The organism is Pseudoduganella aquatica (assembly GCF_009857595.1).
Taxonomy (GTDB): domain Bacteria; phylum Pseudomonadota; class Gammaproteobacteria; order Burkholderiales; family Burkholderiaceae_D; genus Rugamonas; species Rugamonas aquatica_A.
The window spans coordinates 1-55240 of sequence record NZ_WWCU01000018.1 but is presented as its reverse complement, the minus strand read 5'-3'; the positions used below and the strand labels follow the sequence as shown (position 1 = coordinate 55240).

The 55240-nt window shown below is 64.0% G+C and carries 53 protein-coding genes, 2 tRNA genes and 1 pseudogene (1 of these 56 cut by a window edge); 30 read left to right on the top strand and 26 right to left on the bottom strand.

Annotation, left to right across the window (positions count from 1 at the left end; translation table 11 throughout):
• The 6 genes from fabI to GTP77_RS16675 all read left to right on the top strand — a co-directional run.
• Window positions 1-229 carry the end of an enoyl-ACP reductase FabI gene (gene fabI / locus GTP77_RS16700; RefSeq protein ID WP_161073279.1) on the top strand. The gene continues 554 nt to the left of window position 1, outside the view, so the window shows 229 of its 783 coding nt (coding positions 555-783); its start codon lies off the left edge, out of view; the stop codon is at window positions 227-229.
• A 74-nt stretch (window positions 230-303) separates the two neighbouring features.
• On the top strand, window positions 304-1338 hold the full coding sequence (dusA, locus tag GTP77_RS16695) for a tRNA dihydrouridine(20/20a) synthase DusA (RefSeq protein ID WP_161073278.1): 1035 nt from the start codon (window positions 304-306) through the stop codon (window positions 1336-1338).
• Window positions 1339-1683: 345 nt separating this feature from the next.
• Complete coding sequence (locus GTP77_RS16690; RefSeq protein ID WP_229202231.1) at window positions 1684-3426, top strand: methyl-accepting chemotaxis protein; 1743 nt, start codon at window positions 1684-1686, stop codon at window positions 3424-3426.
• 78 nt (window positions 3427-3504) lie between these two features.
• Window positions 3505-3837: an energy transducer TonB gene (locus GTP77_RS16685; RefSeq protein WP_161073277.1), complete on the top strand. Its 333-nt coding sequence runs from the start codon at window positions 3505-3507 to the stop codon at window positions 3835-3837.
• Window positions 3838-3888: 51 nt separating this feature from the next.
• A complete protein-coding gene (locus tag GTP77_RS16680) occupies window positions 3889-4230 on the top strand; it encodes an energy transducer TonB (RefSeq protein WP_161073276.1) in 342 nt (113 codons plus the stop codon).
• A 175-nt stretch (window positions 4231-4405) separates the two neighbouring features.
• Window positions 4406-4768, top strand: coding sequence for a hypothetical protein (locus GTP77_RS16675; RefSeq protein ID WP_161073275.1), 363 nt, complete (start codon window positions 4406-4408; stop codon window positions 4766-4768).
• 234 nt (window positions 4769-5002) lie between these two features.
• On the opposite strand, the gene GTP77_RS16670 is transcribed toward GTP77_RS16675, so the two are convergent.
• Window positions 5003-5449 carry a hypothetical protein gene (locus GTP77_RS16670; protein ID WP_161073274.1) on the bottom strand — a complete coding sequence of 149 codons (447 nt, stop codon included), beginning with the start codon at window positions 5447-5449 and terminating at the stop codon, window positions 5003-5005.
• Between the two features lie 348 nt (window positions 5450-5797).
• Between GTP77_RS16670 and GTP77_RS16665 the strand changes: the two genes are divergently transcribed.
• The 4 genes from GTP77_RS16665 to GTP77_RS16650 all read left to right on the top strand — a co-directional run bounded on the left by GTP77_RS16665 (window position 5798) and on the right by GTP77_RS16650 (window position 9701).
• Complete coding sequence (locus GTP77_RS16665) at window positions 5798-7987, top strand: hybrid sensor histidine kinase/response regulator (RefSeq protein WP_228895264.1); 2190 nt, start codon at window positions 5798-5800, stop codon at window positions 7985-7987.
• A 247-nt stretch (window positions 7988-8234) separates the two neighbouring features.
• Window positions 8235-8999, top strand: a complete 765-nt coding sequence (locus GTP77_RS16660) for a substrate-binding periplasmic protein (protein WP_161073273.1) — start codon at window positions 8235-8237, stop codon at window positions 8997-8999.
• Between the two features lie 135 nt (window positions 9000-9134).
• On the top strand, window positions 9135-9362 hold the full coding sequence (locus GTP77_RS16655; RefSeq protein WP_308807747.1) for a type II toxin-antitoxin system RelE/ParE family toxin: 228 nt from the start codon (window positions 9135-9137) through the stop codon (window positions 9360-9362).
• 12 nt (window positions 9363-9374) lie between these two features.
• On the top strand, window positions 9375-9701 hold the full coding sequence (locus GTP77_RS16650; RefSeq protein WP_161073272.1) for a HigA family addiction module antitoxin: 327 nt from the start codon (window positions 9375-9377) through the stop codon (window positions 9699-9701).
• 93 nt (window positions 9702-9794) lie between these two features.
• On the opposite strand, the gene GTP77_RS16645 is transcribed toward GTP77_RS16650, so the two are convergent.
• The 4 genes from GTP77_RS16645 to GTP77_RS16630 form a co-directional block, all read right to left on the bottom strand.
• Window positions 9795-9870: transfer RNA gene (locus tag GTP77_RS16645), tRNA-His, on the bottom strand.
• 114 nt (window positions 9871-9984) lie between these two features.
• Window positions 9985-10830 (bottom strand): glutamate racemase, encoded by an 846-nt coding sequence (murI, locus tag GTP77_RS16640; RefSeq protein ID WP_371869366.1) that lies wholly within the window; start codon window positions 10828-10830, stop codon window positions 9985-9987.
• An 8-nt stretch (window positions 10831-10838) separates the two neighbouring features.
• The gene (locus GTP77_RS16635; RefSeq protein WP_161073270.1) at window positions 10839-12368 is read right to left on the bottom strand and encodes a fumarate hydratase; all 1530 of its coding nucleotides are present in this window, start codon (window positions 12366-12368) and stop codon (window positions 10839-10841) included.
• Window positions 12369-12394: 26 nt separating this feature from the next.
• Window positions 12395-13000 (bottom strand): TIGR00645 family protein, encoded by a 606-nt coding sequence (locus GTP77_RS16630; protein ID WP_161073269.1) that lies wholly within the window; start codon window positions 12998-13000, stop codon window positions 12395-12397.
• Window positions 13001-13225: 225 nt separating this feature from the next.
• On the opposite strand from GTP77_RS16630, the gene acs reads away from it, so the two are divergent.
• The 3 genes from acs to GTP77_RS16615 all read left to right on the top strand — a co-directional run bounded on the left by acs (window position 13226) and on the right by GTP77_RS16615 (window position 16199).
• Window positions 13226-15217, top strand: a complete 1992-nt coding sequence (gene acs, locus GTP77_RS16625) for an acetate--CoA ligase (RefSeq protein WP_161073268.1) — start codon at window positions 13226-13228, stop codon at window positions 15215-15217.
• Between the two features lie 87 nt (window positions 15218-15304).
• Window positions 15305-15395, top strand: a tRNA-Ser gene (locus tag GTP77_RS16620).
• Between the two features lie 207 nt (window positions 15396-15602).
• A complete protein-coding gene (locus tag GTP77_RS16615) occupies window positions 15603-16199 on the top strand; it encodes a hypothetical protein (protein WP_161073267.1) in 597 nt (198 codons plus the stop codon).
• Window positions 16200-16241: 42 nt separating this feature from the next.
• Here GTP77_RS16615 and GTP77_RS16610 read toward each other — a convergent pair whose 3' ends face one another.
• Window positions 16242-16586, bottom strand: a complete 345-nt coding sequence (locus GTP77_RS16610) for a tyrosine-type recombinase/integrase (RefSeq protein ID WP_161073266.1) — start codon at window positions 16584-16586, stop codon at window positions 16242-16244.
• Between the two features lie 277 nt (window positions 16587-16863).
• Between GTP77_RS16610 and GTP77_RS16605 the strand changes: the two genes are divergently transcribed.
• The 3 genes from GTP77_RS16605 (at window position 16864) to GTP77_RS16595 (ending at window position 20060) form a co-directional block, all read left to right on the top strand.
• The gene (locus GTP77_RS16605; protein WP_161073265.1) at window positions 16864-17400 is read left to right on the top strand and encodes a hypothetical protein; all 537 of its coding nucleotides are present in this window, start codon (window positions 16864-16866) and stop codon (window positions 17398-17400) included.
• A gap of 9 nt (window positions 17401-17409) precedes the next feature.
• Window positions 17410-17625 carry a helix-turn-helix domain-containing protein gene (locus GTP77_RS16600; protein WP_161073264.1) on the top strand — a complete coding sequence of 72 codons (216 nt, stop codon included), beginning with the start codon at window positions 17410-17412 and terminating at the stop codon, window positions 17623-17625.
• 95 nt (window positions 17626-17720) lie between these two features.
• The gene (locus tag GTP77_RS16595) at window positions 17721-20060 is read left to right on the top strand and encodes a TonB-dependent receptor (protein WP_161073263.1); all 2340 of its coding nucleotides are present in this window, start codon (window positions 17721-17723) and stop codon (window positions 20058-20060) included.
• A gap of 290 nt (window positions 20061-20350) precedes the next feature.
• On the opposite strand, the gene GTP77_RS16590 is transcribed toward GTP77_RS16595, so the two are convergent.
• The 3 genes from GTP77_RS16590 to udk (GTP77_RS16580) all read right to left on the bottom strand — a co-directional run bounded on the left by GTP77_RS16590 (window position 20351) and on the right by udk (GTP77_RS16580) (window position 22142).
• Window positions 20351-20596 carry a hypothetical protein gene (locus GTP77_RS16590; RefSeq protein WP_161073262.1) on the bottom strand — a complete coding sequence of 82 codons (246 nt, stop codon included), beginning with the start codon at window positions 20594-20596 and terminating at the stop codon, window positions 20351-20353.
• A gap of 203 nt (window positions 20597-20799) precedes the next feature.
• Window positions 20800-21492, bottom strand: coding sequence for a uridine kinase (gene udk / locus GTP77_RS16585; protein WP_228895281.1), 693 nt, complete (start codon window positions 21490-21492; stop codon window positions 20800-20802).
• Window positions 21493-21500: 8 nt separating this feature from the next.
• Window positions 21501-22142 carry a uridine kinase gene (gene udk / locus GTP77_RS16580; protein ID WP_161073261.1) on the bottom strand — a complete coding sequence of 214 codons (642 nt, stop codon included), beginning with the start codon at window positions 22140-22142 and terminating at the stop codon, window positions 21501-21503.
• A gap of 191 nt (window positions 22143-22333) precedes the next feature.
• Between udk (GTP77_RS16580) and GTP77_RS16575 the strand changes: the two genes are divergently transcribed.
• Entirely contained in the window at window positions 22334-22624 is a 291-nt protein-coding gene (locus GTP77_RS16575; RefSeq protein ID WP_161073260.1) for a hypothetical protein, read from the top strand.
• A gap of 46 nt (window positions 22625-22670) precedes the next feature.
• Window positions 22671-23360 carry a YjjG family noncanonical pyrimidine nucleotidase gene (locus tag GTP77_RS16570; RefSeq protein WP_161073259.1) on the top strand — a complete coding sequence of 230 codons (690 nt, stop codon included), beginning with the start codon at window positions 22671-22673 and terminating at the stop codon, window positions 23358-23360.
• Here the strand turns inward: GTP77_RS16570 and GTP77_RS16565 are convergent.
• Window positions 23312-23947, bottom strand: a complete 636-nt coding sequence (locus tag GTP77_RS16565; RefSeq protein WP_161073258.1) for an acyl carrier protein phosphodiesterase — start codon at window positions 23945-23947, stop codon at window positions 23312-23314. The two genes, GTP77_RS16570 and GTP77_RS16565, sit on opposite strands and share 49 nt — an antisense overlap.
• A 56-nt stretch (window positions 23948-24003) precedes the next feature.
• Between GTP77_RS16565 and GTP77_RS16560 the strand changes: the two genes are divergently transcribed.
• The gene (locus GTP77_RS16560) at window positions 24004-24744 is read left to right on the top strand and encodes a metallophosphoesterase family protein (protein WP_161073257.1); all 741 of its coding nucleotides are present in this window, start codon (window positions 24004-24006) and stop codon (window positions 24742-24744) included.
• Between the two features lie 70 nt (window positions 24745-24814).
• Here the strand turns inward: GTP77_RS16560 and GTP77_RS16555 are convergent, their stop codons facing one another.
• Window positions 24815-25609, bottom strand: coding sequence for an alpha/beta fold hydrolase (locus tag GTP77_RS16555; protein WP_161073256.1), 795 nt, complete (start codon window positions 25607-25609; stop codon window positions 24815-24817).
• Between the two features lie 100 nt (window positions 25610-25709).
• On the opposite strand from GTP77_RS16555, the gene GTP77_RS16550 reads away from it, so the two are divergent.
• Window positions 25710-26435, top strand: coding sequence for a transporter substrate-binding domain-containing protein (locus tag GTP77_RS16550; RefSeq protein ID WP_228895294.1), 726 nt, complete (start codon window positions 25710-25712; stop codon window positions 26433-26435).
• Between the two features lie 58 nt (window positions 26436-26493).
• Here GTP77_RS16550 and GTP77_RS16545 read toward each other — a convergent pair whose 3' ends face one another.
• The 3 genes from GTP77_RS16545 to GTP77_RS16535 form a co-directional block, all read right to left on the bottom strand.
• On the bottom strand, window positions 26494-29472 hold the full coding sequence (locus tag GTP77_RS16545; RefSeq protein ID WP_161073255.1) for a TonB-dependent receptor: 2979 nt from the start codon (window positions 29470-29472) through the stop codon (window positions 26494-26496).
• Window positions 29473-29587: 115 nt separating this feature from the next.
• Window positions 29588-31741: an ATP-dependent helicase gene (locus GTP77_RS16540; protein ID WP_161073254.1), complete on the bottom strand. Its 2154-nt coding sequence runs from the start codon at window positions 31739-31741 to the stop codon at window positions 29588-29590.
• Window positions 31742-31772: 31 nt separating this feature from the next.
• The gene (locus GTP77_RS16535; protein ID WP_161073253.1) at window positions 31773-32501 is read right to left on the bottom strand and encodes a response regulator; all 729 of its coding nucleotides are present in this window, start codon (window positions 32499-32501) and stop codon (window positions 31773-31775) included.
• 166 nt (window positions 32502-32667) lie between these two features.
• On the opposite strand from GTP77_RS16535, the gene GTP77_RS16530 reads away from it, so the two are divergent.
• Window positions 32668-35253, top strand: a complete 2586-nt coding sequence (locus tag GTP77_RS16530; protein WP_161073252.1) for an ATP-binding protein — start codon at window positions 32668-32670, stop codon at window positions 35251-35253.
• Between the two features lie 162 nt (window positions 35254-35415).
• The gene (locus tag GTP77_RS16525) at window positions 35416-36831 is read left to right on the top strand and encodes an ATP-binding protein (RefSeq protein WP_161073251.1); all 1416 of its coding nucleotides are present in this window, start codon (window positions 35416-35418) and stop codon (window positions 36829-36831) included.
• On the opposite strand, the gene gluQRS is transcribed toward GTP77_RS16525, so the two are convergent.
• A complete protein-coding gene (gene gluQRS / locus GTP77_RS16520; protein WP_161073250.1) occupies window positions 36801-37760 on the bottom strand; it encodes a tRNA glutamyl-Q(34) synthetase GluQRS in 960 nt (319 codons plus the stop codon). The genes GTP77_RS16525 and gluQRS overlap by 31 nt on opposite strands.
• 135 nt (window positions 37761-37895) lie before the next feature.
• Here gluQRS and GTP77_RS16515 point away from each other — a divergent pair, with 135 nt between their 5' ends.
• Together GTP77_RS16515 and GTP77_RS16510 are read left to right on the top strand one after the other, a co-directional pair.
• The gene (locus tag GTP77_RS16515) at window positions 37896-39524 is read left to right on the top strand and encodes a M28 family peptidase (protein ID WP_161073249.1); all 1629 of its coding nucleotides are present in this window, start codon (window positions 37896-37898) and stop codon (window positions 39522-39524) included.
• Between the two features lie 51 nt (window positions 39525-39575).
• Window positions 39576-40724, top strand: a complete 1149-nt coding sequence (locus GTP77_RS16510; RefSeq protein ID WP_161073248.1) for an acyltransferase family protein — start codon at window positions 39576-39578, stop codon at window positions 40722-40724.
• 22 nt (window positions 40725-40746) lie between these two features.
• Here GTP77_RS16510 and GTP77_RS16505 read toward each other — a convergent pair whose 3' ends face one another.
• The gene (locus GTP77_RS16505; protein WP_161073247.1) at window positions 40747-40977 is read right to left on the bottom strand and encodes a DUF2442 domain-containing protein; all 231 of its coding nucleotides are present in this window, start codon (window positions 40975-40977) and stop codon (window positions 40747-40749) included.
• 11 nt (window positions 40978-40988) lie between these two features.
• Window positions 40989-41321 (bottom strand): DUF4160 domain-containing protein, encoded by a 333-nt coding sequence (locus GTP77_RS16500; protein WP_187358745.1) that lies wholly within the window; start codon window positions 41319-41321, stop codon window positions 40989-40991.
• Window positions 41322-41415: 94 nt separating this feature from the next.
• On the opposite strand from GTP77_RS16500, the gene GTP77_RS16495 reads away from it, so the two are divergent.
• The gene (locus tag GTP77_RS16495) at window positions 41416-42033 is read left to right on the top strand and encodes an RDD family protein (RefSeq protein WP_161073246.1); all 618 of its coding nucleotides are present in this window, start codon (window positions 41416-41418) and stop codon (window positions 42031-42033) included.
• 48 nt (window positions 42034-42081) lie between these two features.
• On the opposite strand, the gene GTP77_RS16490 is transcribed toward GTP77_RS16495, so the two are convergent.
• The 4 genes from GTP77_RS16490 to GTP77_RS16475 all read right to left on the bottom strand — a co-directional run bounded on the left by GTP77_RS16490 (window position 42082) and on the right by GTP77_RS16475 (window position 46744).
• A complete protein-coding gene (locus GTP77_RS16490; RefSeq protein WP_161073245.1) occupies window positions 42082-42723 on the bottom strand; it encodes a hydrolase in 642 nt (213 codons plus the stop codon).
• A gap of 98 nt (window positions 42724-42821) precedes the next feature.
• Complete coding sequence (locus GTP77_RS16485) at window positions 42822-43991, bottom strand: MFS transporter (RefSeq protein WP_161073315.1); 1170 nt, start codon at window positions 43989-43991, stop codon at window positions 42822-42824.
• 191 nt (window positions 43992-44182) lie between these two features.
• A complete protein-coding gene (locus GTP77_RS16480; RefSeq protein WP_161073244.1) occupies window positions 44183-45661 on the bottom strand; it encodes a cytochrome B6 in 1479 nt (492 codons plus the stop codon).
• A gap of 72 nt (window positions 45662-45733) precedes the next feature.
• Window positions 45734-46744, bottom strand: a complete 1011-nt coding sequence (locus tag GTP77_RS16475; RefSeq protein WP_161073243.1) for an LLM class flavin-dependent oxidoreductase — start codon at window positions 46742-46744, stop codon at window positions 45734-45736.
• Between the two features lie 118 nt (window positions 46745-46862).
• Here GTP77_RS16475 and GTP77_RS16470 point away from each other — a divergent pair, with 118 nt between their 5' ends.
• Together GTP77_RS16470 and GTP77_RS16465 are read left to right on the top strand one after the other, a co-directional pair.
• Window positions 46863-48374 carry a dipeptidase gene (locus tag GTP77_RS16470; RefSeq protein WP_161073242.1) on the top strand — a complete coding sequence of 504 codons (1512 nt, stop codon included), beginning with the start codon at window positions 46863-46865 and terminating at the stop codon, window positions 48372-48374.
• Between the two features lie 309 nt (window positions 48375-48683).
• Window positions 48684-49559, top strand: a complete 876-nt coding sequence (locus tag GTP77_RS16465; RefSeq protein ID WP_229202230.1) for a TraB/GumN family protein — start codon at window positions 48684-48686, stop codon at window positions 49557-49559.
• 14 nt (window positions 49560-49573) lie between these two features.
• Here the strand turns inward: GTP77_RS16465 and GTP77_RS16460 are convergent, their stop codons facing one another.
• Window positions 49574-50023, bottom strand: a complete 450-nt coding sequence (locus tag GTP77_RS16460; protein WP_161073240.1) for a hypothetical protein — start codon at window positions 50021-50023, stop codon at window positions 49574-49576.
• A 152-nt stretch (window positions 50024-50175) separates the two neighbouring features.
• Here GTP77_RS16460 and GTP77_RS16455 point away from each other — a divergent pair, with 152 nt between their 5' ends.
• Complete coding sequence (locus GTP77_RS16455) at window positions 50176-50481, top strand: hypothetical protein (protein ID WP_161073239.1); 306 nt, start codon at window positions 50176-50178, stop codon at window positions 50479-50481.
• Here GTP77_RS16455 and GTP77_RS16450 read toward each other — a convergent pair.
• Window positions 50478-50873 carry a VanZ family protein gene (locus GTP77_RS16450; protein WP_161073238.1) on the bottom strand — a complete coding sequence of 132 codons (396 nt, stop codon included), beginning with the start codon at window positions 50871-50873 and terminating at the stop codon, window positions 50478-50480. The genes GTP77_RS16455 and GTP77_RS16450 overlap by 4 nt on opposite strands.
• Window positions 50874-51231: 358 nt before the next feature.
• Window positions 51232-51996, bottom strand: a complete 765-nt coding sequence (locus GTP77_RS16445) for an SDR family NAD(P)-dependent oxidoreductase (protein WP_161073237.1) — start codon at window positions 51994-51996, stop codon at window positions 51232-51234.
• A 94-nt stretch (window positions 51997-52090) separates the two neighbouring features.
• On the opposite strand from GTP77_RS16445, the gene pyrF reads away from it, so the two are divergent.
• Window positions 52091-52915: an orotidine-5'-phosphate decarboxylase gene (pyrF, locus tag GTP77_RS16440; RefSeq protein ID WP_161073236.1), complete on the top strand. Its 825-nt coding sequence runs from the start codon at window positions 52091-52093 to the stop codon at window positions 52913-52915.
• A gap of 44 nt (window positions 52916-52959) precedes the next feature.
• On the opposite strand, the gene sbcB is transcribed toward pyrF, so the two are convergent.
• Window positions 52960-54408, bottom strand: coding sequence for an exodeoxyribonuclease I (sbcB, locus tag GTP77_RS16435; protein ID WP_161073235.1), 1449 nt, complete (start codon window positions 54406-54408; stop codon window positions 52960-52962).
• 91 nt (window positions 54409-54499) lie between these two features.
• Between sbcB and GTP77_RS16430 the strand changes: the two genes are divergently transcribed.
• Window positions 54500-55045: a DUF5610 domain-containing protein gene (locus GTP77_RS16430; protein WP_161073234.1), complete on the top strand. Its 546-nt coding sequence runs from the start codon at window positions 54500-54502 to the stop codon at window positions 55043-55045.
• 88 nt (window positions 55046-55133) lie between these two features.
• Here GTP77_RS16430 and GTP77_RS31240 read toward each other — a convergent pair.
• A pseudogene (locus tag GTP77_RS31240) lies at window positions 55134-55240 on the bottom strand (IS110 family transposase); the annotation flags it as partial.

Sequence of the window (55240 nt, the reverse complement as noted above, 5' to 3'; positions counted from 1 at the left end):
AGGCATCCGCGTGCACGCCATTTCGCCCGGCCCGCTGCAAACCCGGGCCGCCTCCGGCCTGAAAGACTTCGGCCTGCTGCTGAGCGACGCCGTGGCGCGCGCGCCCATTGGCGAGCTGGTGGACATCTTCGACGTCGGCAACACCTGCGCCTACCTTGCCTCGCCCTACGCCAGGCGCCTGACCGGCAGCACCGTCTATGTGGACGGCGGCTTGAACATCATCGCCTGAGGCGGCCGGCGGGGCGGGGGCGGGCGTTCCGCTGTATAATGACGGCCCCCTTTCGATTCCGCGACTTTGCCGCCATGACCACCATCACCGCCCCGACCGCCGACACCACCGCAGCCCGCAAGCTGCCGAGCCGCCGCCTGTCCGTCGCGCCGATGATGGACTGGACCGACCGCCACTGCCGCGTGTTCCACCGTGAAATCACCAAGCACACCTGGCTGTACACGGAAATGGTGACCACCGGCGCCCTGGTCTACGGCGACGTGGAGCGCCACCTGCGCTTTAACGAGGAAGAGCACCCGGTCGCCCTGCAGCTGGGCGGCAGCGATCCTGCGGACCTGGCCACCAGCGCGAAGCTGGGCGAAAAATGGGGCTACGACGAGATCAACCTCAATTGCGGCTGCCCGTCCGAACGCGTGCAGAAGGGCGCTTTCGGCGCCTGCCTGATGGCCGAGCCACAACTGGTGGCCGACTGCGTGAAAGCCATGCGCGACGCCGTCTCCATCGACGTGACGGTCAAGCACCGCATCGGCATTGACGACAGCGAAAGCTATGAGTTCGTGCGCGACTTCGTCGGCACCGTCGCCGAGGCCGGCTGCTCGACCTTTATCGTGCACGCCCGCAACGCCATCCTGAAGGGCTTGTCGCCCAAGGAAAACCGCGAAATCCCGCCGCTCAAATACGAATACGCCTACCGCCTCAAGCGCGAGTTCCCGCAGTTCGAGATCCTGATCAACGGCGGCGTGAAGACCGAGGCCGAGATCGACCTGCACCTGCAGCACGTGGACGGCGTCATGCTGGGCCGCGAGGCCTACCACAACCCCTTCCTGATGGCGACCTTCGACCAGCGCTACTACGGCGACGCCGCCGCGCCCAAGACCCGCGAGCAGGTGCTGGCCGCCATGGTGCCCTACATCCAGGCCCAGTTGGCGAAAGAGGGCGGCGGGCGCGGCCTCAAGCTGAACAGCATCACGCGCCACATGCTGGGCCTGATGCAAGGCCTGCCCGGCGCGCGCCTGTTCCGCCAGACCCTGTCCGACTCCAAAAAGCTCGCCCTCGGCGACGCCAACTTGCTGCTGGAAGCCGCTGCCCGCCTGTCTTTGCCGGTCTGAACGCAACAGTTTGTCCAAAGCAAAGTTCGCGTTTCGCCTATTTCTCCGCAGAAAGTTAGGTTGCGTATTTTGCAGGCAGTTTTTGCTTGCCTTGAGGCAAAACTCTCCCCTATAATTTCATAAAATACACACATACTCACAGCGGCCATCAGGCCTCTCCAGCGGATTTGCGCTGAAAAACCACACATTGTAACGACCCGTAGCACAAGTTTTGCATTCGCAGTCATTGTTTGCTACTGTCATTACTTGCGCAGCGGCAAGGGATTTATGGGTGTATTCCCGCGCGCAGCGGACGCCTTATCTGGGTAATTTCTAATCAATAGTGTCACTTACAAAGAAGCCGAAATGAATTTAGCAAAAATGAAAGTGGGGACGCGCCTGGGCCTCGGGTTTGTGTTGGTGCTGCTGTTCCTGATCGCCGTGACCGGCGTCGGCATTGTGCGCATGGCGCAGATCCAGGACCGCCTGGATCACGTGGTGAGCTTCAACAATGTGGTGACGCGCCTGGTGATCGACATGCGCAACAACGTCAACGAGCGCGTCAGCTCGCTGCGCACCCTGACCCTGATGAGCGACCCGGCCGATATGGAACCGGAAATGAAGCGCATCAAGGAACTGTCGGACAAGTACGCCGCCGCGCAGAAAAAACTGGAAGCCCAGTTCGCGCTGGAAGTGACCCCGGAAGAGAAGTCCCTGATGGCCGCCGTCAAGGAACACGAAGCCGCCACCATGCCGGCGATCGCCAAGGCTTCCGAGCTGTGGCTGTCGAACCAGGCTGAAGCCGCCACCAAGGTGATGATCAAGGAAATCCGTCCGCCGCAGAAGAAGTGGATGGATGCGCTGGATCAGCTGGGCGCGCTGGAAGACAAACTGAATGCGCAAGTGCAGGTGGACGCGGCTGAAGGCTTCGCCAGCGCCCGCACCTTCATGATCTTCATGGGCCTGCTGGCCGTGGTGATCAGCGTTGGCGCCGCCATCGTGATTACCCGCGGCCTGCTGAAGCAGCTGGGCGGCGAGCCGGATTACACCGCCTCCATCGCCGGCAGCATCGCCAACGGCGACCTGTCCGTCTCCATCAACACCAGCTCGACCGACAAGGACAGCCTGCTGGTGGAAATGAAAGAAATGCGCGACAGCCTGGTGGGCATCGTGGGCCAGGTTCGCACCGGCACCGAGACCATCGGCACCGCCTCGCGTGAAATCGCCGCCGGCAATATCGACCTGTCGTCGCGTACCGAAATGCAGGCCTCGTCGCTGGAGAAAACCGCGTCGGCCATGGAAGAACTGACCTCGACCGTGAAGCAGAACGCCGACAACGCCCGCCAGGCCAACCAGCTGGCAGCCAATGCGTCCGACGTGGCACGCAAGGGCGGCGAAGTGGTGTCGCAAGTGGTGGACACCATGAGCTCGATCAACGAATCGGCCAACAAGATTGTGGACATCATCGGCGTGATCGATGGCATCGCCTTCCAGACCAACATCCTGGCGCTGAACGCTGCGGTTGAAGCAGCCCGTGCCGGCGAACAGGGCCGCGGCTTCGCCGTGGTGGCGTCCGAAGTGCGCAACCTGGCCCAGCGTTCGGCTGGCGCTGCGAAAGAGATCAAGACCCTGATCGGCGACTCCGTGGAGAAAGTCGAACGCGGTTCGAAACTGGTCGGCCAGGCCGGCGTGACGATGGACGAAGTGGTGGACTCGGTGCGCCGCGTGACCGACATCATGGGCGAAATCGCCTCCGCCAGCCAGGAACAGAGCGCCGGCATCGAGCAGGTCAACCAGTCCATCATCGAGATGGACAGCATGACCCAGCAGAATGCCGCCCTGGTGGAAGAAGCTGCCGCCGCCGCGCAAAGCCTGCAAGACCAGGCTGGTGAACTGGCCCGCGTGGTATCGATCTTCAAGCTGTCCGAGCATGAGCATTACGCTCCGGCCGCCGCGCCTGCCGCCGCAGCCGCTCCGGTAGCGCTGAAGAAGCCGGTTGCCCGCACCGCCGCACGCGCCCCTGTCAAAAAGGCCGTTGCAGCACCTGCGCCGGCGCCGAAGAAAATCGCCGCTGCCACCGCTGGCAACGACGAGTGGGAAGAATTCTAAGCCGTACAGACTCAGGACAGTGGCCGCGTCTGGAGCGGCCGCTGAACAGTTTTTTAAACTTTTTGGAATTACAAAATCATGACCAAGCATTCGATCAGTTTCATCGCCGCCGCTCTGCTGAGCACCTCCGCTTTTTCCGCTGAAGTTGCCGCCGTGTTCGACGCCAAGAACTGCAAAGCCGAATATCCAAAAGCCTCGCTGCTGAACGAAGAACAGGGCGCCGTCTCGATGGCCTTCCTGGTTTCGCCAGGCGGTGATGTGCTGGACTCGAAAGTTGAAAAATCGAGCGGCTTCAAGAACCTGGACAAGGCGGCCCTGAAAGCGATCAGCGCTTGCAAATTCAAGCCGGGCACCAAGGATGGCGCCGTGGCGCAAACCTGGACCAAAGTCGACTACGTCTGGAAGCTGTAATTCCAGCCGGCTTTATCCAGTCAAATTTAAAAAAGCACTCGGGGAAATCAGATGTCTACTAAACAGCGTTGGTTAAGTGTTATCGCGGCAGTGCTCGTATCGGGCGGTGCGTTTGCAGCAGAAGTTCCGGCGAGTTTCGACGCCAAGAATTGCAAAGCCGAATATCCTAAGGCATCCCTGATGAACGAAGAGCAGGGCACCGTGTCGATGTCCTTCCAGGTGTCGGCCGGCGGCGACGTGCTCGATTCCAAGGTCGAGAAGTCGAGCGGCTTCAAGAACCTGGACAAGGCGGCCATCAAGGCGCTGAGCGCCTGCAAGTTCAAGCCGGGCACCAAGGACGGCAAGCCCGACACCACCTGGACCAAGGTTGACTACGCCTGGAAGCTGGATTAAGGCTGTATTGTTTGCTGCGCCGGCTTGCCTGAGCCGGCGCGTATTTGGACCGGCGCTTGCGCCGGTTTTTTTTCGCCCACGCTTTTCGGCAACGTTGATGCTTGTAACAGCCTGTAAAAGTGCGGCAAGACGGGCCGAATTTTCATATAGTAGAAGCCTGGAACAGGAGCCTCCCATGAAAATCGTTATTGCCCTGGCCGCCCTCGCGGCCCTGACCGGCTGCGCCACGCAGCCTAGCACCGCTTATTATCCCAAGCCCGCCAACCCTTACGAGTGGCATACCGTGTCCGTCACGCCGGTGCAGCGCGGCGCGGCAAGCGGGGATGCCCGGGTGGAATATACGACCGAGCCTGTGGCCCAGCAGCAGCCGCGCGTGGTGTACACCACCGAGCCGGTCTATGCGCAAGCGCCTGTGTATGTGGCGGCGCCGCTGTACGCGCCGGCGCCGGCGTATTACTACCCGCCGGTGACGATAGGACTGGATTTTGTGTTCGGGAACTGGGGCCACCGCGGCCATGGCTACGGCCGCCGGCGTTAAGCGTCTTGGAGATCAGTGCACGAAGAAGAAGGATGCTTCGTGCAGCACATCGGCGGAAAGCAGGAGCCAGGTCGATACGCTGGCCAAACCCATCAGCAGGGTACCTACGGTAAGGGGGCAGATGCGTGACATGGCGGGCTCCGGTTGGATGTTTGCTATGTCACCATCTTATGCATAGGTAATGCATTCCGGCATCAGCGGAGCGTCCATCCGCTTGTAGGACTATGCCTCGTCTTACTTTTTCCACTCAACAATTTGGCCTTCCGGCGCGGTGTCCAGCGCGTTCGACAGCGCCAGCCACTGCTGCAGGCGCTCGGGCTGCTTGATGCTGATGCCCAGGCCGTCAATAATGCCCACCTGCTCCAGCATGCGCGCGTCGATCTTGGTCTTGGACACGGTGGGCGCCCGCATCACCATGCGGTCGTAGGCCTTGCGCGCCTTGTTTTCCCACTTGTGCAAGCTGGTCTCGTCGAAGCGGTTGGCTTCGAAATACACCGTCAGCGAACCGTCCGGATTGCCGAAGCCAACAATGCCGGCGCCTTTGCGGATGGTGGTGGTGTTGGCCAGGTCGAACTCTTCGGTAGGCACGAATACACCGGCGCGGCCGTCGACGTCGGGATGGCCGACCGGGGTGTCCTTGCTGTAGGTCGAGACAGCGGACAGGGTTTTTTCTTCGGACATGGTGGGCTTGGAAGTGTTACAGGGAAGGCTGACATTGTAGCGTCAAATCAATGCCTTAGGGAAAGACATCGGACAAGAACAAGCAAAAAAAATACCGCCAGCGCGTGACGGTATGATGTTGTGTGAAACGAAAGCTAAGTTTCTTTTTGCTATGACGCCAGCATAGCACCGCCGGTTCCGTGGCGGCAATAATATCTGCGTGCGGTGCTGTTTATTTGAGCGCATCGTTGTTTTTATACCGCAGGAGCCTGCCGGCAGGCCGCTGGCCGGGCCGGGGGGGACCGGTATGCTAATTGTCAACTAAGTGTATGATGCGGGGTGCATGCTTTTTTTGCAATTCCCAACACCATGATGAACAACGTATCCTACTCGTCCGCTGCGCCCAGCCCCGCCTTCCTGGAAGGCGGCGGCGAATGCGGCGCGCGCCTGCGCAACCTGGACTGGACCGGCTCGCCGCTGGGGCCGCCTGAACAATGGCCGTTGAGCCTGCAGACCGTGCTGCGCACGGTACTCGGCTCGCGCTTCCCCATGGCCATCCACTGGGGCGCGGAGCTGCTCACGTTTCACAATGATGCTTTTGCGCAAGTACTCGGCAGCAAGCATGCGGGCCACCTGGGCCGTTCCGCCAAGGAGTGGTGGCGCGAGATGTGGGAGCAGATGGCGCCCATCGTCGAGCACGTGCTGACCGGCGAAACCTATTACGTGGAAAACGCCAGCTACGCGCCCGAGCGCGGCCACAGCCAGCGCGAAACCTATTTCACCCATTGCCACAGCCCGATCTGGAACGACGGCAACGAAGTCGAAGGCGTGCTGCTGGTGCTCACCGAGTCCACCCGCGAAGTGCTGGCCGAGCGCGCCTTTGTGGCGCTGAACCGGCGCCAGGCCTTCCAGCTGGACGTCGCCGACCGCCTGCGCGGCATGGGCGGCGCGGGCGAGATCACGGCGGCCGCCACCGAGCTGCTGGGCAACTACCTGCATGTGGCGCGCGTGTTCTACACCGAGATTAACGAGGCCAGCCGCACCGCCTACGTGCAGGGCGCCTGGAACGGCGCCGCCTTGCCGCCTTTGCCGCCGCTGCCCGGCAGCGCCCGCCTGGACGACTACAGCCCCGAGATTATCGGCATCCTGAACGAAGGCAAGCCCTTCGTGGTGGACGACGTGCGCGCCGATCCCCGCACCGCAGCCTATGCGGACGCCTATCTGGCGCTGGGCATGGCCGCCATCGTGGTGGTGCCGCTGCTGCAGGCCGGGCGCGTGATGTGCGCGCTGAACCTGGCGCACGGCGCGCCGCGCGCCTGGTCGCGCGAAGACATCGCCATCACCCAGGACGTGGTGCAGCGCACCTGGGAGGCCGCCGAGCGCGCCCGCGCCGTGGCTGCGCTGCGTTCCGAGCACGAGCACAGCAAGCGCGCCCAGGCCGCGCTGCGCGACGCGGACAGCCGCAAGGACGAGTTCCTGGCCATGCTGGCGCACGAGCTGCGCAACCCGCTAGCGCCCATCGGCACGGCGGCCGAGCTGCTGCGCCACTTCCAGTTCGACGAAGCCACGGTCAAGCGCACCAGCGAAGTGATTTCGCGCCAGGTGAAGCATATGACGGGGTTGATCGATGATTTGCTGGATGTGTCGCGCGTCACGCGCGGCATGGTGACGCTGCAGAAGGAAACGCTGGACCTGCGCGACGTGCTGGGCTACGCCGCCGAGCAGGCGCGCCCGCTGATGGAGGCGCGCCGCCACCGCTTCTCCGTGCTGCTGCCGCCCGAAGCCATCCATGTGCTGGGCGACAAGAAGCGCCTGGTGCAGGTGATCGCCAACCTGCTCAACAACGCGGCCAAATACACCCCGGAAGACGGCTTCGTCGAACTGCGCCTGAGCCTGCGCGGCGACAGCGCCACCGTGACCGTGCGCGACAACGGCGTGGGCATGCTGCCCGAGCTGCTGGCGCGCGCCTTCGAGCTGTTTGCGCAGGACCAGCGCACCCTGGACCGTTCGCAGGGCGGCATGGGACTGGGGCTGGCGCTGGTGCAGCGCCTGGCCGAAGCGCACCAGGGCAGCGTGGCCGCGCACAGCGACGGCATCGGCAAGGGCAGCACCTTCATCCTGCGCCTGCCGGTGGCCGAGCCGCAGCCGGCCGCAGGCGAGAGCGCGGCGGGCGCCGCCGCGGTGCCCGCGGCGCGCAGCCTGCGCCTGCTGGTGGTGGACGACAATGTGGATGCGGCCGAAACCCTGGGCATGCTGATGGCCGACGCCGGCCACGCCGTCACGGTGGAGCACAGCTCGCGGGTGGCGCTGGACCGGGCGCGCGAACTGCGGCCGGACATCTGTCTGCTCGACATCGGCCTGCCCGACATCGACGGCAACGAGCTGGCGCGGCGGCTGCGGCAGCAGCCTGAAACGGCCGGCGCGGTGCTGATCGCCGTCACCGGCTACGGCCAGGAGCGCGACCGCAACGAAGCCTACGCGGCCGGCTTTGACTACCACTTCGTCAAGCCGGTGGACATGGCCCGCCTGAACGCGCTGTTGGCGCGCATTGCGGCATAAAAAAAGCTGCACTGGCATGGCCGGTGCAGCGAACAGTCCCCTCAACTTTGCCGGCGATACTGCGTGCCTAGCGCTTCCAATGTACCGTATTGCAGAGCTAACGCGGCTGAATTCGACGCCGATGTCGAATCCGTCAAACTATGGCGATTTAGCCTGTGCGCACCCTAGGCAAAGAGTGCCCGATGTGCTTGTCCGCGAGTGCGATTGGCGTGGTACGCTAGCGCAAGACCTGATTTCGGAGCGATGCATGGTGCGAAGGATGTGCGTGCTATTGGCGGTGCTGTTCGCCTTGCCGGCGCAGGCGGAGGGAACGCCTGCGCGCTTCCGCTATTGCTCGCTCGACATCGACTATCCGCCATATTCCAGGCTCGACGGCAGCGGACATTTGCAATACCTGATGGCGCTGGCCGTGCGCAGCACCGGCGTGGAATTCGACTTGCGGGTAGCGCCGCGCCGCCGCTGCATCGAAGAATTGAGGACCGGCCTGGTGGACGGCATGATAGGCGGCTATACCCCCGAGCGCGCCGGAATCGCCGTGTTCCCCATGGCGGGCATGCTGCCGGACGCCGACAAGGCCGTGGCCACGCCGCGCTACTACACCTACCGCAAAAAAGGGGCGCCGCTGCAATGGGACGGTGTGCGTTTCAGCGGGCTGGGCGAAGGGCGCATCGGCGTGGAGTCGGGCTTCACCGTCATCATCGAGCAATTGCAGCGCCTGCAAGTGCGCTACGACGACAACGCCAAGTCGCTGGGGCCGAATTTCGGCAAGCTGGCGGCGGGGCGGCTGGAAGGCGTGATCGCCATGGAAGCGGAAGCCGAGCAGCTGATCGCGCGCAGCTACGCCGGCCTGCTGGAGCGCGCCGGCCGTCCATTCGACGAAACCCCGCTCTACCTGATGCTGTCGCGCCCCTTCCACGCCCGCCACCCCGCCTACGCGGCGCGCCTGTGGCAAACCCTGCAAGACCACCGCGCCAGCGTCGGTTACCGCCAGTACCAGCAAACCCACCCTTGATCCGCCTCAAGCCTGGCAAGTAGGGGCGCCGTGAGCTTTGGTTTGCAATTGAGAGGTGTGGCGTTACGCGCTACAATCGGGCATGATCAAAACCTTTCAGCATAAAGGATTGAAAAACTTTTCGAGACCGGCAGCATGGCCGGGATTCAAGCCGCTCATGCCCCGCGTCTGGCAGCCATGCTGCGCCGCCTGAATGAGGCGTCGGAACCTGCTGGTATGAATGTGCCAGGATGGGCATTGCATCCGTTGCAGGGGCGAGAATTCAAAGGGCATTTTTCAGTGAAGGTCAGTGGCAACTGGCGTATGACTTTTATGTTTGACGGCGTTGATGCCGTTCTGGTCAATTATCTGGACTACCATTGAGAGGAGTTGCCAATGGCACGTATGTTTAACCCGCCGCATCCTGGCTTGACCTTGCGCGACGATGTATTGCCGGCGTTAAGGTTGACCGTGACTGAGGCGGCACAGCAACTGGATGTTAATCGCGTCACGCTGTCTCGCGTGCTCAATGGCCGCGCGGCCATTTCGCCGGAAATGGCTTTGCGCATCGAGGCGTGGTTGGGGGTGGCGCGCGGTGGAGAGGCTCGCCTGTGGCTGGCGGAGCAAAGCGCGTATGACATGTGGCAGGCGGAGCAGCGATTCAAGGACGCGCCGATGAAAGTTCAGCCTGCGCCGGAATTGGAGACAGACGCTCTCACCTGAGAGCATCGGGTAGCAGGAGCGGCTACGAGGCGCTGAACTGGTCGCGGAAAAGCAAAAAGCCCAGTCATCGACTGGGCTTTTGCCGTAATTCTGTGGGGTGACTGATGGGGCTCGAACCCACGACAACAGGAATCACAATCCTGGACTCTACCAACTGAGCTACAGCCACCACTGATTTACTTCGCCTGAAGCACTGTTTGCGCGTCAGGTGCCGAATTATACTAGGCCATTCGGCATCTTGCAAAGGCTAGTCGCGCATTTTTTTCGAAAAACGCCAAACTGCCTAGATTTTAAGCGATTCCACGTCCGCCGTCATCGCCAGCAGGCGGACGAAGGCCGACGACAGCGCTTCCTGCGCGCCGGTGGTGTAGCCATGCAGCAGCGGCGGATGGCCGGCGCTGCCCGGACGCTGCAGGCCGCCGCTTTCGAGCAGCCGCGCCAGCTGGCGCGCCACGGCGTCGCCGGTGTCGATCAGCTTCACATCCGCGCCGCCGGCTTGCGCCACGGCGCGCGCGATGGCTTCCTGCACAAAGGGGTAGTGGGTGCAGCCCAGCACCAGCGTGTCCGCGCCTTGCGCCACCAGCGGCGCGACGTAGCGCTCCAGCATGGCGCGCGTGGCGTCCGTGTCCAGCTGCCCCTGTTCGATCAGGTCCACCAGGCCCACGCAGGGCTGCAGCAGGAACTGCGCTTGCGTGGCGGCGGCGATCTGGTCGCGCAGCAGCAGGAATTTTTCGCCCGACAGCGTGCGCTGTGTGGCCAGTACGCCAACCTTGCCGTTGCGGGTGGCGGCGGCGCCCGGCTTCAGGCCCGGCTCCACGCCCACCACTGGCAAGGCCGGATGGTGCGCGCGTATGGCCTTGATGGCGGCCACGGTGGCCGTGTTGCAGGCCACTACCAGCGCCTTCACGCCGCGCGCCACCAGGAAGGCTGCCACGGCGAGCGAACGCTCCACCACCACCGCCTCCGTCTTGTCGCCATACGGCGCAAAGCCGGAGTCGGCGATGTAGACCAGGTGTTCCTGCGGCAGCTGCGCCCGCACGTGGCGCAGCACCGATAGTCCGCCCACGCCGGAATCGAAGATGCCGATGGGCGCGTCGGCCGGCGTGGGGAAGGGCTGGACAGGAATCACGTGGCGGCTTACTTGACCACGACAGGCACGTTCAGCGCCTCGATCTTGGCTGCCCATTCCTTCGGACCGGTGGTGTGCACCGAGGTGCCGCCCGCGTCCACGGCCACGGTGACCGGCATGTCTTCCACTTCGAACTCGTAGATGGCTTCCATGCCCATGTCTTCAAAGCCCAGCACCTTGGCCGACTTGATGGCTTTCGACACCAGGTAAGCCGAGCCGCCCACGGCCATCAGGTAAGCCGACTTGTGCTTCTTGATGGACTCGATGGCTGCGGGGCCGCGTTCGGCCTTGCCGATCATGGCGATCAGGCCGGTCTGCTCCAGCATCATGTCGGTGAACTTGTCCATGCGGGTGGCGGTGGTTGGGCCGGCCGGGCCCACCACTTCGTCGCGCACCGGATCGACCGGGCCGACGTAGTAGATGACGCGGTTCTTGAAGTCCACCGGCAGCTGTTCGCCCTTGGCCAGCATGTCCTGGATGCGCTTGTGCGCGGCGTCGCGGCCGGTCAGCATTTTGCCGTTCAGCAGCAGGGTCTGGCCCGGCGTCCACGATGCCACTTCTTCCTTGGTCAGCGTGTTCAGGTTCACGCGCTTGGACTTCTCGGTGTCCGGCTTCCAGCTCACGTCCGGCCAGTCCGACAGCTTGGGCGGTTCGATGTAGGAAGGACCGGAGCCGTCCAGCACGAAGTGCGCGTGGCGGGTGGCGGCGCAGTTCGGGATCATGGCGACCGGCTTGGATGCGGCGTGGGTCGGGTACATATTGATCTTCACGTCCAGCACCGTCGTCAGGCCGCCCAGGCCTTGCGCGCCGATGCCCAGCGCGTTGATCTTGTCGCACAGTTCGATGCGCAGTTCTTCGGTCTTGTTGCGTGGGCCGCGCTGCTTCAGCTCATACATGTCGATGTCTTCCATCAGCGACTCTTTGGCCATCAGCATCGCCTTCTCGGCGGAGCCGCCGATGCCGATGCCCAGCATGCCCGGAGGGCACCAGCCCGCGCCCATCAGCGGCACGGTTTTCAGCACCCAGTCGATCAGCGAATCGGAAGGATTCAGCATCACGAACTTGGTCTTGTTCTCGGAGCCGCCGCCTTTGGCAGCCACGCTTACGTCGACGGTATTGCCCTCGACCAGTTCCATGTGCACCACGGCCGGCGTGTTGTCCTTGGTGTTCTTGCGCTCGAAGTGCGGGTCGGCCACGATGGAGGCGCGCAGCTTGTTGTCGGCGAAGTTGTAGGCGCGGCGCACGCCTTCGTTGACGGCGTCGGTGACGGTGCCGGAGAAGCCTTCGAAGCGCACGCCCATGCCGATCTTCAGGAACACGTTGACGATGCCGGTGTCCTGGCAGATAGGGCGCTTGCCTTCGGCGCACATGCGCGAGTTGGTCAGGATCTGCGCGATCGCATCTTTCGCGGCCGGGCTTTGCTCGGCTTCATAAGCGCGCGCCAGGTGCTGGATGTAGTCAGCCGGATGGTAGTAGCTGATGTACTGCAGCGCCGCTGCGATGGATTCAATCAGATCGTCTTGCTTTATGATGGTCATGGTGTTCTCGCTGGAGGAAGGAATGCTTAGTGAGGCTTGGTCAGGTGCTGGGTACGCGTCATCAGGTTATCGGTGTAGGCGATAGCCATGGTGGACAGCAGGAATACGATATGGATGGCGGTCTGCGCGACCAGCACCTTCTCGTCGTACTCCTTGGCGTTGATAAAAGTCTTCAGCAGGTGTATGGACGAGATGCCGACGATGGCCATGGCCAGCTTGGTCTTCAGCACCGACGCGTTCACGTGCGACAGCCACTCCGGCTGGTCCGGATGGCCTTCCAGGTGCATGCGCGAGACGAAGGTCTCGTAGCCGCCCACGATCACCATGATCAGCAGGTTGGAAATCATCACCACGTCGATCAGGCCCAGCACCACCAGCATGATGGTGGTTTCATTGAGCTTGGTCGGCACCGTGTTGCCCACGGCGACAGCGTGGAAGATGTGCTCCAGCGCGGCCTCGTTGCCCAGCGCGGCGCCGATCAGGTCCTTGAGCTCCACCCAGAAGTGGAACACATAGACGCACTGCGCCAGGATCAGGCCCAGGTACAGCGGCAGCTGCAGCCAGCGCGACATGAAAATAAACGCGGGCAGCGGCGACAGTTTGCTCGACTGCGTATTGCGCGGTTGTTCCATCGGGTCTTTCAACATTAATGCTTGCTCCGGTAGGCTGCGTTTGAATTGCCGACATTTTACACTCGCTCAACGCCGACGGCACCGGCGCAGGCAGATCTGCCGTAGAATTGGTGAAAAAGCCAAGTTGTCAGTCCGCCCAGTTTGGCTATGCACAGGCAATGTAAGGCATCCGTAAGCGGCAGCGCTTATGGTGTTTGCAAACAATGACCACAATGGAGACCTAGCATGACCACCCAGACCACAGAACATCAAGGCCCGCAGGAATCGCGCGTATTCGCGCCGTCGGCGGAGTTCGCAGCCCAAGCCACCGTGTCCGGCATGGACGCCTACAAGGCCCTGTGGACCGAAGCATCGCAAGACTACGAAGGTTTCTGGGCGCGCCTGGCGCGCGAGAACCTGGACTGGAAAGTGCCGTTCACGCGCACCCTGAACGAAGACGACGCCCCGTTCTACAAATGGTTCGAAGACGGCAAGCTGAACGTGTCCTACAACTGCCTGGACCGCAACCTTGAAAACGGCAACGGCGGCAAGACCGCCATCATCTTCGAAGCGGACGACGGCGCCGTCACCAACGTCACCTACAAAGAGCTGCACGAAAAAGTGTGCAAGTTCGCCAACGGCCTAAAGTCGCGCGGCATCAAGAAGGGCGACCGCGTCATCATCTACATGAGCATGTCCGTCGAAGGCGTGGCCGCCATGCAGGCCTGCGCGCGCATCGGCGCCACGCACTCGGTGGTGTTCGGCGGCTTCTCGGCCAAGTCGCTGCAGGAGCGCATTATCGACGCCGGCGCAGTGGCCGTCATCACCGCCGACGAACAGCAGCGCGGCGGCAAGCGCCTGCCGCTGAAATCCATCGTCGACGAAGCGCTGGCCATGGGCGGCTGCGACACCATCAAGGACGTCATCGTCTACAAGCGCACCGGCGGCGACGTGGCCCACGTGGCCGGCCGCGACATCTGGCTGCACGAGCTGGTGGAAGGCCAGTCGGCGGAATGCGAGCCGGAATGGGTGGAAGCGGAGCACCCGCTGTTCATCCTGTACACGTCCGGCTCCACCGGCACCCCGAAAGGCGTGCAGCACTCGTCCGGCGGCTATTTGCTGTGGGCCGCGCTGACGATGAAATGGACCTTCGACATCAAGCCGTCCGACGTGTACTGGTGCACCGCCGACATCGGCTGGGTAACGGGCCACAGCTACATCGCCTACGGCCCGACGGCGGTGGGCGCCACGCAGATCATCTTCGAAGGCATCCCGACCTTCCCGAACGCCGGCCGTTTCTGGGAGACCGTGGCCAAGCACAAGGTCAGCATCTTCTACACCGCGCCGACCGCGATCCGCTCGCTGATCAAGGCCGCCGACGTGGACCCGAAAGTGCATCCGAAGAACTACGACCTGAGCTCGCTGCGCCTGCTCGGCACGGTGGGCGAGCCGATCAATCCGGAAGCATGGATGTGGTACTACAAAAACGTGGGCGGCGAGAAGTGCCCCATCGTGGACACCTTCTGGCAAACCGAGACCGGCGGCCACATGATCACGCCGCTGCCGGGCGCCACGCCCATGGTGCCGGGCTCCTGCACCCTGCCGCTGCCGGGCATCATGACCGCCATCGTTGACGAAGCCGGCCACGACGTGCCGAACGGGCAGGGCGGCATCCTGGTGGTCAAGCGTCCGTGGCCGTCGATGATACGCACCATCTGGAACAACCCAGAGCGCTTCAAGAGCAGCTACTTCCCCGAAGAGCTGGGCGGCAAGTACTACCTGGCAGGCGACGGCGCCATCCGCAACAAGGACACCGGCTACTTCACCATCACCGGTCGCATAGACGACGTGCTCAACGTATCGGGCCACCGCATGGGCACGATGGAAATCGAATCGGCGCTGGTCGCCAACCCGCTGGTGGCCGAAGCGGCGGTGGTCGGCAAGCCGGACGAGACCACGGGCGAATCGATCTGCGCCTTCGTGGTGCTCAAGCAAGCGCGTCCGACCGGCGAAGAAGCCAAGCGTCTTGCGCTCGAGCTGCGCAACTGGGTAGCGAAAGAGATTGGCCCGATCGCCAAGCCGAAAGAAATCCGCTTCGGCGACAACCTGCCCAAGACGCGCAGTGGCAAGATCATGCGCCGCCTGCTGCGCGTGCTGGCCAAAGGTGAGACGATAACGCAGGACGTCTCCACGCTGGAAAATCCGGCGATACTGGAGCAGCTCAAAGAGGCCTCCTAAGCGGGCTGGAGGGGGCGCGCAAAAAACATTGGTACTTTCAAGAATCTTTGCTACAATGTGCGCCTCTTGCAGCGATGCGAGAGAACTGGAGAGGTGGATGAGTGGTTGAAGTCGCACGCCTGGAAAGCGTGTATAGGTTCATAGCCTATCGGGGGTTCGAATCCCCCTCTCTCCGCCAGAATATGGCAAGTCATTGATTTGCAAAGGAAAAAGCCGACTTTTAGAAGTCGGCTTTTTTTATTTCCACAGCATTTGGCTCGGTCTGAGGCTAGTTCAGGGCTAAAATTGATTTTCCCCTGCGCGCCCCTAGACGCCCACAGCTTTTTGCTGAGCGCGCCGAGAACCTTGATTTCCCTCCTTACTGCCAATTTAAGTGGAGAAGTTGATGAGTTTGACTTACTCGGTGCGGTACCCGGTACCTGGCAATTTGCGTCCTAGTTCTTTCAGGACGCGCCTGCCAGCCGCGCAGATTACGACGTTCGCATCATTGTCGAAGTCTGCTTTCGAGGTATCTGCCCTTTACAGCTCATTGGGTATCGCTATCAATTCGGCCAGTGAACTTGCGAGGATACTGAAGCACGCGCATTTTGTCGCCAAGGAATGGGAGGCGGGACAGGGGCAAGATACGCGTTCGATGGTGGCCGCGGCCAACGCCATGCGCGTCATCGGGGCAATACTTGAGGCTGGAGCCCAGCCGGCTGCGCTGGAAATTCTGAGGCGCATCGCACGCTACGATGTTGACTTGGCTGGTCGCAAAGTTTCGCAAGGGAAGGATGCACTTTGGGAGATCGAACTGCTGCTTTACTTGTCGCGCAAAAATATCGCCGTTAGGATAGGTGAGCCAGATCTCGTGGCCGAGTTGGGTAAGTTCTCGTTCCCAATTGGCCATGAACGCCTGGTTTGCACCGGCCATCAGGCCCAGCGTCGCGTAGGTGTGGCGCGTGTTGTACGCGCGGCGAAGGTGAATGCCGAGGCACCGTAGTGTGGTCTTCCAGAACGTCGAGTTCGTGATGCGCGCATGCAGCTAGGGCTCGTTATACAGCGGGTCGTGGAAGACCTTGCCGCTGGCCAGGAAGGTGAACTTCTTCTGTCGCTCCAGCGCCGCCATGGCTTCGCTGTTGAGCCGCACCTTGCGCGACGTTGATGTCTTGGTTGAATCCTGCGCTTGCTCGTAGACGATCACTTCGTGCACCAGTACCTCGCCGGAATTGAAATCTACGTTGGGCCACTCCAGTGCGATGGCCTCGGACGTCCGTAGACCAGCGAAAAATTGGAATTGGACGAAGTTTGCGATCTGCTCGCTATAGTGTTTCACCAGGCTGGCCAGGATCAACGGATACTGCTCTGCGAGGCCGACGGCTTCCGCCATCCTTATTCTGAATCGACCCAGCCCAACGCCGGACTGAGCACCAAAACAGACATGCGGCGTCGGCGCCCATCAGGGCGTCTTACCTGCGGGCGGTGCGCCATCCGAACGCCTGTGTCGCCGACTGCGGCTCGGAACATATCGTCATCGCCCGCCTGGGCCGTAATTCTTCTAAAAAATTGATTTGCGACTAAAATTTATCGTTAAACGATAATTATTGATTGCATTTCGCTGCTTCGCATGGCAGCATTGTGTCCTATTCAACATACAGGAGGCGACGATGGACCTGCAGCGGCATGACCGAATCGGCAAGATCAAACAATGGAGCCGCAACCTGGGCCGCTTGCTCACCCTGATTGGGTATCTGCTTTGGCTGGGCTGGCCAGCATCTTTGCTATTTTTTTACGGGAGCGGCACGTTTATCCTGTTTGGCACCAAACTAGAGCGCACTCAATTGTCCCTCCCATCGCAATGTGCCTTGGTTTTGTTTTTTTGGTGTGCCCTGGCGCTGTCCCAACTACTGGTGTTTCATATCCGAAAGCTTATGGCCCATTTCAGCGCAGGCGACGTCTTCAACCAGGGCGCGCTTGACGCGGCAGGCAAGGCGCTGCGATACGGCATCGCTTTGTTCGTAGTCGAGATTGCAATGCGCGCCGGTGTGACGCTTTACGTCATGACAAGTGGAGGGTCTTATTCGCTCAGTTTCCCGTTCGACGAACTCATTAGCGGCATGCTGTTTTTCGGCGTGATGTACGTGCTGCTATGGACGCTGGAGATCGGACGCGATCTGAACCAGGAATCGTCGCTCACCATTTGAGGAGGCCATATGCCATTGATCGTTAATCTGGACGTGGTCCTTGCGCAGCGCAAGATGCGGCTCAATACGCTGGCTGAACTGGTGGGAATCACGGCGCAGAATTTGTCGGTGCTGAAAACCGGCAAAGCCAAAGCAATTCGCTTCGATACGCTAGAAAAAATTTGCGAAGTGCTCGATTGCCAGCCTGGCGATATCCTGGCCTACGCTGCGGTATCGCCAGAATAGGAAGGAAGTCTGACCTTTCGGCCCCTTCCAATTCATAAACTTGGCGAAGGGGGGGGAACACATGAGAACAATAACAACGACTTGGTGGAGGACGTTTGAAAACATGTAAGTACGCAACCCTGGTGGCCATGACTGTGGCGGGTTCCCCTGCGCTGGCCCAGGCCGAGTTGGTCGAATCTCAGGAGAAACCTGCCACAGCGCAGGCCGCCAAAACGGCGGTGCCGTCCGTCAAAGCGGTCACAGTCAGTGCACCCATCAAAGCCACTGCCGCTACCGCGGCCACGAGTTCGAACAGCGTGGCAAGTGCGGCCCCGACCGACGAGATACAAGTCGTTAACGTGGTGGGCGAACGCTCCACCAACCGAATTGACCGCCAAGTCTACGATATCAAGAATAATCCGACCACGGCCAACGCCAGCATCGGCGACATCCTCAACAATGTGCCGTCCGTCTCTGTCGATGCGAATGGCACAGTCGCCTTGCGCGGCAATGACAAAGTGACGATCATGGTGGACGGTAAACGCGTCCAGCAATTTGAAGGCGAAAACCGCGCCAGCGCCATCAACTCAACGGCGGCTTCCCGCTACGAGTCGGTTCAAGTGATCAATAACCCAGGCGCCGAATTCGGTAGTGACGGCGGCGGCGGCGCCATCATCAATTTGATTTCGCGGCGCCACCAGATGCCGGGCGGCAGCGGCAACGCGTCGGCCACGGCGGGTGCCGGAGGGCGCAACTCGGGTTACCTGAGTGGTCGCTATGGCTGGGGCTACGCTTCGCTTGAGGGCAATGCATCAAGCTCGCGCAGTAAGGACAGTCGCAGCAGCCGTACCGAGTCCGAAAGCTACTTCCCGACTGGCATCACGCACACAAATAGCGTCGGCCAAAGCGTCAACGACGGAACATACAGCCGCATTGACTCCACGCTACGTTACAACCTGAATGCACGCGATAGCCTGGCTGCCATCGCCAATTACAACAACAGCAGCAATAACGCGCACAGTCGCTCCCACTACAACTATGTCGACCCCCGTCCTGGCGGCGGCAGGCAGGAACTCCTTTTCGACAGTGCGTCGACTTACGGCAGCCGCGGCCACGAAGCCGGCATCGCCTATGAACGCAAGCAGCCCGACAACGGCGAAAGCATCAAGCTGGATGTGCGTACCAGCTTGACTCAGCGTCAGAGCCAGTCTGCTTCCGATGTTACCGAACTAGAGATGACAATCGCGCGAGCAAACCGCGACAATCGCACCCGACGCGACACCACCAACCGCTTGCTCGAACTGAACGGCGCCTACGAGGGTGGCGACGCCAGGGGCTTCTCCAGCACCGGCTTCAAGGCCACTAACAGCGTGCAAACGACCGACAGCTATTCCGCCTTTCGCCCTATGGGCAGCAGCGTTGATACGATCAACCGCGATCAGACCAATCGCTTCGCGCTGGAAGAGCGTGTGCTGGCCCTGTACGTCACCCACGAATGGCGTTTGAATGCGCTGTGGAGTGTCAAGGCTGGTCTGCGGACTGAGCACACCGCGATCGAGGCACAACACGTCACCATGGAGAAATTCGGCGACAACAGCTACCTTAACTGGCTGCCGAGCGCCTTCGCCAGTTATAAGCTGGGTAAAGCGAGTACCGTGCGCCTGCAATACGCGCGCCGCATCCAGCGACCGCAGGCCACCGATCTGGATCCATACGTGCGGAAATACGGTGATCGCTACGAAAGCAGTGGCAATCCTAAACTGCTGCCCATGAAGACCGACAGCCTCGAAGCGCAGTACGAGACGATGCTGGGCACTTGGCGTACTGACTTGAAGGCCTTCGTGCGGCGCGAAACGGATGTGATCATGCCGGTGCTTGAGACCTTCGAGGACGGCAAAACACGCAGTACCAGAGTCAATGGCGGTGCGCGCGACAATGTCGGCGTCGAATACTCGCTGCGCGGCAAGATTATTCCCTCGCTTCAACTGGCGTTGACCGGCAATCTACGCCGCTACGAGCAGTTGGTGTATCGCCTCAACGAGAAGCCGATAATACGGCGCGCTAACGCCATCGAGCCGCGCATTGCCCTCAATTACGATCACGATCCTGCGAATCAATTCAGCGGCACCCTCGCTATTACCGCCCCGCGGGTGTTTGGCGAGACCGTGATCGAGCGCACCAAACGGCTGGACTTTACCTGGAGCCACCGGGTCGACAACCGTATCAGGTTGAATGCGCGCGTCAGCGATGCGCTCCAGTCGGTCTCGCCGCGCCGTCTGACTCAGTCGAGCCAGACCCGCGGACTTACTGAGGATACAGTGCCCGGACGCATACTATACGTGGGCCTGAGTTTGCCACTGGGAGGGGTGAGCGGCAATGCATCGGTGCGCAACGCTGGATCCGTGGTGGGCACGCCAGCACCGGCCGCTGTCCCAGCCGCATCATCCCGTCCCTGAGGTGGTCATCGGGTTTTTTTGTGTCGACCGGGAAAAGCACTAGGGAACCACTATTCTGAACGAGACGCTGAGATTAATAACATCGCAATATTTTATGGCTGCGGTCGACGGCACCGAAGTCATGATTTCCGTGAACATTGGCGAACCGCACAAGTGCGATGCCGAATCAGGGCGTGTCCGGTATCGCTTGATGGTAGATGATCTTACTTCAGGCCTGTACTTGATCGAAGTCGCACACCACAAGCATCCCCAACGGATCCGAAGCCACCAATGCAATGCGCTTTCCAGCATCATGGGAAGGACAAGTCCAAACCTATCATGTTACCAAGGACGAAGGTAGCGACCCCCAGGCTCATGAGCAATAGCAAGAAGACTGCGACCACCTTGCCGCCCGCGCGCAGCACTGCGCGCTTCTCCGTCTCCTTGTCCTTCGCCTTCGTCCCTTGATCGTAATGCCACTTGATGGCGAAGAACATGCCCGTCCCGAGCACGAACACCTTGAACGCAACTAAGACTATCGGGATCCATTCCATCATTTTGAGTATTCCAGGCTGTTATTAGACACTATCCATTGTGAGGAGCACTACCTCAAAACGCCGTTTTGGCAGGAGTGATTTGCCAGAGGAATACTACACAAAAGCAATTTCCATACATCGAGACAAAATGTCCCAGTTGAAAATCATGCAAGATGGGAAATTTGACTATCTGCGGGCGCGCGCCGAAGGCGCGCGCTCCCATATTACTTCTGCTGCAACTGCCCAATAACACTCGCCACCTTGGTGGTAATCATATCGACCGCCGGCCCATTCGCGCCGTGCGGAATAATCACATCGGCATTGCGCTTGGTCGGCTCGATGAACTGCTTGTGCATCGGGCGCACCGTTTCCAGATACTGGCTGACGACGCTCTCCACCGAACGGCCGCGTTCGGTGATATCCCTTTGCATGCGGCGGATGAAGCGGATATCCGAAGCCGTGTCGACAAAAATCTTCAGCGACATCATGTCGCGCAGGTCCTCGTCATACAAGGCAAACAGGCCTTCGATCACGATGACCGGCGCCGGCTTGACCGGAATGGTGCGGTTGGAGCGGTTGTGGAGCGTGAAGTCGTACTCCGGCATCTCGATCGCCTGGCCATTGCGCAAGGCCTGCACATGCTGCACCAGCAAGGGCCATTCGAACGCCTCGGGATGGTCGTAGTTCTTCTGTGCGCGGACTTCGGGGCTGAGATGGGTTTGATCGCAATAGTAATCGTCTTGCATCACGACTGAGACCATGTCGGCGCCAAACGCGGCCAACACTTTCTGGGACACAGTGGACTTGCCACTGCCGCTACCGCCTGCGACGCCAATAATAAACGGTTGGAAGGAAATCGTATTCATGCCGAATGATACCGGAACCGCAGCCGCCCCGTCACGGGCCGGCTGATCCACGATGCGTTTCAGGGGCGCTTCAACTGCCCGATAACGCTCGCCACCTTGGTGGTAATCATGTCGACCGCCGGGCCATTTGCGCCGTGCGGAATGATGACATCGGCGTGGCGCTTGGTCGGCTCGATAAACTGCTTGTGCATCGGGCGCACCGTTTCCAGATACTGGCCGACGACGCTCTCCACCGAGCGGCCGCGCTCGGTAATGTCGCGTTGCATGCGGCGGATGAAGCGGATGTCCGAGGCGGTATCGACAAAGAGCTTCAACGACATCATGTCGCGCAAGTCCGCGTCGTACAAGGCAAACAGGCCCTCGATCACGATCACAGGGGCCGGCTTGACTGCAATGGTCCGGTCGGAACGGTTGTCGCGCGTGAAGTCGTATTCCGGCATCGCGATGGTTTCGCCATTGCGCAAGGCCTGGACGTGCTGGACCAGCAGGGGCCAGTCGAAAGCCTGCGGATGGTCGTAGTTTTGCTGGCGGCGGACTTCGGGGGTGAGATGGGTCTGGTCGCAGTAGTAGTCGTCCTGCATCACGACCGAGACCATATCCGCGCCAAACGACGCGAGCACTTGCTGGGACACCGTCGACTTGCCACTGCCGCTACCGCCGGCGACACCAATGACAAACGGTTGGAAAGAAATCTTGTTCATGCCGAATGATACCGGAACTGCGGCGGGGCTGTCAGCGGCTGCTGGCCGCCGCATTAGATTTCCCCGCGCAAACGTGCAGCGCGCCGCGCGGCGCTGCCGCTATAGTGATAACGGAACAGTGCGGGCTGGCCCTATGGCGGCGGGCTCATGCGTTATCACTGGCTATCATTTCCGGGGAATCTAGGCTCTGCATGCGATCACATATTTACCGTGGGTTTGAAATTAACTGTGCAGTAGCAAAAGCGGAAACCGGCAAGCCCAGCGCGAGATGGCACTGCACGCTGACCATACGCGCCCTCGACCAGCCTGAGCCGCTGCATTACGAAATCGAACTGAACGCCTGGACGCCGGCCGGCGCGCGCAGCTTGTGCATCCAGTACGCCAAGCAGCATGTGGACGAATCCACCGGTCCCGAGCATTATCCCGGCCAGGCGGCGCATCCGTCCTGCTCGCCGCTGAGGAAGAAGGGCGGCCAACACTAGCTGGCCATGCTACGATGCAACATTGATTCACGTTTACACGAACTCAATGAAGCATAGACTGTTCCTTTTTGACCTCGACGACACGCTGCTCGACTTCAAGGCCTCCGAAAAACTTTCCTTCACCCGCACCATGCAGGAGCTCGGCCTGAGCGACGGCATGGAGCCGCTGTTCACGCAGTACCAGGCGATTAATGTGGCGCTCTGGAAAAGCTTCGAGCGCGGCGAGGTGAGCAAGGACTTCCTGAAGGTGGAGCGCTTCCGCAGCACTTTCCAGGCGCATGGCCTTGACCTCGATCCCGAACTGGCCAGCCGCTTGTACCTGGAGTCGCTGCCGGACACGGTGGTGCTGATCGACGGCGCAACCGAGCTGTGCGAAACGCTGGCCGCAGTGGGCGAGGTGGGCATCATCACCAACGGCGTGGAGCATATCCAGAACCGCCGCATCGCCAGTTCCGGCCTGAGCCGGTACATTTCCTTCGTTTCCACATCCGAGGCCTGCGGCTACGCCAAGCCGGACGTGCGTTTCTTCGAATACGCCGCCAGGATGGCGCGCGCCGCCAGCAAGGACGATTCCGTCATCGTCGGCGACCGCCTGGATGCCGACATCCTCGGCGCGAACCGCTACGGCATCGCGAGCTGCTGGTTCAATCCCGGCCGCGTGGCGAATGACACCGAGGCGGTGCCCACTTATGAGGTGGCGAGCTTGCGCGACGTGCTGTCCTCGCTGGCGGCCTGAATCAGGCTGGCGCGCCGCTCGTCGGTAAAACGCACCAGGTCGGGGAAGAAGGCCTCGAAGCCGTCCGCAATGGCGGCATAGTGCAGGCGCAGGTCCTGCAGGCCTTCGCGCATCAGATGGCCGTTGCGGCTCAAGCGCGTGGAGATGCGCGTGACGGCCATTTCCACACCCGCCAGTTCCTCATACCCCGCCAGCCATTGCTGCTCGATGATGCGCGGCGCGATGGCTTGCAGCTTCTCCGGCAGCATGTCCATATGGGCGCGCAGCGCGTCGTGGAAGCGGGCGATCAGCTCGTGCCGGGGCATGTCGCTGTACCGGTCCCAGCGCTGCGTGAGCAGATGGTCGTAAAACACGTCGAGCACGATGCCGCCGTAGCGCCGGCGCGGGCCTTCAAACAGCTGCACCGCCGCCTTCACCGCCGGGTGGCTGTCGGTATAGCTGTCGATATAGCGGTGCAGCATGATCTCGCGCTCGATCTCCGGCGTGTACACGCCGCGCACGTCCGCCTTGGCGAAGTCGCCCAGCATGGCGCCTATCATGGCCGCGCCGCTCTGCCGGGCCAGGAAGATGTGGGCGAGGTAGTTCATGGCATCCATTGTAGCCCGCGCTATACTTTTGCGAGCGGACAGACCAGAGAGGCGATATGCGGATAGCGGCGATTTCGGACATACATGGGAACTTGTGGGCGCTGGAGGCGGTGCTGGCGGATATCGCGCGGCGCGGGGCGGATCTGACGGTGAACCTGGGCGATATCCTGTCCGGCCCCTTGCTGTCGCGCGAGACGGCGCAGCGGCTGATGACGCTGGGGCTGCCCACCATCGCGGGCAACCATGAGCGCCAGGTGCTGACGCATGATCCAGCGCGCATGGGGGCGTCCGATCTGTATGCGCATCAGCAGCTGGACGAGGACGAGCGGGCCTGGATAGGGGCGCTGCCTGCGGAGCTGCGGCTGCAGCACGAGGTGCTGCTGGTGCATGGGGTGCCGGGCAATGACCTGGTGTATTTCATGGAGACGGTGACGGAGCAGGGGCAGCGGCAGGCCACGTATGCGGAGGTGCTGGAGCGGGCCGGCGATGCGCGCGCGTCGCTGATCTTGTGCGGGCATACGCATATTCCGCGCTGCATGCGGCTCGATGATGGGCGGCTGATTGTGAATCCGGGCAGCGTGGGCTTGCAGGCGTATGAGGATGGCTATCCTTTTCCGCATGTGGCGGAGAACTTTACGCCGCATGCGCGCTATGCGCTGGTGGAGCGCACGGCGCAGGGCTGGCAGGTGGAGCACGTCGCCGTGACTTATGACTGGGAGGCGGCCGCTGCGATGGCGGAGCGTAATGGGCGGGCGGATTGGGCGATTGCGTTGAGGACGGGGCGGATGCGGGCGTAGGCGGCTGCGGCGGGTTACGCGGCTGCGCCGCTAACCCGCCCTACGCAGTGTCGCGATGCCGGTGAGGCGTTCAGGCGCTGGTGATTTCGGCGCCGGAGAGGAAGGCGGCCAGCAGCGGGTTGACCACGGCGGCGTGGGTGATGGGGGCCATGTGGCCGCCTTTGGTCTGGACGGCGGCGCCGTTGGGCAGCGCGGCGGCCAGGCGTTCGGCGACGCGGCGCGTCGATTGCGGGCTGCGCTCGCCGGACAGGACCAGCGCGGGCATGTCCAGCGCGGCCATGTCGGCCAGCGTGGCCGGTTCGCCCAGCAGGGCCTGGAAGTCCAGCTTGACCTTGGCGATCTGCGCGGCAAAGCGCAGTTGCTGCGCTTCCGGCAGCGCGTCGAAGGCGCCGGCGCGGTTCCAGTAGTCGATGAAGGTGCGCGCCGCGTCGTGCGGGCCGGTGGCGCCGTGGATGTCGGCCACCACGTTTTCAATTTCGATGCGCGCCGCGTCGTCTTCGGACAGCAGGTGGAAGGCCACCGGCTCGAACACCGCGAGCGACGTCACGCGCGCCCGCAGCTGGCGCGCCATGCGCAGCGCGGTGGCGCCGCCGTAGGAGTGGCCGACCAGGTGGAACGCTTCCGTGGGCGCCAGCTTGCCTGCGATGGCGGCGTTTACAGCGTCCACTTCGTGCGCCAGCGAGAAATTGCCTTCGCTGCCGGTGGGGAAGGGCGATTTGCCGTAGCCCAGCAGGTCGACGGCAATGAAGCGGAAGCTGGCTTCATGCTGGGCCATCAGCTCGGCCCACTGGCCTTTGGAACTCATGGAGCTGTGCAGCAGAACAACGGCGGGACGCGTGTCGGGCAGGGCGTGGGTGGTGGTCATGTGGTCTATGGCAAACGGCAAACCCGCGATTATAGCGCCTGCTGTCTCAGCTCAGCCGTTGCGGTGTAGACTAGCGTTTCTCCCACTTGCCAATTTCGTCATGAACGCTCGCGGTGCATTGCTGCTGGCCGTCTTGTCCTTGCCGCTGGCCGACGCCTGCGCGGAAGGCGCTGTCGTTGCGACCTATAACACCCGGCCGCCCTACATGGTGCCGGGCGAGGGCGGCGCGCCGTCCGGGCTGACCGGCACGCCCGCCGCTGCAGCCTTCCAGGCGGCCGGCATCGCCGTGACGTGGGCCCGGCTGCCCACCAACCGCCAGCTGGCGATGGTGAAGGATCCGCAGGCGCGCAGCTGCGCGCTGGGCTGGTTCCGCACGCCGGAGCGCGAGCGCTACGCCAAATTCACCAAGCCGATCTACCGCGACAAGGACTGGGTGCTGCTGGCGCGCGCCGATTTCAGCGTGGGCGACGACGCCACGCTGGAGGGCGTGCTGCGCCGGCCAGGCACGCGCGTGCTGGTCAAGGACAGTTATTCCTACGGTGTGCATATCGACGGGCTGATGGCGCGCATCAAGCCGGCCCTGTCCATTTCCACCGGTGCCCCGGTGCAGATGCTGCAATCGATCAGCGCCGGCCTGGCCGACTTCATGTACGTGTCCGACGACGAGGCGCGCTACCTGCTGGCGCACGGCGGCGAGCATGCGAAGAAGCTGCGCGTGCTGCGGCTGAGGGATATGCCGCGCGGCAGCGAGCGCCACATCATGTGCGGCATGGGCGTGCCGGACGAGGTGATCACCCGGCTGAACCAGGCCATTACCTTCAAATAGCGCCGCCCAATAAAAAAAGCCTGGGCTTGTGGCCCAGGCTCTTCATCCGCAGTGCTGCTTAGAACTTGTACTTCAGGTTCAGATAGAACTGGCGGCCGGAAACGTCGACCTTCTGCTGTTCTTCTTCACTGTAGCGGTACTGCGCGCGCACCTGGTTCAGCAGGTTGGTTGCGTCGAACGATACTTGCCAGTTCTTGGCGAAGGTGTAGTTGGCCGAGAAGGCCAGGGTGGTCACGCCGGCTGCCATGGTTGGAGCGGTCGGCATGGCCACGCCGTTGATCACGGACAGGCCCTGGCTGTTGGCGGTAGGCGACGGCGCGGTGCTGCTGTTCACGTACTTGCCGCGGTAGTTGGCCACCAAACGGGTGCTGAACACGTCGTTCTCGAAGTAGGCGCCCAGGTTGCCGGCCCATTCGGACGCGCCCACCATCGGACGGCCGTCGTCCACCTTGGTCTTGGCGCGGCTGACGTTGCTCTGGAAGCCGAAGCTGCCCCACAGCGGCTGCTCATACGACAGTTCGATGCCGCTGATCTTGGCGCCCTGCTGGCCGGACGAGTTGATCGAGAAGGTTTTCACCTGCGTGTCGCGCGGGTCGATCAGCTGGACGGTGGCGCCGGTCGGGTTGCCGCCGGTTTTCACGTAGCCGTCGATCTTGGAGTGGAACACGTTGACCGATACCAGCGAGCGTGGTTTGAAGTACCAGGCCCAGGACAGGTCCAGATTGTCCGAGGTGAGCGGCTTCAGGTCCGGGTTCGGACCGGTCACTGCGCAGCCGGAGGCGTCGCAGGTCGGCGTGCCGAAGCCGCTGCCCAGGACGTTGTAGTTCTGGCGGCCAATGGTGCGGCTGGCGCCGAAGCGGGCGATCATGTCCTTCTGCAGCTCGTAGCGAAGGTTCAGGCTGGGCAGCAGGTTGTTGAAGCTGCGGTCGGTAGCCGTCTTGTAGTACAGGATGCCGCTCTTGGGATTGAACGGTACGCCGTCGTAATACGACTGCGCCTCGCCGGCGGTGGTGATGGCGCCGGGGAAGGCCGCGCAGGTGGTGGCAGGCTTGCCCGGTTCGGTGCGGTCGCAGGCGCCGGCCGGAATTGGGGTGGGGATCTGCGCGTTGATCTGCGTGCGTACCCAGCGCAGGCCGAGATTGCCGGACCAGCGTTCGCCTTCCAGGTTGCCCATCAGGTAGGCCGAGGTCTGGCGTTCGCGCATGTTGATCTCGGTCGACACGCGGCGTTCCCATTCCGGCGTGGTGGTCTTGGTGTTGGCCGCCATATAGGCTTTCAGCGCTTCCGGCGTGAAGCTGAAGCCGGTGTTGTCCCAGCTGCCTCCGCCCAGATCGCTGCCGAAGTCGCCAGGGTAGGGGATCACGCCGCTGCCCGACGGTTCGGCCAGGGACGAGTTTTTGAAGGCGGGGCTCCAGCGGCCGCTCTGGCGCTTGTGGTCGGCAAAGCGCACGCCCGATTCCAGCGATTGCAATATGCCCTTGTCCAGTTTGTATTCGGCGTCCAGCTGGCCGCTGCTTTCCTTGTCCACCGTGCGGATGCCGGAAATCGTGCGGCCCACCAGCTTGTAGCCGCTGCCGTCCGGGTTCAGGCCGACGGTGTTGCTGCCGGCGCCGATGTAGTGGGAGTCGGGCGCGTCCTTCAGCCCGTTCAGGGCGTAGGAAATACCGGTGCCGTAGCGGGCATAGGTCAGGCCCTGGTCGCCCTTGGTGGTGCCCACGCCGCGCGTGATGCTGAGCAAGGACTTGATGGTCAGGTCGTCGTTGACGCGGTATTTGGCGTCCAGGTCCAGAAAGCCGCTGGTGGCTTTGGCGCCTTCGCGGAAGAAGCCTTCCGAGTTGCCTACGTACTGGGGCGTGGTGCCGGCCGGGTAGACAATGTCGGCGCTCTTGAGCACGCGCAGCTGCTGGCCGTACATCGTGGTTTCCGTGACAATGACCGGGTTGCGGATCTGGGCGTACACGCGCTGGCCGTTGGAGTTGGTGTTGGCGGCGGATGCCGTCACGCCGCCCAACGGATCGTTTTTGCCCAGCAGCATGCTGTACATGGCGCCGGAGGTCAGGCGGCCGTTGTTCTCCGCCTTCATCTCCGAGTAGAAGCCGGTGGCGGTCACGTCCAGGTCTTTGTTGGGACGGAATTGCAGCGACAGCATGCCGCCCGCGCGGTCGCGCACGCCCTCAACGAATTCCGAGCTCATCGAGCCGGGCATGCGCACGCCGTTCAGGTCGGCCGCTTTCAGGCCGGTGCCGGCCAGCGAGGCGTCGGTAATGCCCAGCATGGTGCTGGTGTTGATCACGTCCCAGCCGCTGCTGGCGCCATAGGCGAAGCGCGACACGGAATCGCGGCGGCTGTAGCGTTTTTCCTTGAAGACCTGGGTGATCACGCCGAAGGTGTTGTCCTCGTTCTTCCAGTTGAAGGTGGCGTTCAGGTCGGGCGAGGTCTTGTCGGGCAGCTGGGCGTAGGTCAGGCCGGCGCGGATCACGCCGCCGAAGCTGTTTTTCTCGTTCAGCGGCTTGCGGGTGGTCACGTTGATGGTGCCGGCCATGCCGCCGTCGACGATGTTGGCCTGCGAGGTCTTGTAGACGATGGCCTGGTTCAGCACCGAGGACGGCATCAGCGACAGGCTGGTGCTGCGGCTGCTGGAGCCCTGGTCGGCCACGTACCAGTCGCCGCCGGAGACGGTGTGGCCGTTGAACAGGATGAGCGACATGTCCGGGTTGGTGCCGCGCATGGACACTTTCTCGGCTTCGTCGTAGTCGGTACGCACGGCCACACCGGCCAGGCGCTGCAGCGAGTCGGCCAGGTTCTTGTCCGGCATCTTGCCCACGTCTTCGGCGGTGATCACCTCCACGTTGGCGCTGGCGTCTTTTTTCACGCTGAGCGACTTGGCCAGCGAGGCACGGATGCCGGACACTTCGACTTTTTGCACGCTGGCGTCCTCAGCCGGCTGTGCCGCCTGCTGCTGTGCCCACGTTGGCGCCGCCATGGCGCACAGTGCGATCGAAATGGCTGCCGCGACCGGTTTCTTCTTCAAATTCATGCCGTGCTCTCCCTGTTGAAATTGGTATGCAATTGGCAGTATTGATGAACGGCAGCGGGCTGAATAATGAGTTCTGTTGCTGGAACTATAACCTTGAGGAATGAGCAGTCCGGAATCAGCTGCGCAGCCAGCGGCTGAACGGGGCCAGGTCGCCCCCCGGTTCCACATACCACGCCTTGCGGGACCAGTCGAACTTGGCGCCCAGCGCCTTCACTTGCTGGGCCTCGTGGATGGTGGCGCTCAGATAATATCGGGCCGGGATTTGTTGTTGAACAGCCTCACTGTTGCGGTTGATGGCCTGTTCGGCGGCCGCTGCGGTGGCGGCCAGGCGCATGCGGGCCAGGTAGGGGCTGCGCTGCGCCGCCTCGGACGGGGACAGCAGCGTGAGGCGCGCCTTGGCACGGGTGGCGGCCACGTAGAACAGGTTTTCCTCCTCGCCGCCGGCGAACATGGGGCTGGGGAACTCGCCCGCCTCCAGGAAGGGCAGGATCACGTGCTCGAACTCCTTGCCCTTGGCGTTGCCGGCGCAGTCCAGGGTGACGTAGTCTTTTTCGCGCTTGCGGCTGGCGAAGGCTTCGGCCGCGTTCAGGGTTTGCCAGAACTCGGCCAGGGTCTGGCCGGAGTGCTCGGCAAAGGCGATGAAGCCCGCCACCGATTTCGATACCACGCTGGCCTCGTAGGGGCGCACGAAGATGCGCTTGGCGGCCTGCTCCAGGTTGATCTGGCCGCAGATGGCGCGCAGCGCCTCGGCCGCGTTGACGGCCGGGTCCAGGCCGGCCGCGTACTGGATGGCGGCGGCCATCACGCTGCCGCCGGCGCTGCGGGCGGGATCCCCGTAGCCGTCGCCGCCGTTGATGTAGAGCGTGTAGAAGTCGCCCAGCAGCGAAGGCGTGCGCGCCACTTCGCGCTTGGCCATCTCGAGCCGCTCCGGCGCCAGCTGCACTTCGCCGAACACGGCCAGCGCCTCCACCATGGCGGCGCGCACCTCCAGCGACTTCACCGCCTCCAGGTCGCGCAGCGCGATGGCCAGCATGCCGCGCAGGAACAGGATCTCGTCGCGCTGCAGATAGCCCGCCATGGCGGGCGTGCGGTAGCCTATTTTCGCCTTCAGCAGCGCGTTCTCCACGGCGATGGACTGGTGCCGGTCGCGCAGCAGGATGGCGCAGCCTTCCAGCGGGTAGCCGTCGCGCTTCCAGGCCTTGATGGCGGCAATGACCTGCTCGCCGCAGCCGTCGGCGTCGGTGTAGTGCAGCTGCCGGATTTCCGTGTGCAGCGGCAGGCTCGATTCCACCGGCTTGTTCTTGAACTCTTGCATGGCGTAGGCCAGGTGCGGGCCGTGGCGGTAGGTGTAGGTCAGCGGGTAGTGCTTCAGGGACGGATACAGGCGGGCGAAGCGGTGCTCGAGGAATTCCTGGCTGGCGCCCAGCTTGGTGTAGATCACCTGGTCCTTGTCGCCCGCGCCGACGAAATAGCAGTCCGGCCGCGCCAGCAGCGCGTTCAGGATGCGGAAGGCGGCTTCGTTCAGGTCGTGCAGCTCGTCGCACACCACCACGCGGTAGCCGGGCAGGGCCTGCGCGGACTCGGCGGATTGCGACAACTGGCAGGCCAGGTCGTAGGTGGCGTCGAACGGTCCCCGGAACTGCGCGCCGTCGTCGCCGCCCAGGCGCATGGTTTCGTACTCGCGCGTGGCCAGGTAGTCGGTCAGCGGCACTTTCAGCAGCTCGGCCGCTTCCTCCAGCTCCATGTATTCCAGGTCCGCGTCCAGCGCCATGGTGGCTTTCAGCGTGAGCTGGAAGTCCAGGAATTGCGACAGCGCAATGTTGTGGGTGCGGATGTCGAGGTACTCCACCTGGCCGGTGTAGCGCTCGCTCACGCGCTCGAGCGCGTGCAGCACGTAGGGCTTGAGCTGGCGCGCCTGCGGCAGGCGCTCGGCGGCGCCGCTGCCGCTTTGCGCCAGCATGCGCGCGGCGAAATCCTCGAAGGTGGCCACGTCCACGCGCGAGGCGGCGGCGTAGGGTATGCCGATGTCGAGCAGGCGCTGGCGCATCACATCGCGCGCTTCGGGCGTGAACACCAGCGCCAGGATCTGCTCGGGCGGCAGCTTGCGCGCCAGCGCTTCGCCTATGCGCAGGGCCAGCGTGGTGGTCTTGGCGGCGCCGGCGTTGGCATCGATCAGCACCACCTTGTTCTGGGCCAGCTGGATGGCGGTCTGTTCCGGGGTGCGTATCAGGCCTTGCGGGGTGAAGCGGGGCGGGTTGGATTCGGTCATGGCCGCAGTATACAGGCAGATGCGCCTCCCTCTAGCGCACCGCCTCCACCTCGGCGGTGAAGCGGTAGCCGGCGCCGCGCTCGGTGCGGATGAAGGGCGGGCCGTTGCCCGGCTGCGGCTCCAGCTTTTTGCGCAGGCGGCCGACCTGGACATCGACCGCGCGGTCGTACACCTCGTCGTTATGCATGCGCGACATGTCCAGCAGCTGCTCGCGCGACAGGATGCGCTGCGGCGCGGCCAGGAAGGCGGCCAGCAGGTTGAATTCGTTGTTGGTCAGCGCCACCGGCGCGCCGGTGGGCGTGGTCAGCTTGCGCAGGCGCACGTTCAGCACCCAGCCGCCGAAACGGTAGGCGCGCACCCGCGCCAGGGCGTCGGCCACCGATTCCTGCGCGCGCGAGCGGCGCAGCAGCGCGCGGATGCGGGCCAGCAGTTCGCGCGGCGAGAAGGGCTTGGTCAGGTAGTCGTCGGCGCCCAGTTCCAGCCCCATCACGCGGTCCGCCTCGTCGTTGCGGCCGGTGAGCATGATGATGGGCAGGTTGGAGTCGTCGCGCAGGCGGCGCGCGATCTGCATGCCGTCCTCGCCGGGCAGTTTCAGGTCCAGGATCAGCAGGTCGACGACGTCTTCGGCCATCACGCGGTCCACGCCGCGCCCGTCGGGCAGGGCGGTGGTGCGGATGTCGTTGTCGCCGAGGTAGTCGACGATCATCTGGCGCACGCCTTCATCATCATCCACTACCAGCACATGCACATCGCCTGACATTGTTCTTCCCTGGAAAACCGGCATACCGCCGAGGTGAGATTGTAACAGAATTGTAACAACCGGCTTTCGTGTCAATTGAAATATTGGGTGTTCCGCACGCCATACTGCCGCTTTGACGGCGGCGCATAACTGTGACACAGTTAAACCCCGCTTTCCGCTCCCCAATATGGACCGCCAGATTCCCAACGCGCCCGCGCCCGACGCCGCATCCGACCCCCTGCTCGGCGCCAGCCTGGCGCACGTGCTGGCCGCGCATGGCGTGCCGGCCAGCCTGGTCGAGGCGGTGCAGACGCTGGAGCGGGCGCGCGCCGCCGCCGAGCGCAACGAGCGCCTGCTGTCCGGCGAAAAATCGCTGCTGGAGATGATCGCGCGCGGCGAGCCGCTGTGCGGCATCCTGGACACCTGCTGCCGTTTGTTCGACGCGGTGGCGGGCGACGCGGTCAGCTCGCTGCTGGTGATGGACGAAGACGGCATGCTGCTGCGTCCCGGCTCGGCGCCCAATATGCCGCCCGGCTTCATGCTGGCGCTGGAGGGCTCGGTGCTGGTGGGGCCGGGCGAGGGTTCCTGCGGCACGGCGGCCTGGCGCCGCGAGCCGGTCTTCGTGGCCGACATCGCCAGCGACCCGCTGTGGGACAAATACCGCCGCCTGCCGCTGGAATACGGCCTGCGCGCCTGCTGGTCCATGCCCATCTTCGCCAGCGGCGGCAAGGTGCTGGGCACTTTCGGCGTGTATTCGCACCTGGCGCTGCCGCCCAGCGTGCTGCAGCAGAGCATGATCGCGCGCTTCTCGCACCTGGCCGGCATCGTCATCGAGCGCAGCATGTCGATGGCGGCGCTGCGCCGTTCGGAGGAGCGTTTCGAGCTGGCCGTAAACGCGGCGGGCGACGGCCATATCGACTGGGTGGTGGCCACCGACACCTTCTACGCCTCGCCGCGCTACCTTGAGCTGTGCGGCCTGCCGCCGGACACGGTGTTCAGCGGCCGCGCCGACTTCCTGGCGCGCTTCCCCTGCCACCCGGAGGACAGGCAGCGCATGATAGACCAGCTGTCCGGGCATTTCGCCGGCAGCGCCATCCGGCTGCAGCTGGAGCTGCGCATCGTGGTGGACGGCGAAGTGCGCTGGCTGAAACTGACCGGCATGTGTTCGCGCGACCCGCAGGGCCGCCTGCTGCGCTGGAACGCCGCCATCACCGACGTGACGGACCGCACCCGCACCGAGATGGCGCTGCGCGCGTCCGAGCAGCGCTACGCCCTGGCCATGAGCGCCGCCGGCGAGGGCCACTGGGACTGGGACATCCTCAAGGACGAGTTCTACGGCTCGCCGCGCATGCTGGAGCTGTACGGCTTCGCGCCCGACACGGTGTTCGCCGGGCGCGCCGATTTCCTGGCGCGTTTCCCCTTCTACCCGGAGGACAAGCCGAAATGGGAAAAGGCGGCGGCCGAGCATTTCGCCGGCCGCAGCGCGCGCTTCGACCTGGAGATCCGCATGCTGCCGCGCGGCGAGCTGCGCTGGATACACCTGACCGGCATGTGCCAGCGCGACGCGGCCGGCACGCCGGTGCGCTGGACCGGCGCCGTCAGCGACGTGACCGAGCGCCACCGCCTGGAGGAGCAGCTGCGGCTGGCGCAGCGCCTGGAGGCGATGGGCACGCTGGCGGGCGGCATCGCGCACGACTTCAACAACATCCTCGCCGCCATACTCGGCTACGGCGAAATGGCCCTGCGCGACGCGGCCGAAGGCAGCCGTTTGCGGCGCGACGTGGGGCACATCGTGGCGGCGGGCGAGCGCGGGCGGGCGCTGGTGGACCGCATCCTGGCTTTCAGCCGGGGCGGCATGGGGGAACGCGAGGCGGTGCACGTGGAGGCGGTGGCGCGCGAGGCGCTGGACCAGCTGGCGGCCAAGCTGCCGCCCGGCGTGCGGGTGAGCGCCTGCCTGCAGGCCGGCCGCGCGGCCATCCTGGGCGACTGTACCCAGGTGCACCAGGTGCTCAGCAACCTGATGCTGAACGGCGTGCAGGCCATGACGGGCGGCGGCGTGCTGCGGGTGGTGCTGGAAACGCGCAGCATGAGCGCGCCTTCCTTTGCCACCATAGGCAGCGTGGCGGCGGCCGATCATATCGTGCTGACTGTCAGCGACAGCGGCGCCGGCATTCCCGCCGCCATCCTGGGGCGGATATTCGATCCCTTCTTCACCACCAAGGACGCGGGCGTGGGCACCGGGCTGGGGCTGTCGCTGGTGCACGCTATCGTGACCGAGCTGGGCGGCGCAGTGAGCGTGGCCAGCAGCGAAGGCGAGGGCAGCACCTTCACGGTCTTCCTGCCGCGCTGCGGCGACGTGGCGGCCAGCGGCGCGGACGCGGCGCCGGACCTGCCGCCGCGCGGCCAGGGCCAGCGCGTGCTGGTGGTGGACGACGAAGAGGCGCTGGCCCGCCTGGCCGGCGCCATGCTCGATGACCTGGGCTATGAGCACGCGGCGTTCACCTCGCCGGCGCAGGCGCTGGCGGCGTTTGCGGCGGCGCCGGAGCGCTACGACGCCGTCATTACCGACGAGCGCATGCCCGGCATGACGGGCTCGGAACTGATACGCGCGCTGCGCGGCGTGCGCGCAGGCATCCCGGTGGTGCTGGCCAGCGGCTACCTGGGCGCGGCGCTGGCCCAGCAGGGCGGCGCGGGCGGGGTGCTGCGCAAGCCGTATTCCATGATGGAGCTGGCGCACGCGCTAGCGCAGGTGTTCCGCCCACGTGTCAATTGACACATTGGAGTGCATTCACGTCATGCCGGAGACACGCGTAGCTGGCATACTGCAAGCTCAAACCGTATCGCGTCATAAGAGGACTGTATGTTTTACGACGCCACAGAAGCAGGCGAACCGGTGTTGGCCTTCAATTCGTTCCGTTTTTTTCCGGCGCGCCGCATGCTCTATGAGGACGACCGCCCGCTGCGCCTGGGCAGCCGCGCCATCGACATCCTGCACATGCTGCTCGAACGCGCCGGCGAAACCGTCACCAAGGACCAGCTGATCGCGCGCGCCTGGCCCAACACCGTGGTCGAGGAAGGCAATCTGCGCGTGCACGTGGCCGCGCTGCGCAAGACGCTGGGCGAGCGGCATATCGAGAACGTGGTGGGGCGCGGCTATTGCTTCATCACCCCGGTGGTGCGGCGCGCCGCCGAAACGCCCGCCGCCTCTGCCGGCGCCGACGGCGGCGGCGCCGCGAACCTGGTCTATCTGCCGCAGAGCGACGGCCTGCCGCCTTGCGCCACCCGCATCTTCGGCCGCGAGCAGACGGTGGCGGCGCTGCAGCGGCAGCTGTCCGAGAGGCGCTTCGTCACCATCGTCGGCACCGGCGGCATGGGCAAGACCACGGCGGCGCTGGCGGCGGCCGAGCGCATGCAGACCCATTGGCGGCAAGGCACGGTGTTCGTCGACCTGGCTTCGCTGACGCGTGCCGACCAGGTGCCGCAGGCGCTGGCTGCGGCGCTGGTGATGGAGCATCCGGCGGCCAAGAGCATGGCCGCCATCGTGGCCGCGCTGCAAGGCCACCACCTGCTGCTGATACTGGACAGCTGCGAGCATGTGCTGGAAGCCGTTTCGATGCTGGCCGAGCAGGTGCTGCACGGCGCGCCCGGCGTGCGCCTGCTGGCCACCAGCCGCGAGCCGCTGCGCGCGGAGGGCGAGTGGGTGCACCGCCTGCCCGCGCTGGAGCTGCCGCCCGAGCCGGAGCCGGATGCGCCGCCGCTGACAATGGCGCAAGCCATGGTCTATCCCTCGGTGCAGCTGTTCGCCGAGCGCGTGCAGGCCAGCGCCGCCGGGCTGGCGCTGGGAGACGCCGAAGCGCCGCAGATCGCGGACATCTGCCGCCGCCTGGACGGCATACCGCTGGCGATAGAACTGGCCGCCGCGCGCGTGGAGCTGCTGGGCATGCGCGGCCTGATGGCGCGGCTGGACGACTGCTGCTATCTGCTCAAGGGCGGGCGGCGCACGGCCAAGGTAAGGCACCGCACGCTGGAGGCGACGCTGGACTGGAGCTACGCGCTGCTGGGCGAAGGCGAGCGCAATATGCTGCACCGGCTGTCGGTGTTCCGGCGCCGCTTTTCGCTGGAGGAGGCGCTGAGCATGGGCGCGGACGGCAGGGAAGGGCTGGAGGAGGCGATGGACGCGCTATCCAGCCTGGTGAGCAAGTCCATGCTCGCCACGGTGGCCGACACCGGCGCGGCGCGCTACCGCATGCTGGAAACCACGCGCAGCTACGCGGCCTCCAAGCTGGCCGAAAGCGGCGAGCATGACACGGTCCTGGCGCACTACGTGGCGCTGCGCGGTCCGGAACTCTGATCCTTCGCCGCCAGCAAACGCTCCCAGGCGGGTACCGCCGCGCGCCAGAATGCCTCCACGCTGTCGGCCTGCAGATTCAGGCCCAGGAAGCGCGCCGCAGGCAGCAGCGCCGACTCCAGCAGCTGCGCCACCGGCGCGCCATTGTCGAAAGCCTGCGCGCCGGTCTGCTTGGACAGCTTTTCGCCGTCCGCGTTGGCCACCACCGGCACGTGCAGGTAGCGCGGCTGCGGCAGGCCGAGCAGCGCCTGCAGGTAGAGCTGGCGCGGCGTTGAGTCAAGCAGGTCCGCGCCGCGCACGATGTCGGTGACGCCTTGCGCGCCGTCGTCCACCACCACCGCCAGCTGGTAGGCCCAGAAGCCGTCGGCGCGGCGTATCACGAAGTCGCCCACCTCGGCGGCCAGGTCCTGGCAAACCTTGCCGTGCCAGCGGTCGTGAAAGCAGATTACGCGGTCCGGCGATGGCGCCGTGCGCAGCGGTGTTTTCAAGCGCACCGCGCGCGCCGCCTTGCCCGGCGCCAGGCCGTTGCGGCAGGTGCCCGGATAGACCAGTGCCGAGGAGGCCTGGCCCAGGCGCAGCTGCGAATCGTGGATCTCCTTGCGCGAACAGGAACAGGGATAGACCGCGCCCGCATCGCCCAGCTGCGCCAGCGCCGCCTCGTACAGGTCCGTGCGCAGGGTTTGCCACGTCACCTCGCCGTCCCACTGCATGCCGCAGCGTTGCAGCGACGCCAGGATGTGCTGATCCACGCCCGCCACGTTGCGGTCGCGGTCCAGGTCTTCAATGCGCACCAGCCAGCGGCCCTGGTGGACCTTGGCGTCCAGATAGCTGGCCATGGCCGCCACCAGTGAACCGAGGTGCAATGGGCCGGTGGGCGAGGGCGCAAATCGGCCGATGTAGGGGCCGATGTAGGGGGGGAGTGCTGACGTCATGTGAAAAGTATCCCCGACCGGCGCGGTGCGCGTCAACCGCCGCTTGCTGCAGCGCGCAATGGACAAGCAGGGAAGTTCGCATACAATGCTCGGCGCAGCAATGCGGCTGCCTACCCCGACTTCTTACCAGACCCTATGCAGAAACTGTTCTCGTCCGTTCTTGCCGCCAGCCTCGTGCTCGCCTTCCCCGTCCACGCGGCAGCGCCCAAACCCGCCCAGCAAAAGCAGCCCAAAGTACAGGAGGCGCCATTGCGCGCCCACCTGGCTTTCCTGTCCAGCGACCTGCTGGAAGGGCGCGGCACCGGCCAGCGCGGCGGCGACCTGACCGTGGCCTACCTGGAGACGCAGGCGCTGGCCGCCGGGCTGAAGCCGGTGTCCGGCAAGACCTTCCGCCAGGCGGTGCAGATCGCGGGCGTGAAGTCTCTGCCGGCCGACAGCTCGCTGCGCCTGGAAGCGAACGGTGCCGCGCTGCCTGCCTCCTTCGGCAAGGACTGGGTGTGGGCGCCGGGCGATGCGCAAGCCGCGCACAGCCTGGACGCGGAGCTGGTCTTCGTCGGCTACGGCACCACCGCGCCGGAGGAAGGCTGGAACGATTTCAAGGGCCAGGACCTGAAAGGCAAAGTGCTGGTCATGATGGTGAACGACCCGCAGCCGACCACCGCCCAGCCCGACCGCTTCGGCGGCAAGGCGCTGACCTACTACGGCCGCTGGACCTACAAGTTTGAAGAAGCGGCGCGCCAGGGCGCAGCCGGCGTGCTGCTGATCCACACCACGCCGAGCGCGTCGTATGGCTGGAGCGTGATCCAGAACAGCTGGGACAATGTGGAACGCTTCCAGCTGGCGCAAGGCGCCGTTGGCACCGGCCTGCAAGGCTGGCTGACCGACAACACCGCGCGCGCCCTGTTCAAGGCCGCCGGCCAGGACCTGGACGCGCTGCGCGCCGCCGCCGAAAGCAAGGACTTCCAGCCGGTGCCGCTGAAAGCCAAGGTGGCCGGTGAGATGAAGGCCGCCGTGCGCCGCATCGAGCAGTTCAACGTGGCCGGCGTGGTGCCTGGCACCGATCCCAAGCTGAAAGACGAAGTGGTGATCTACAGCGCGCACTGGGACCACCTGGGCAAGCAGGGCACCGATGGCGACACGATATTCAACGGCGCGGTCGACAACGCCTCCGGCAGCGCCGCGCTGCTGGCCATGGCCAAGGAGGCCTCGCTCAATCCGGCCAAGCGCAGCCAGATGTTCCTGTGGGTGGCCGCCGAGGAGCAGGGCCTGCTGGGCAGCGAAGCCTACGCCACCGCGCCGTTGTGGCCGCTGGCCAAGACGGCCGCCAACCTGAACCTGGACAGCCTGAACTTCATCGGCGTCACGCGCGACATCGGCGCCAAGGGCAGCGAGCGCACCGACCTGGGCAAGATGGCCGAAGCCACTGCCAAGGCCATGAAGATGGTGATCGCCGAAGCCAGGCCGGACCTGTCGGGCGGCTACTTCCGCAGCGACCATTTCAGCTTCGCCAAGGTGGGCGTGCCGGCGTTCTCCATCACCTCGGGCAGCGACTACCTGGGCGACAAGGAGGCTGCGAAAGCCAAGGCCGCCGCGTACAGCAAGCGCTACCACCAGGTGTCGGATGAATACGATCCGAGCTGGGACCTGGCCGGCATGACGCAGCACGCCCAGTTCGCGCTCAACCTGGGCCGCATGGTGGCGGACGCGCCGAAGATGCCCGACTGGAAAGCCGGCGACGCCTTCGGCAAAGCCCGCGCCAAGTAAAGCCCTCCAGCCGCCTCCGGGCGGCTTTTCTTTTGCGACGACAGACAGCACATGACATCAACCCGCCTGACCTCACTTGACGCTTTCCGCGGCTTCACCATCGCCAGCATGCTGCTGGTGAATAATCCCGGCGACTGGAGCAATCTGTATTCCCAGCTCGCGCACGCGCACTGGAACGGCTGGACCTTCACCGACTGGATCTTCCCCTTCTTCCTGTTCATCGGCGGCATCTCGATGGCGTTCTCGCTGGGCCGCGCGGCCGACGCGGGCGCGGACAAGGGCGCCTTGCTGCGCAAGCTGTTCAAGCGCGCGCTGCTGATTTTCCTGATCGGCTTCCTGCTCAACTACATTCCGCGCTTCGACCTGGCCAGCGTGCGCATCCCCGGCGTGCTGCAGCGGATCGCGCTGTGCACCATGCTGGCGGCGCCGCTGGTGGTCTACTTCAACTGGCGGCAAATCATCTGGTGGATAGCCGGCCTGCTGGCGTTCTACAGCGCGGTGATGCTGCTGGTGCCGGTGCCGGACGTGAACGGCGTGGTGGCCGCCGGCGTGCTGGAGCCGGGCCGCGACTTCGGCGCCTGGCTGGACCGCCAGTTCCTGAGCGGCCATATGTGGGTGCAATCGAAAACCTGGGACCCGGAAGGGCTGTTCACCACCATCCCCGCGCTGTGCAGCCAGCTGATCGGCGTGCTGGCCGGGCGCTGGCTGATGTCCGGTCGCGAACGCAGCGAGCAGACCGCGTGGATGATGCTGGCCGGCCTGGCGCTGCTGCTGGCGGGCGCCATGCTGGACGTGGTGCTTATGCCGATCAACAAGAGCTTGTGGACCACTTCCTATTGCCTGTTCATCAGCGGCTGGGCGCTGCTGATGTTCTCGGTATTCTACTGGCTGCTGGACGCCACCCCCTCGCGGTGGCTGCGCGCGAAGGCGCAAAGCGGATCGGCGTTCTTCATCATCTACGGCATGAACGCGCTGTTCATTTTCGCCTTGTCCGGCCTGGTGGCCAAAATGCTGGGCTTCATCAAGTTCGCGCAGGAAGACGGCACGCAGCGCTCGCTGGGCGCCCTGCTGTACGCGCCCATCAAGGCGCTGCCCTTGCAGCCGCAAGCGGCCTCGCTGCTGCACGCGCTGCTGTTCAACGCCGTCATGTTCGGCGTGGCCTGGCTCATGTGGCGCAAGCGCTGGTTCGTGAAAGTGTGATGGAGCGAGGCCGCTGGTGCGGCTATCTGGATTCCAGATACAGGGTCTCCGGCGCCATATCGATAGCGTCCGACCACGCTACGGTGCCGCCTTCAATGTAGACATGGGCAAATAGCTGTTTATCCAACAGCGGGCGATAAACGGCGTAATCCAGGTAAGCCTGCATATCGAAGGTCTTGCTTTCGCCATTTGCAAATTTCAGCGACAAACGATAGTTCGGCAATGGTGCGACGGCGACAATGGCTGGCAGCATGGATACCTACCTTACAGAGGTGCTATTGGAAAGATCTGTTCGCCTTTCACGGCGTGGGTCCAATTCTTCATCAATTCCTGTTCATGAAGTTTAATCCATTTTTGAAGCTGGCCGAGGCGCTTTGTTTCGAGTTTTCCATCGATTAAGCGACCTGATGGAATCAGGATGACACTATGTTTCTCCTGATGCTGAACGTGAATGTGCGGTTCATTGTGATGCTTGGTGTCCAGAAAATACATGCGAATAATCATCCCGCAAAATTTGGAGATAGTGGGCACGCAGCCTCCTTGGATAGATTCTCCATTTTCCGGCTCAGTGTCAGCTGGGGCCTTGCTCTGCGTCATAGATCAGTTGTTTTGGTGGGGCGCCTTGCCATAGTTGTCAGAATGAAATATTCAGACGATAATATTTATTCTTTAATTTCAGGCGCCCGTTCTCATGGAAAGCACCAATCCCTACCAAACTCCGCAAACTGTTTTTGATGGAACCGATGCCGGCCCGGCTTCGGGCGAGCTGCAGTACGCGGGCTTCTGGCGACGCTTTGGCGCGTTCTGGCTGGATGCGCTGTGCTTGCTGCCGCTGACCGGCATCGTGCTCTTCCTCAGCACCAAGACGCGCTATTTCCATGCGCTGTGGCTGGTGCCGGGCTTGCTGTTCGGCCTGTGGTTCAACGTCTACCTGCTGAAGCGCTACGGCGGCACGCCGGGCAAACTGATGATGAAGATCCGCGTGGCGATGGTGGACGGCGCTGCGGTGACCGGCAAGGCGGCCATGCTGCGCTATTCGGTGATGTTTGCGCTGAGCGCGCTGGCGTCGGTGGCGCTGGCGATGGCCGCGCTGGCGATGGGGGATGATTTGTACTTGTCGCTCGGCTTCATGGGCATGAACACCGCGCTGGTGGAGCAGGCGCCGCTGTGGTACCCGCCCGTGAACACGGCCTTGCAGATCTGGATCTGGGGCGAGTTCATCACCATGCTGTTCAACAAGCGCCGCCGCGCCGTGCACGACTACATGGCCGGCACGGTGGTGCTGCGCAACCCTGCAAGCGCACAGTGATCGCGCAGGGCGGGTTAGCGGGCCTTGCCCGCGTAACCCGCCGGCTTATTACTTGCCGCCTTCGTTGGCGTGCTCGCCCAGGATCTGCTTGGCGTAGCGGACGCCGATGCCGTAGGCCGAGTGGGCCTTGAAGATGTCCATGCAGCCGTCGTAGGTCTCGCCGCGCGCCCAGTCGCGCTGCAGTTCGCACATCCATTGCAGCGAGTTGGTCGGCGTGGCGCCGGCCTGCACCATGCGCTGTACGGCGCGCTCGTGCGCTTCCACGGTGGTGTCGCCGCAAGCGTCGGTCGGCACGAAAATCTCATAGCCTTCGGCCAGCATCTGCAGCGTAGGGAAGGTCACGCACACCTCGGTCCACAGGCCGGCGATGATGACGCGCTTGCGGCCGGTGGCCTTGATCGCTGCCTTGAAGCCCTCGTCTTCCCACGAGTTCATCGAGGTACGGTCGATGGGCTTCTGGTCCGGGAACACGGACTGGATTTCCGGAATCAGGTGGCCGCTGAAGGTCTCGGAGGCGATGGTGGTGAGGATGGTCGGCACGCCGAACAGCTTGGCGGTCTTGGCCAGGATCTGCGCGTTGTGCAGCAGGGCGGTGCGCTCGTGCGACATGGTGCCGAACAGCATTTGCGGCTGGTGGTCGATCAGCGCCAGGACGCAGTCTTGCGGGTTCAGCAGGGTGTTGTAGGACATTGTGTTCTCCATGAAAAGAGGGGGTGGCAAAGTATGTTCACACTTTGCCAGCTTTGCCTTATTTGTACGTCTGCTATAAGGACTGCCCCCGCTCTTGCTTAGGAGAGAGCGGCGTGTTTCCTGCCCATGAATTCGGTTGCGTAGACCAGCGTGGCGATCAGCGGGAAGGCCAGTCCGGTCAGCAGCACGCCGTGCCAGCCGTGGTGCGCATACATCCAGGCGCCCAGCGAGGAACCGATGGCGCCGCCGCAGAAAAACACCGCCATGTACAAGCCGTTGAGGCGGCTGCGCACGTCCTCGCCCAGCGCGAAGATGGCGCGCTGTCCGGTGACCAGGCTGGCGGACACGCCCGCGTCCAGCACGATGGAGGCGGCCACCAGCAAGCCCAGGTCGAACACGCGGCCGCCCTGCAGCAGCAGCGGCGCGCCGAAGGCGATCAGCGCGGCGGCCAGCGCCATGCCGGTGGTGGAGCGGCTCTTGCCCTGGTCGGCGCGGCGGCCGGCGAAGGGCGAGGCGATGGCGCCCGCCACGCCGGCCAGCGCGAAGATGGCGATGCCGGTCTGCGACAGATTGAAATAGGGCGTGGCCAGCACCAGCGGCACGGTGGTCCAGAACAGGCTGAAGGCGCCGAACATGCAGGCCTGGTAGGCCGCGCGGCGGCGCAGGATGGGCGTGGTTGCCAGCAGGCGCCACATCGAGCCCAGCAGGGCGCCGTAGGGCATGGTGGCGACGGGCTGGCGCTGCGGCAGCTTGCGGTGCAGCAGCAGTGCCAGCAAGGCCGTGCCTATCGCCGACAGCACGAAGATGGCGTGCCAGTTGAAGGCGTCCGTGACCAGGCTGGACACGGGGCGCGCCAGCATAATGCCCATCAGCAGGCCGGACACCACCTTGCCCACGGTCTGGCCGCGCGTGTGCGGCGGCGCCAGGTGGGAGGCGAAGGGCACCACGACCTGCGCGGCCACCGAGCCCAAGCCTATGCACAGCGCGGCGGCCAGGAACAGGGCGGCGTTGCTGGTGCTGGCGGCCGTCAGCAGCGCCAGCGAGGTGGCGGCCAGGCAGGTGACGATCAGGCGCCGGTTCTCCATCAGGTCGCCCAGCGGCACGATGAAGATCATGCCGAGGCAGTAGCCAATCTGCGTCAGCGTGACGATGAGCCCGGCCGCGCCGGCCGACAGGCCGGTGGCGCGGCTGATGGGGCCGACAAGCGGCTGCGCGTAATACAGGTTGGCGACGATGAGGCCGGTGGCGGTGGCCAGCAGCAGCACCATGCCGGGGGAAATCCCGGGCATGGCTGTGGTTTGGTGGGTGGTCAACTGGGACTCCTGGGGGCGAACGACAAGTGCCAGCGCCCTGCTCATTGATAGGCGGGCACAGCGGGACAGTCATTGTAGTGGGGAATCCCGATTCCTGCAGGCGCCCGCCGATATAGGAGGTATATGCGGCGGGGGGATATACGGCGCTACAAGGTGCGCAGGAAGGCGGTCAGGTCGGATTTTTCTTTGTCGCTGAGCTTGGTTTCAAGGATGAGGTTGAAGAACTCCACCGTGTCTTCCAGCGTCAGCAGGCGGCCGTCGTGCAGGTAGGGCGGGGATTCCTTGATGCCGCGCAGCGGGAAGGTCTTGATGGGGCCGTCTGCGGTGGCCATCATGCCGTTGATCATGCGCGGCTTGTAGAAGCGCTCGGCTTTCAGGTTGTGCATCAGGTTGTCGGTGTAGTAGGGCGCGGCGTGGCAGCTGGCGCACTGGGCCTTGCCGAAGAACAGCGCCTGGCCGCGCAGCTCGGCTTCGCTGGCCTTGCGCGGATCGAGCTTGCCGTCGATGCCGAGCTTGGGCGCGGGCGGGAAGTCGAGCAGGGCCTGGAACTCGGCCATGAAGTGCACCTGGCTGCCGCGCTCGAGCGGGTTGACGCCTTTCTTGGTGGCGATGACCGGATCGCCGTCGAAGTAGGCGGCGCGCTGCTCGAATTCGGTGAAATCCTCCACCGTTTTCAGGGCGCGCTGCGAGCCGAACAGGCGCTGCACGTTGAGGCCGCGCAGCGTGGGCGTGTCGATGCGGTGGCGGAAGATCTGCGGGCGCATGTCGCCCACCAGATGGGTGGAGGCGTTGCTGTGGCCGTTGGAGTGGCAGTCCAGGCAGGCCACGCCCCGGCTGGGCCGCTCGGAGCGGCGGTCCTCGGTCTGGTTGAACTGCTGCTGCGGGAAGGGCGTGAGCAGCAGGCGCAGGCCTTCCAGCTGCTTGGGATTGAGCAGGCCGTTGAACATGGCGTGGAAGTTGTCGATGGTGAGCAGCTTGCCGCCGGAGACGTCGCCCAGGTCGCTGCGGGTGGTGAGGAAGATGGGCGCCGGGAACTCGGGCAGGAAGTGGTCGGGCAGGTCGAAATCGAGGTCGAAGCGGCCCAGATCGCGCTGCTCCTGGCGCTTGATCTCGTCGATGTGGAACTGCGGGAACAGCATGCCGCCTTCCGCGTGGTTGGGATGCGGCAGCGGCAGGAAGCCGGCCGGGAACAGGTCGCGCGCGCGGATCTCGGCGGGATCAAGCTCGGCCAGCCGCTGCCAGCTGGCGCCCGCAGGCAGCTTGACGCGCACGCCGCCTTGCACCGGCTTGCCACGGAACATGGTGGCCCCGCTGGGACGGTTGGCCAGGTCGTAGCGCTGCGCCAGCAGTTCGCGCTGGCGCTGCATCAGCCCGGCGCGCGCGGCGCGCATGCGGGCCAGCGTGGTGTTGAAATCCTCGGTGATGTCCACCTTCATGTAGCTGGTGGGATGCTCGCCGGCGCCGGCCGCAGGCGCAGGCTGCTGCGCTTGCTGCGCTTGCTGCGCGCCCGCTTCGCCGGGCGGCGCGGCCGTCACGGCGAAGCACACGCCGGCAATGGCGGCCGCCGCTGCCAGCGCAGCGAGACGCAGGGCAATTGCCAGTGGGATGGCGGATGTGGTTTTCATGGTGCTCTCCTGCTGCGTGGCCGGGCAATTCGCCCCATTCCAGTTAAGCAGGCAGGAGAGCTACATCAATGCCTAAGGCCGGTGCGTTTGCGCTGGCTCAAGCCGCTGCCGGATGCCGGCCGTGATGTCGTAGGAATGCAGGCGCTTGGCGTGCTCGAAGATTTGCGAGGTGATCATCAGCTCGTCCGGCCGGGTGCTGTTGATGAAGGCCTGCAGCTGGCTGGCCACGGTGTCCGGCGAACCGATCGCCGAGCAGGACAGCACCGAGTCGAGCATGGCGTTTTCCTGCTGGCCCAGCGTGCCGCGGTAGTTGGCCATGGGCGGCGGCAGCTGCGACGGGCGGCCGGTGCGCAAGTTGACGAAGGCCTGCTGCATGGACGTGGCGAGCAGCTGCGCTTCCTCGTCGGTGTCGGCCGCAAACACATTGAAGCCCAGCATCACATAAGGCTGGGCGAGCTGCGCGGACGGCTTGAAGTTGGCGCGGTACAGCGCCACCGCCTGCATCATCTGCTGCGGCGCGAAGTGCGAGGCGAACGCATACGGCAGGCCGAGGTGCGCCGCCAGCTGCGCGCCGAACAGGCTGGAACCCAGTATCCACAGCGGCACCTTGGCGCCCTTGCCGGGCACGGCCAGCACGTGCTGGCGCGGCGAGTCCGACATATAGTCCTGCAGCTCCAGCACGTCCTGCGGGAACTCGTCCGAATCCGACGCCAGGTTGCGGCGCAAGGCGCGGGCGGTGGTCTGGTCGGAGCCGGGCGCGCGGCCCAGGCCCAGGTCGATGCGGCCCGGATGCAGCGCCTCCAGCGTGCCGAACTGCTCGGCGATCACCAGCGGCGAGTGGTTGGGCAGCATGATGCCGCCCGCGCCCACGCGTATGGTCTTGGTGCCGCCGGCCACGTGCGCCATCACCACCGAAGTGGCGGCGCTGGCAATGCCGGGCATGCCGTGGTGTTCCGCCAGCCAGTAGCGGTTATAGCCCCAGCGTTCGCCGTGCTGCGCCAGGTCCAGCGTGTTGCGCAGCGAAGTGGACGCATCGCTGCCTAGCGCGATGGGGGAGAGGTCGAGTATGGAAAATGGAATCATGGCTGGGATATGGCGACGCCTGGCTGGGTTTCAATGAAGGCCCTGACGCGCGCATGGCCTTTCCGCTACACTTGCAAAACACTAAAGGTATCCACACCAACATCAAAGACGGGACACAATGCTGAAGAAACTTACCATGACGGCGCTGCTCGTGCAGGCCGCGTTCCAACCGGCCGTGCAGGCCGCCTCCTTGAGCGACGCCGCCACGGCCACCGCCCGCTACGCGCTGGACACTTATCCGCAGCAGATGACCGCCGCGCTGGCCGCCATGGTCAGCTATAACACGGTCGCCGATCCGGCCATCACGGCCGACAAGAATCCCGCTCACCTGGGCTTCAAGCAGCTGCTCAAGGAAGAGGCCGCGCGCCTGGGCCTGGACTACAAGGATCACGGCTACGTGGTGGTGATCGGCCTCGGCGAGAGCGCGGACCGGGTCGGCATTATCACGCACGGCGACGTGCAGCCGGTGAACCCGGCCAAATGGGCCAAGTCGCCGTTCGAGCTGGACAGCACCAGCGAGCCGGGCCGCCTGATCGCGCGCGGCGCCGAGGACGACAAAGGCCCGATCGCCACCGCCATGTATGCGATGAAGGCGATCAAGGACCAGAAGGTGGCGCTCAAGAAGCGCCTGGAACTGTATGTCTACATGGCCGAGGAGTCGGACTGGGCGCCGCTGGAGGCTTTCCTGAAAGACCACGTGCCGCCGCAGATGAACATCACGCTGGACGCGGAATATCCGGTGGTGACGGCCGAGAAGGGCTGGGGCATGGTGAAAGTAACCATGCCTGCGCTGCCTGTCCCTGCTGCGGCTGGCAAGGGGCCGCTGCTGCGCGAATTCGCGGGCGGCTTCTTCGGCAGCCAGATTCCGGAAGACGCCAGCGCCGTGATCGCCAACGCCACGCCCGCGCTGGAGAAGCAGATCCGCGCGCGGGCCGCCAGGCAGAAGGGCATGCGCTACCAGTACGCCTGGCAGGGCCGCGAGCTTAAGATTACCGCGCTGGGCCTGTCCGCGCACTCGTCCAAGCCGGAAGACGGCGTCAACGCCATCAGCATGCTGGCCGACGCGCTCAAGGTGCAGCCGTGGAAGGCCACGGCCGCGGCCGGCATGGTGACCATGCTGAACGACCTGGTCGGCACCGGCATCTACGGCGAACGCTTCGGCAAGGCCGCCTACCGGGACGATTTCATGGGGCCGATGACGGTGGCGCCAACCGTGCTCAAGCAGAAAGACGGCGGCATCGAGCTGAACATCAATCTGCGCCGCCCGCGCGGCAAGGCCACGGCGCAGCTGCAGGCCGAGTTCCAGCAGGCGTTTGACGAGTGGAAGCGCACGCATGTGCAGCAGGCCAGCATCGCCATGCAGATCGGCGAGCCGTGGGTGCAGGCGGACGCGCCGCAAGTGCCGGTGCTGCTGGACGTGTTCTCGCATTACACCGGCATCCAGAATGCCAAACCGACATCGATAGGCGGCGGCACCAACTCGCGTCTGTTCCCCAAAGCGGTGGCCTTCGGTCCCGCCATGCCGGGCACGCCATACACCGGCCATTCCGAGCACGAGTTCATCACCACCAAACAGTTGATGCTGAACCTGCAGATGTACACCGCTGTGCTGGTCGAACTGGCACGTTAAACCCGCAAACTCCGCAGTTTGGTATCACCTTGTTATCGACGCGGCGCGCCTTTGTTGGCGCGCCGCGTTTTATTTTGCGGCTACGTGGCAGTAGGTATTCCCTTGCGGAAAAATAAGCCTTACCATCAGCAGCAATAAGGCTTACTTTCACGCCGGCCGTTACCGAAACCTCATCTTTTCAACATCATCATTTGCAATGCCGGATCGTCAACGATCAGCGGCAGGGGACTTCGCATGCGACGTAAATTATTGTCAGTTTGTGCATTGCTGTTGGCGGTTTGCCAGCCTGCGCTGAGCGCCACCCTGGACATGAGCACACACTCGCCGGCGGTGGGCGCCATTGCCGCGTCCGTCGAGGATGCGCCGCGCCGTGGCGCCCTGTTCAAGGTGCAGCACGATGGCCGTACCAGCTATCTGTTCGGCACCGTGCACGCGGGCAAGCAGACCTTCTTCCCGCTGGAGCCGCAGGTGACGCGCGCGCTGGCCGATTCCAATGCGCTGGTGCTGGAACTGGACGTGCGCGCCAGCGAGCCATTCCAGCAGGCGCTGGCGGCCCACGGCAGCTATCCCAGGGGCGACAGTATCCGCAAGCACCTGTCGGGTGAGACGCTGGCGCTGCTGGAGCAGGCGCTGAGCCGCGCCGGCATGTCGCTGGACAAGCTGGAGCAGTACCGGCCGTGGCTGCTGGCCAATTTGCTGGTCGGCGCGGAAATCGAGCGCAACGGCTATGTGCGCAGCCAGGGCGTGGAGCAGTTCCTGCTGAAAGCCGCCGCGCAGCAAAGCAAGCCGCTGCGCGAGCTGGAGAGCGCGGATTATCAACTGGGCCTGTTTGCCAGCATGGACGACGCGCAGCAGGAAACCTATCTGCGTGAAAACCTGGCCGAGCTGGCCAGCGGCGCGGCGCTGAAAAAGACCTCCAGCCTGATCGACGCCTGGAGCCGCGCGGATGCGCCAGGCATCAACGCGGCCTGGCAATCGATGGTGAGCGGCGGCAGCGTGTCCGCCGCCTTTATGGAACGCACCCTGCTGGGCAAGCGCAATCCCGAGATGGCTGCCTCGATCGAAAACATCATGAAGGCGGACCGGACTGCCTTCGTTGGCGTCGGCCTGCTGCATTTGCTGGGCGAGCAGGGCGTGCCCGAGCTGCTGCGCCAGCGCGGCTACCAGGTCGAGCAGATTTACTAGGCCGGCCCTACGGGCTATTCGCGCGTGACGACACCGTTGGCGTAGCGCACGCGGTCGCCGTTTTTGTAGCTCGGCATGCTTTCCGCCATCACGGTTTGCGTGGTGCCGTCGTCCATGCGCACAGTGATGCGGTAGACCTTGTCCATGGGCGAACCCATGGTACCGCCGGCCGCTGCGGCGCCGCTGGCCATGCCCATCGACATGCCCATAGCCATGGCGTCCTGCCGCGTTATCTGGTCGATAGACTGCACCACGCCGCTGCCGCTGCCGGTGCTTTGCATGCCTGGACTGGTGCTGGCCCCGGCAGTGCCGGCCATGCTGCTAGTACTGCTGGTACTGCTCGTGGCCTGGCTGCCGGTGTTGCTGGTGCTACTGGTACCCCCGTTCCCCTGCCACTGGCTGTCCGAAGCGCAGCCTGCCAGCGCCATCAGCGCGCAAGCCAGTAAAGTATGTTTTATGTTCATGATGGTCTCCGTTATACGAGCGTCCGCTCGAATAGCTTGGATCGCGGCCGGCAGCAGTCGTTCCTCCTCAAACGCCACTCCTTGATGCGCATCAAACGATTACCCGAAATACATGGCCATAATTGCGTGTCAGAAACTCATAGGGAATGGCTATGTTCAAACGCAGGACGGACAAGGTAATCGAAGATTTGACGGCGGCTACCTGCGGGCTGCACTCAGACAAGCGCCAAAGCTATGTATTGGCGCAAGCATTGCATGGACTGGTGCGCCTGGCGAAAGCCGAGCAGTTGCTGGAAATGCGGATGGACGCGGAAAAAGCCAGCGGCAGCCTGGCCTGCGCCAGCCGCAAGCGGCAGACGCGGGCCATCCTGCGCAAGATCGGCATGGATGTGAAAAGCCGGCAGCGGGAGCTGGAATTCGGCCAGCAGTATCCGGAAGGAAAAGACGAGACCTCTTAGGCAGCGGCCGGGCGGCGGCTCCACAGCAGCCACAGCACGCTGGCCGTGATGATGGCGGAGGCTGTGTCCACCGCCCAGTCCGATATGGCGCCATGGCGGTAGGGCAGGAAGCTCTGCACCAGCTCATCGAGAGCGCCCATGGCCATGATGGTGGCTACCGACTTGACGGCCCGCAAAGCGGCGCTGCCCGTGCTGCCGGTAAATAGCAAAAAGGTCAGCCCGGCGTAGGCGCAGGAGTGCAGCACCAGGCCGGACGCGACCGTGCCGATGTCGCTACGGGCGCCGGGAATCGAACCGAGCACCAGTATCATCAGGTAAAGGGCCAGCGCCGCGCGGTAGCGCAGCTGGGCGTGGGAGGACGTCAGGACGACTTGCTGAAGTAGGGAACGCATAGCGCAAGGATAGCACGCGGGCAAAAAAATACCCGCTGGTTAAAGCGGGCTGGAAAAACCCATTCGGGTCAAGAGAGCAGAGATCGCACGTACAGAATTCGGGTGGTGCGCTCGAGGCGCACCTTACTGCTTGCCACGCATATCGGTTGCATGTGCAGCAGATGAAGCAACTTTACCTACCCCATATGACGCCGTCATGACAAATCTCAAGAGACGGGCAAAAAAAAGCCCGCTGGTTAAAGCGGGCTTCAAACTATTATCTTGGAGGAGAATAGTGGAGACAGGTGTAATTATGCTGCGCTACAGCATATATGTCTAATTTTCATTTTTCATATCAGTCATAATTTTTCAATATAACTCAATCCTTGACCGGCACCGTGTAGTTCAGCGCCATGCGGCCGCCGTCCACGAACAGGGTCTGGCCCGTCATGTAGGAGGCGTCGTCGCTGGCCAGGAAGGCGGCGATGGACGCCACTTCCTCCGGCTCGCCGCAGCGGCCGATCGGCGTGCGCGACAGGATGGTGTGGCGCGCCTCCGGGCTGCCCAGCACGGCTTTCTTGGCCAGTTCGGTCAGGATGGTGCCGGGGCCGATGCCGTTCACGCGGATGCCGTGCTGGGCCAGGTTCAGCGCCATCACCTTGGTCAGCTGGTTGATGCCGCCCTTGGACACCACGTAAGGCACCTGGTCCGGTATCGCCAGTTCGGAATTGACGCTGGACATATTGATGATGCAGCCGCTCTTCTGCTTGACCATCTCGCGCGCCACGGCCTGGCTGCACAGGAACATGGATTTCAGGTTGATGCGCATGACGCGGTCGAAATCGTCCTCGGTAATGTCGAGGAAATCGGCCTTGTGGGTCACGCCGGCATTGTTGATCAGGATATCGATGCGGCCGAACGCCGCCAGGGTTTCCGCGACGAGGGCGTCCACGTCGGCTTTCTGGCTCACATCGGCGGTGCAGAAGCGGGCCTGGTCGCCCAGCGTTTCAGCCGCTTGCGCGCCTTCCGGCTTGATGTCCACCAGCATGACCTTGGCGCCTTCGGCGATCAGGCGCTGCGCGCAGGCGAGACCGATGCCCTGGGTTGCGCCGGTGACGATGGCTACTTTTTGCGAGAGTTTCATATTGTTATCCAGGGGTTGATGGCTATGGAGCGAATTTTACTTCACCCACGCCGGCGTTATAATGGTGGGTTTGCATTTTATGAGAGGGGTGGCCGTGAATTTTATTAACAAGCTGAATGCCGCATGGACGGCCAACGACTCCCTGCTGTGCGTCGGCCTGGACCCGGATATGGCCAAGCTGCCGCCCCAGTTCCAGCAAGACCCGAACGGCATTTTCAACTTCTGCAAAGAGATCATCGACGCGACGGCCGACCTGGCCTGCTCCTTCAAGCCGCAGATCGCCTATTTCGCCGCCCTCAGCGCCGAGCGCCAGCTGGAAGACATCTGCGCCTATGCGCGCGAGAACTACCCGCACATTCCGCTGATACTGGACGCCAAGCGCGGCGACATCGGCGCCACCGCGCGCCAGTACGCGCGCGAAGCGTATGACCGCTACGGCGCGGACGCCGTCACCGTGAACCCCTACATGGGTTCGGATTCGGTGGAGCCGTATATGGAATGGGCCGACCGCGGCGTCATCATCCTGTGCCGCACGTCGAACGCCGGCGGTTCGGACCTGCAGTTCCTGAACGTGGACGGCAAGCCGCTGTACCAGCACGTGGCGCGCCTGGTGGCGGAAAAGTGGAACAGCAATGGCCAGTGCGCGCTGGTGGTCGGCGCCACCTTCCCTGAAGAACTGGCGCAGGTGCGCGCGATTATCGGCGACATGCCGCTGCTGGTGCCGGGTGTCGGCGCGCAGGGCGGGGATGTGGAAGCGACCGTGAAGTCGGGCCGCACCGCCAATGGCGCGGGCATGATGATCAATTCCTCGCGCGCCATTCTGTATGCGGCGCAGCAGCCGGGCGAAGACTTCGCCATGGCCGCGCGCCGCGTGGCGCTGGAAACGCGCGACGCGATCAACGCGCACCGCGCAGGCTGAGCATTGGCGGGTTACGGCGCGATGCGCCTAACCCGCCAGCTCCGTCAATAACGCTGCGGGGCCACCATCTCCGCATAGTCGTAAAGCGCGCCGAGAATCTCCTCGCCGCGCTCGTCGGCCGTCTCGGACAGCTGGTCGATTTCGCCAAACAGCTGCTCCACCGTCCTTGCCCCCGCCGCGCCGTCGAACAGGCGCGCGGCGCGGTGCGCTTCCCAGTGCTCGGCTTCCTGCTCGCTCAAGGTCTGCGGGAAGTTGCGCGCGCGGTAGCGGAACACCAGTTCGCCCAGGCGTGGGTCGTCGAAGGGCGGCGTCATCAAGGCCAGCTTGGCCGGCGATTCCTTGCGCATGGCGTCGAGCAGGCGGCGGTCTTCCTTGCCGACAAAACCGCCATACAAGTCCTCATCCACATCCGTCTGCTCGGCCGCGCCGGGACGGTGGTAGACCTGCGCCCACAGCGCGCCGAGGTCCGGCCCGGCCGCCGCAGTCTGCGCGTGGCGCTTGGCCTGCTCAACGTCTATGCCCCAGCGCGCCGCCATCGCCGGCGACAGGGTCTTGAGGTTGGACACCAGCATGGGCGACTTGTTCAGATGCACGCTCTTGATCGGCAAGCGCGTCACGCCTTCCGGCAGCTCGCTGCTGCGCGTAAACATGCGCATGCGCACCGTGTCCGCGTCCAGGCCGTACAGCTCGCTTGGATCGTAGGCGCAGTCCCAGACAATGATCTCGTTCTTGTTGGTCGGATGCGTGCCCAGCGGCCACACCAGGCCGATGCAGCCGCGCTCGGCAGGGAACATGCCGGACACGTGCAGGAAAGGCTGGCGCAGATGGGGCAGCAAATGCATGCCGATCTCGTCGGCCACGCGGTCTTTCTTGTGCAGCGCAAAGCAGAAGTCCCACAGCTTGGGCTGCTTCTGCTTGATCAGGCGCGCCAGGCCTATGGTGGCGCGCACGTCGGACAGCGCGTCGTGCGCGGACTCGTGCAGCAGGCCGTTGGCGGCGGCCAGGTGCTCCAGGCGGAAGCTGGGCTTGCCGTCCTCGCGCAGCGGCCATTCTATGCCTTCCGGGCGCAGCGCATACGTCATGCGCACCACGTCCAGCAGGTCCCAGCGGCCGCACTGGTTCTGCCACTCGCGCGCATACGGGTCGTACAGGTTGCGCCAGAACAGGAAGCGTGTCACTTCGTCATCGAAGCGGATGGTGTTGTAGCCCACGCCTATGGTGCCCGGCTGGGAGAACGCCTGCTCGATGGTGGCGGCGAACTTGTGCTCGGGCACGCCCCATTCCAGGCATTGCTGCGGCGTAATGCCGGTGATCAGGCAGGACTGCGGGTCGGGCAGGAAGTCGGGCGCCGGCTGGCAGTACAGCATGATAGGCTCGCCTATCTCGTTGAGGTCCGCGTCGGTGCGGATGGCGGCAAACTGGGCTGGCCGGTCGCGGCGCGGCTGCGCGCCGAAGGTTTCATAGTCGTGCCAAAGGAAAGTTTGCTGGCTCATGGATTCGGTTTATTTGTTGGGGATGCGGCTACAGTTCGCCGCTTTCTGGCCGATATGATAAAGGGGAATGGCGCAAACTAGGAGAGCGATTATGGTAAATCCCGCTACATTGAAGTCCGGGGGCGCGACGGCCGAGCCGCTGGCCAAGGCCGGCGCCGCCGCCGATACGGCGCCGCCGCCGCGCGTGCAGGCCAGGCAGCAGCTGAACGCGTCCATCGTGCAGGCCTCGATTTCGGTGGCGATAGGCTCGGGCAACGAGCCGCTGGCGCTGCTCTACAAATCGGCGCTGACCGGCATTAACGAGGCGCTGGCGCCGGATTTCGGTCCGGATGCGATCCAGAACGCTGCCGGGCAGGATAATTCGCCGGAAGGGACGGCGGGGCGCATCGTGTCGCTCAGCACGGCGTTTTTCGATGCGTTCAAGGAACAGAACAAGGGGCTGGACGACGAGGCCGTGCTGCAGAAGTTCATGGACACCATAGGCGGCGGTATAGAGCGCGGCTTCAAGGAGGCGCGCGGGATACTCGACGGCCTGCAGGTGCTCAACGGCGACGTGGCCAGCAATATCGACAAGACCTATGAGCTGGTGCAGCAGGGGCTGCAGCAGTTTGCCGACAGCAAGCGCGCGCCGGCCTGAGGCGGCGCTTGGCGGGTTACGGCGCGCTGCGCCTAACCCGCCCTACGATGGATACGGAGTCTTTGCACCGTAGATACTGTTATGCCGGTCAAGCGTTTTGAAGCTCCTGATTGAATGGTTTGCCAGATTTTAAGACGCCGAAAGCAACGTGGACGAGCTTGCGCATCATGGCGCCGATCACCAGCTTGGCCGGCT

What these genes read in the sequence shown, in the direction of transcription:
- GTP77_RS16615 (WP_161073267.1), top strand. Translation starts at nt 15,603, where the DNA reads ATGAGTTTGACTTACTCGGTGCGGTACCCGGTACCTGGCAATTTGCGT.
- GTP77_RS16665 (WP_228895264.1), top strand. Translation starts at nt 5,798, where the DNA reads ATGATGAACAACGTATCCTACTCGTCCGCTGCGCCCAGCCCCGCCTTC.
- GTP77_RS16680 (WP_161073276.1), top strand. Translation starts at nt 3,889, where the DNA reads ATGTCTACTAAACAGCGTTGGTTAAGTGTTATCGCGGCAGTGCTCGTA.
- GTP77_RS16590 (WP_161073262.1), bottom strand. Translation starts at nt 20,596, where the DNA reads ATGATGGAATGGATCCCGATAGTCTTAGTTGCGTTCAAGGTGTTCGTG.
- GTP77_RS16575 (WP_161073260.1), top strand. Translation starts at nt 22,334, where the DNA reads ATGCGATCACATATTTACCGTGGGTTTGAAATTAACTGTGCAGTAGCA.
- GTP77_RS16650 (WP_161073272.1), top strand. Translation starts at nt 9,375, where the DNA reads ATGGCACGTATGTTTAACCCGCCGCATCCTGGCTTGACCTTGCGCGAC.
- GTP77_RS16675 (WP_161073275.1), top strand. Translation starts at nt 4,406, where the DNA reads ATGAAAATCGTTATTGCCCTGGCCGCCCTCGCGGCCCTGACCGGCTGC.
- udk (WP_161073261.1), bottom strand. Translation starts at nt 22,142, where the DNA reads ATGAACAAGATTTCTTTCCAACCGTTTGTCATTGGTGTCGCCGGCGGT.
- GTP77_RS16485 (WP_161073315.1), bottom strand. Translation starts at nt 43,991, where the DNA reads ATGGTGCTGCTGCTGGCCACCGCCACCGGCCTCATCGTCGCCAACCTG.
- GTP77_RS16430 (WP_161073234.1), top strand. Translation starts at nt 54,500, where the DNA reads ATGGTAAATCCCGCTACATTGAAGTCCGGGGGCGCGACGGCCGAGCCG.
- GTP77_RS16655 (WP_308807747.1), top strand. Translation starts at nt 9,135, where the DNA reads ATGGCCGGGATTCAAGCCGCTCATGCCCCGCGTCTGGCAGCCATGCTG.
- GTP77_RS16445 (WP_161073237.1), bottom strand. Translation starts at nt 51,996, where the DNA reads ATGAAACTCTCGCAAAAAGTAGCCATCGTCACCGGCGCAACCCAGGGC.
- GTP77_RS16450 (WP_161073238.1), bottom strand. Translation starts at nt 50,873, where the DNA reads ATGCGTTCCCTACTTCAGCAAGTCGTCCTGACGTCCTCCCACGCCCAG.
- GTP77_RS16475 (WP_161073243.1), bottom strand. Translation starts at nt 46,744, where the DNA reads ATGATTCCATTTTCCATACTCGACCTCTCCCCCATCGCGCTAGGCAGC.
- GTP77_RS16605 (WP_161073265.1), top strand. Translation starts at nt 16,864, where the DNA reads ATGGACCTGCAGCGGCATGACCGAATCGGCAAGATCAAACAATGGAGC.
- GTP77_RS16540 (WP_161073254.1), bottom strand. Translation starts at nt 31,741, where the DNA reads ATGACCGAATCCAACCCGCCCCGCTTCACCCCGCAAGGCCTGATACGC.
- sbcB (WP_161073235.1), bottom strand. Translation starts at nt 54,408, where the DNA reads ATGAGCCAGCAAACTTTCCTTTGGCACGACTATGAAACCTTCGGCGCG.
- GTP77_RS16545 (WP_161073255.1), bottom strand. Translation starts at nt 29,472, where the DNA reads ATGAATTTGAAGAAGAAACCGGTCGCGGCAGCCATTTCGATCGCACTG.
- GTP77_RS16525 (WP_161073251.1), top strand. Translation starts at nt 35,416, where the DNA reads ATGCTCTATGAGGACGACCGCCCGCTGCGCCTGGGCAGCCGCGCCATC.
- gluQRS (WP_161073250.1), bottom strand. Translation starts at nt 37,760, where the DNA reads ATGACGTCAGCACTCCCCCCCTACATCGGCCCCTACATCGGCCGATTT.
- GTP77_RS16480 (WP_161073244.1), bottom strand. Translation starts at nt 45,661, where the DNA reads ATGAAAACCACATCCGCCATCCCACTGGCAATTGCCCTGCGTCTCGCT.
- GTP77_RS16670 (WP_161073274.1), bottom strand. Translation starts at nt 5,449, where the DNA reads ATGTCCGAAGAAAAAACCCTGTCCGCTGTCTCGACCTACAGCAAGGAC.
- GTP77_RS16530 (WP_161073252.1), top strand. Translation starts at nt 32,668, where the DNA reads ATGGACCGCCAGATTCCCAACGCGCCCGCGCCCGACGCCGCATCCGAC.
- GTP77_RS16505 (WP_161073247.1), bottom strand. Translation starts at nt 40,977, where the DNA reads ATGCTGCCAGCCATTGTCGCCGTCGCACCATTGCCGAACTATCGTTTG.
- GTP77_RS16565 (WP_161073258.1), bottom strand. Translation starts at nt 23,947, where the DNA reads ATGAACTACCTCGCCCACATCTTCCTGGCCCGGCAGAGCGGCGCGGCC.
- GTP77_RS16510 (WP_161073248.1), top strand. Translation starts at nt 39,576, where the DNA reads ATGACATCAACCCGCCTGACCTCACTTGACGCTTTCCGCGGCTTCACC.
- GTP77_RS16470 (WP_161073242.1), top strand. Translation starts at nt 46,863, where the DNA reads ATGCTGAAGAAACTTACCATGACGGCGCTGCTCGTGCAGGCCGCGTTC.
- GTP77_RS16560 (WP_161073257.1), top strand. Translation starts at nt 24,004, where the DNA reads ATGCGGATAGCGGCGATTTCGGACATACATGGGAACTTGTGGGCGCTG.
- GTP77_RS16630 (WP_161073269.1), bottom strand. Translation starts at nt 13,000, where the DNA reads ATGGAACAACCGCGCAATACGCAGTCGAGCAAACTGTCGCCGCTGCCC.
- GTP77_RS16465 (WP_229202230.1), top strand. Translation starts at nt 48,684, where the DNA reads ATGAGCACACACTCGCCGGCGGTGGGCGCCATTGCCGCGTCCGTCGAG.
- GTP77_RS16600 (WP_161073264.1), top strand. Translation starts at nt 17,410, where the DNA reads ATGCCATTGATCGTTAATCTGGACGTGGTCCTTGCGCAGCGCAAGATG.
- dusA (WP_161073278.1), top strand. Translation starts at nt 304, where the DNA reads ATGACCACCATCACCGCCCCGACCGCCGACACCACCGCAGCCCGCAAG.
- GTP77_RS16455 (WP_161073239.1), top strand. Translation starts at nt 50,176, where the DNA reads ATGTTCAAACGCAGGACGGACAAGGTAATCGAAGATTTGACGGCGGCT.
- GTP77_RS16500 (WP_187358745.1), bottom strand. Translation starts at nt 41,321, where the DNA reads ATGACGCAGAGCAAGGCCCCAGCTGACACTGAGCCGGAAAATGGAGAA.
- GTP77_RS16555 (WP_161073256.1), bottom strand. Translation starts at nt 25,609, where the DNA reads ATGACCACCACCCACGCCCTGCCCGACACGCGTCCCGCCGTTGTTCTG.
- GTP77_RS16490 (WP_161073245.1), bottom strand. Translation starts at nt 42,723, where the DNA reads ATGTCCTACAACACCCTGCTGAACCCGCAAGACTGCGTCCTGGCGCTG.
- GTP77_RS16535 (WP_161073253.1), bottom strand. Translation starts at nt 32,501, where the DNA reads ATGTCAGGCGATGTGCATGTGCTGGTAGTGGATGATGATGAAGGCGTG.
- GTP77_RS16460 (WP_161073240.1), bottom strand. Translation starts at nt 50,023, where the DNA reads ATGAACATAAAACATACTTTACTGGCTTGCGCGCTGATGGCGCTGGCA.
- GTP77_RS16550 (WP_228895294.1), top strand. Translation starts at nt 25,710, where the DNA reads ATGAACGCTCGCGGTGCATTGCTGCTGGCCGTCTTGTCCTTGCCGCTG.
- GTP77_RS16570 (WP_161073259.1), top strand. Translation starts at nt 22,671, where the DNA reads ATGAAGCATAGACTGTTCCTTTTTGACCTCGACGACACGCTGCTCGAC.
- GTP77_RS16610 (WP_161073266.1), bottom strand. Translation starts at nt 16,586, where the DNA reads ATGGCGGAAGCCGTCGGCCTCGCAGAGCAGTATCCGTTGATCCTGGCC.
- GTP77_RS16660 (WP_161073273.1), top strand. Translation starts at nt 8,235, where the DNA reads ATGGTGCGAAGGATGTGCGTGCTATTGGCGGTGCTGTTCGCCTTGCCG.
- GTP77_RS16515 (WP_161073249.1), top strand. Translation starts at nt 37,896, where the DNA reads ATGCAGAAACTGTTCTCGTCCGTTCTTGCCGCCAGCCTCGTGCTCGCC.
- GTP77_RS16685 (WP_161073277.1), top strand. Translation starts at nt 3,505, where the DNA reads ATGACCAAGCATTCGATCAGTTTCATCGCCGCCGCTCTGCTGAGCACC.
- acs (WP_161073268.1), top strand. Translation starts at nt 13,226, where the DNA reads ATGACCACCCAGACCACAGAACATCAAGGCCCGCAGGAATCGCGCGTA.
- GTP77_RS16690 (WP_229202231.1), top strand. Translation starts at nt 1,684, where the DNA reads ATGAATTTAGCAAAAATGAAAGTGGGGACGCGCCTGGGCCTCGGGTTT.
- GTP77_RS16635 (WP_161073270.1), bottom strand. Translation starts at nt 12,368, where the DNA reads ATGACCATCATAAAGCAAGACGATCTGATTGAATCCATCGCAGCGGCG.
- GTP77_RS16495 (WP_161073246.1), top strand. Translation starts at nt 41,416, where the DNA reads ATGGAAAGCACCAATCCCTACCAAACTCCGCAAACTGTTTTTGATGGA.